The sequence below is a fragment of the Streptomyces sp. NPDC005808 genome, assembly GCF_042871385.1.
GTDB lineage: Bacteria > Actinomycetota > Actinomycetes > Streptomycetales > Streptomycetaceae > Streptomyces.
Window position 1 is genome coordinate 57,672 of sequence record NZ_JBIAIK010000023.1, and the last position, 43,750, is coordinate 101,421.

At 67.1% G+C, this 43,750-nt stretch carries 34 protein-coding genes and 3 pseudogenes; 27 read left to right on the forward strand and 10 right to left on the reverse strand.

All coding sequences use genetic code 11. The annotated features are described in order from the left end of the window. Positions 1–444 precede the first annotated feature (444 nt). Positions 445–738 (reverse strand): annotated as a pseudogene (locus ACFYPC_RS34415) (IS21 family transposase); the annotation flags it as partial. A gap of 102 nt (positions 739–840) precedes the next feature. On the opposite strand from ACFYPC_RS34415, the pseudogene ACFYPC_RS34420 reads away from it, so the two are divergent. After that, positions 841–1,352, forward strand: a pseudogene (locus ACFYPC_RS34420) (DUF1203 domain-containing protein). A gap of 38 nt (positions 1,353–1,390) precedes the next feature. Here ACFYPC_RS34420 and ACFYPC_RS34425 read toward each other — a convergent pair. After that, a protein-coding gene (locus ACFYPC_RS34425; RefSeq protein WP_391891095.1) for an IS5 family transposase occupies positions 1,391–2,265 on the reverse strand; the annotation gives its coding sequence in 2 pieces (ribosomal slippage) (positions 1,391–1,873 and positions 1,876–2,265; 873 coding nt in all). A 1,019-nt stretch (positions 2,266–3,284) separates the two neighbouring features. Between ACFYPC_RS34425 and ACFYPC_RS34430 the strand changes: the two genes are divergently transcribed. The 5 genes from ACFYPC_RS34430 to tpg all read left to right on the forward strand — a co-directional run bounded on the left by ACFYPC_RS34430 (position 3,285) and on the right by tpg (position 9,831). Then, entirely contained in the window at positions 3,285–5,144 is a 1,860-nt protein-coding gene (locus tag ACFYPC_RS34430) for a DEAD/DEAH box helicase (RefSeq protein ID WP_391891097.1), read from the forward strand. Further along, positions 5,134–5,802, forward strand: a complete 669-nt coding sequence (locus ACFYPC_RS34435; RefSeq protein ID WP_391891099.1) for a hypothetical protein — start codon at positions 5,134–5,136, stop codon at positions 5,800–5,802. Before ACFYPC_RS34430 ends, ACFYPC_RS34435 begins: the two co-directional genes overlap by 11 nt. Before the next feature lie 986 nt (positions 5,803–6,788). Then, positions 6,789–7,160, forward strand: coding sequence for a hypothetical protein (locus tag ACFYPC_RS34440; protein WP_391891101.1), 372 nt, complete (start codon positions 6,789–6,791; stop codon positions 7,158–7,160). Between the two features lie 22 nt (positions 7,161–7,182). Beyond that, on the forward strand, positions 7,183–9,267 hold the full coding sequence (gene tap / locus ACFYPC_RS34445; protein WP_391891103.1) for a telomere-associated protein Tap: 2,085 nt from the start codon (positions 7,183–7,185) through the stop codon (positions 9,265–9,267). Between the two features lie 9 nt (positions 9,268–9,276). Continuing rightward, positions 9,277–9,831 carry a telomere-protecting terminal protein Tpg gene (gene tpg, locus ACFYPC_RS34450; RefSeq protein WP_391891105.1) on the forward strand — a complete coding sequence of 185 codons (555 nt, stop codon included), beginning with the start codon at positions 9,277–9,279 and terminating at the stop codon, positions 9,829–9,831. Between the two features lie 76 nt (positions 9,832–9,907). Here the strand turns inward: tpg and ACFYPC_RS34455 are convergent, their stop codons facing one another. Next, positions 9,908–10,282, reverse strand: coding sequence for a hypothetical protein (locus ACFYPC_RS34455; protein ID WP_391891107.1), 375 nt, complete (start codon positions 10,280–10,282; stop codon positions 9,908–9,910). Between the two features lie 234 nt (positions 10,283–10,516). Here ACFYPC_RS34455 and ACFYPC_RS34460 point away from each other — a divergent pair. Next, positions 10,517–10,719: pseudogene (locus ACFYPC_RS34460) on the forward strand (IS5/IS1182 family transposase); the annotation flags it as partial. Between the two features lie 183 nt (positions 10,720–10,902). Here ACFYPC_RS34460 and ACFYPC_RS34465 read toward each other — a convergent pair. Next, positions 10,903–11,916, reverse strand: coding sequence for a hypothetical protein (locus ACFYPC_RS34465; protein WP_391891109.1), 1,014 nt, complete (start codon positions 11,914–11,916; stop codon positions 10,903–10,905). 191 nt (positions 11,917–12,107) lie between these two features. Between ACFYPC_RS34465 and ACFYPC_RS34470 the strand changes: the two genes are divergently transcribed. The 4 genes from ACFYPC_RS34470 to ACFYPC_RS34485 all read left to right on the forward strand — a co-directional run bounded on the left by ACFYPC_RS34470 (position 12,108) and on the right by ACFYPC_RS34485 (position 15,370). Continuing rightward, positions 12,108–12,371, forward strand: coding sequence for a helix-turn-helix transcriptional regulator (locus tag ACFYPC_RS34470; RefSeq protein WP_391891111.1), 264 nt, complete (start codon positions 12,108–12,110; stop codon positions 12,369–12,371). Between the two features lie 168 nt (positions 12,372–12,539). Continuing rightward, positions 12,540–13,400, forward strand: a complete 861-nt coding sequence (locus ACFYPC_RS34475) for a DUF6083 domain-containing protein (protein WP_391891113.1) — start codon at positions 12,540–12,542, stop codon at positions 13,398–13,400. A gap of 3 nt (positions 13,401–13,403) precedes the next feature. After that, positions 13,404–13,880 carry a hypothetical protein gene (locus tag ACFYPC_RS34480; RefSeq protein WP_391891115.1) on the forward strand — a complete coding sequence of 159 codons (477 nt, stop codon included), beginning with the start codon at positions 13,404–13,406 and terminating at the stop codon, positions 13,878–13,880. Then, the gene (locus tag ACFYPC_RS34485; protein ID WP_391891117.1) at positions 13,877–15,370 is read left to right on the forward strand and encodes a UvrD-helicase domain-containing protein; all 1,494 of its coding nucleotides are present in this window, start codon (positions 13,877–13,879) and stop codon (positions 15,368–15,370) included. Before ACFYPC_RS34480 ends, ACFYPC_RS34485 begins: the two co-directional genes overlap by 4 nt. Before the next feature lie 105 nt (positions 15,371–15,475). Here the strand turns inward: ACFYPC_RS34485 and ACFYPC_RS34490 are convergent, their stop codons facing one another. Next, a complete protein-coding gene (locus ACFYPC_RS34490) occupies positions 15,476–15,976 on the reverse strand; it encodes a hypothetical protein (protein WP_391891119.1) in 501 nt (166 codons plus the stop codon). Between the two features lie 158 nt (positions 15,977–16,134). Here ACFYPC_RS34490 and ACFYPC_RS34495 point away from each other — a divergent pair, with 158 nt between their 5' ends. The 6 genes from ACFYPC_RS34495 to ACFYPC_RS34520 all read left to right on the forward strand — a co-directional run bounded on the left by ACFYPC_RS34495 (position 16,135) and on the right by ACFYPC_RS34520 (position 23,927). Continuing rightward, on the forward strand, positions 16,135–16,776 hold the full coding sequence (locus ACFYPC_RS34495; protein WP_391891121.1) for a DUF6417 family protein: 642 nt from the start codon (positions 16,135–16,137) through the stop codon (positions 16,774–16,776). Between the two features lie 229 nt (positions 16,777–17,005). Next, a complete protein-coding gene (locus tag ACFYPC_RS34500; protein WP_391891155.1) occupies positions 17,006–17,569 on the forward strand; it encodes an HNH endonuclease family protein in 564 nt (187 codons plus the stop codon). 979 nt (positions 17,570–18,548) lie between these two features. After that, positions 18,549–19,682: a nucleoid-associated protein gene (locus ACFYPC_RS34505; protein WP_391891123.1), complete on the forward strand. Its 1,134-nt coding sequence runs from the start codon at positions 18,549–18,551 to the stop codon at positions 19,680–19,682. After that, the gene (locus ACFYPC_RS34510; protein WP_391891125.1) at positions 19,663–20,664 is read left to right on the forward strand and encodes a hypothetical protein; all 1,002 of its coding nucleotides are present in this window, start codon (positions 19,663–19,665) and stop codon (positions 20,662–20,664) included. The genes ACFYPC_RS34505 and ACFYPC_RS34510 overlap by 20 nt, the downstream gene beginning before the upstream one ends. After that, positions 20,661–21,290, forward strand: a complete 630-nt coding sequence (locus tag ACFYPC_RS34515) for a hypothetical protein (RefSeq protein ID WP_391891127.1) — start codon at positions 20,661–20,663, stop codon at positions 21,288–21,290. Before ACFYPC_RS34510 ends, ACFYPC_RS34515 begins: the two co-directional genes overlap by 4 nt. 135 nt (positions 21,291–21,425) lie before the next feature. Continuing rightward, the gene (locus ACFYPC_RS34520) at positions 21,426–23,927 is read left to right on the forward strand and encodes a Helicase associated domain protein (protein WP_391891129.1); all 2,502 of its coding nucleotides are present in this window, start codon (positions 21,426–21,428) and stop codon (positions 23,925–23,927) included. 124 nt (positions 23,928–24,051) lie between these two features. Here the strand turns inward: ACFYPC_RS34520 and ACFYPC_RS34525 are convergent, their stop codons facing one another. Beyond that, positions 24,052–24,660, reverse strand: a complete 609-nt coding sequence (locus ACFYPC_RS34525; protein WP_391891131.1) for a CGNR zinc finger domain-containing protein — start codon at positions 24,658–24,660, stop codon at positions 24,052–24,054. A 55-nt stretch (positions 24,661–24,715) separates the two neighbouring features. Here ACFYPC_RS34525 and ACFYPC_RS34530 point away from each other — a divergent pair, with 55 nt between their 5' ends. Continuing rightward, positions 24,716–26,008, forward strand: a complete 1,293-nt coding sequence (locus ACFYPC_RS34530) for an MFS transporter (protein ID WP_391891133.1) — start codon at positions 24,716–24,718, stop codon at positions 26,006–26,008. Here ACFYPC_RS34530 and ACFYPC_RS34535 read toward each other — a convergent pair. From ACFYPC_RS34535 to ACFYPC_RS34550, 4 genes are all read right to left on the reverse strand, one after another. Continuing rightward, positions 25,946–26,761 (reverse strand): alpha/beta fold hydrolase, encoded by an 816-nt coding sequence (locus tag ACFYPC_RS34535; protein WP_391891135.1) that lies wholly within the window; start codon positions 26,759–26,761, stop codon positions 25,946–25,948. The genes ACFYPC_RS34530 and ACFYPC_RS34535 overlap by 63 nt on opposite strands. 5 nt (positions 26,762–26,766) lie before the next feature. Further along, positions 26,767–27,912, reverse strand: coding sequence for a GNAT family N-acetyltransferase (locus ACFYPC_RS34540; protein WP_391891137.1), 1,146 nt, complete (start codon positions 27,910–27,912; stop codon positions 26,767–26,769). Positions 27,913–27,981: 69 nt separating this feature from the next. Next, positions 27,982–28,938, reverse strand: a complete 957-nt coding sequence (locus tag ACFYPC_RS34545) for an LLM class flavin-dependent oxidoreductase (RefSeq protein ID WP_391891139.1) — start codon at positions 28,936–28,938, stop codon at positions 27,982–27,984. 10 nt (positions 28,939–28,948) lie between these two features. Next, on the reverse strand, positions 28,949–30,967 hold the full coding sequence (locus tag ACFYPC_RS34550; protein WP_391891140.1) for a primary-amine oxidase: 2,019 nt from the start codon (positions 30,965–30,967) through the stop codon (positions 28,949–28,951). Positions 30,968–31,844: 877 nt separating this feature from the next. Here ACFYPC_RS34550 and ACFYPC_RS34555 point away from each other — a divergent pair. The 9 genes from ACFYPC_RS34555 (at position 31,845) to ACFYPC_RS34595 (ending at position 42,810) form a co-directional block, all read left to right on the forward strand. Continuing rightward, positions 31,845–32,573: a class I SAM-dependent methyltransferase gene (locus ACFYPC_RS34555; RefSeq protein WP_391891141.1), complete on the forward strand. Its 729-nt coding sequence runs from the start codon at positions 31,845–31,847 to the stop codon at positions 32,571–32,573. Between the two features lie 11 nt (positions 32,574–32,584). After that, positions 32,585–33,871, forward strand: coding sequence for a peptide ligase PGM1-related protein (locus ACFYPC_RS34560; protein WP_391891142.1), 1,287 nt, complete (start codon positions 32,585–32,587; stop codon positions 33,869–33,871). A gap of 4 nt (positions 33,872–33,875) precedes the next feature. Then, complete coding sequence (locus ACFYPC_RS34565) at positions 33,876–34,490, forward strand: SET domain-containing protein (RefSeq protein ID WP_391891144.1); 615 nt, start codon at positions 33,876–33,878, stop codon at positions 34,488–34,490. A 105-nt stretch (positions 34,491–34,595) separates the two neighbouring features. Further along, complete coding sequence (locus tag ACFYPC_RS34570) at positions 34,596–35,999, forward strand: KamA family radical SAM protein (protein ID WP_391891145.1); 1,404 nt, start codon at positions 34,596–34,598, stop codon at positions 35,997–35,999. Positions 36,000–36,070: 71 nt separating this feature from the next. After that, entirely contained in the window at positions 36,071–37,159 is a 1,089-nt protein-coding gene (locus ACFYPC_RS34575; RefSeq protein ID WP_391891147.1) for a saccharopine dehydrogenase, read from the forward strand. Further along, complete coding sequence (locus ACFYPC_RS34580; protein ID WP_391891149.1) at positions 37,152–38,345, forward strand: saccharopine dehydrogenase family protein; 1,194 nt, start codon at positions 37,152–37,154, stop codon at positions 38,343–38,345. Before ACFYPC_RS34575 ends, ACFYPC_RS34580 begins: the two co-directional genes overlap by 8 nt. A gap of 57 nt (positions 38,346–38,402) precedes the next feature. Then, on the forward strand, positions 38,403–39,725 hold the full coding sequence (locus tag ACFYPC_RS34585; protein ID WP_391891151.1) for a lysine N(6)-hydroxylase/L-ornithine N(5)-oxygenase family protein: 1,323 nt from the start codon (positions 38,403–38,405) through the stop codon (positions 39,723–39,725). Then, positions 39,722–40,804, forward strand: a complete 1,083-nt coding sequence (locus ACFYPC_RS34590; RefSeq protein ID WP_391891157.1) for an NAD(P)/FAD-dependent oxidoreductase — start codon at positions 39,722–39,724, stop codon at positions 40,802–40,804. The genes ACFYPC_RS34585 and ACFYPC_RS34590 overlap by 4 nt, the downstream gene beginning before the upstream one ends. 50 nt (positions 40,805–40,854) lie before the next feature. Then, positions 40,855–42,810 carry a class I tRNA ligase family protein gene (locus ACFYPC_RS34595; RefSeq protein WP_391891153.1) on the forward strand — a complete coding sequence of 652 codons (1,956 nt, stop codon included), beginning with the start codon at positions 40,855–40,857 and terminating at the stop codon, positions 42,808–42,810. The last annotated feature ends 940 nt before the right edge of the window (positions 42,811–43,750 follow it).

Consider the following 43,750-nt stretch of genomic DNA (forward strand, 5'->3'; position numbering starts at 1 on the left):
CCTACCCGGCCTCAAGGCCGGGACCCCGACGGGGTTTCCGCGTTCCGCGTATACGAGATGCGACCGGGGAGGACGCCCCCTAAACGCCGGGACCAGCGGTGTTCACACGACCGACGGGGCAGGCTCCGGTCGTCGCTCGCCGCCTCTGCCAGCGGCCAGGCCTATAACCCGGCATTCATCCCGTCTCCCGGGTTTGTCGATCACGAGGCATCACAGGGCGTTCACTCGCGTTCGTCCGTCCGGCCTTCTCCTTGCCCGGTTGCTCCCCCTGACGGATCGGGGGCCCTTGGGCGTCTTCCCTGAGCTTCGCACCTTCGCCGAGCAGGACCCGCGAACGCACGTCAGAGCGGAGATTGGTCTCGAACACTGACCGAGAATTACGCAACCGGCATAACCGGCCTCCAATCTGTGAGTTCACTCATATGCGCGACCTCGTGTCGCACCACCCCAGTCGACCTGAGCCTGAGCACCTGGGACGACCTCGAAGCGGCGGTGCAGCCCCGCCAACTCCTTGGGCATGACGAGTTCCTCGGCGATCCTCGGACGGGCCTGCTGGACAAAGAGCTTGACGCGCTGGTAGTTGCCGGTTAACCCGTACTCAGCGGACAGCCGTTCGTGGATCACCGATGCCTTCATCAGGATCTCGGCCCGCAACATTGCGTCGACCAGCGGCGCGAACTCGTCGATCTTCCTGGGCACCACCTGCCCACTGGCTGTGCGACGCGGCGGAGTCGCCGGACCCGCTAGGGCGTGTATCGGAAGTGCTGGCGGGGACCTCTGACTGAACTTGAAGTCGGTTTCCCGCCAGCATTGGCGATGTCAGCCAAGCAGCCTGAGTGCATGATGACCATGACTTACCAGCCGACTGCCATTGCTCCCCACGTCCTCGATGGGCTCCGCGAACGCGACGATGCCGGCGTGATTCCCCGTGCCTACGTGTACGACATGGACGGAGCACCCTTGCGGTGCTGCTTGCGCCGGAGTCGTGCCGGCGAGCGGATCTCGCTGGTGTCTTATGCTCCGCTGCGTCGGTGGGCGGCCGAGGTGGGCGTCGACCAGGGGCCTATGACGAGGTGGGCCCGGTTTTCATCCACACTGGCCAGTGCACGGGACCGAATGCATCCTTCGGCTATCCGTTCGCCGAGACCGGGGCCCTGCGTGTCTTTCACCAATACAGCGGCGCAGGTCAGATCACGGGAGGTGCACTCGTGCAGTTGCCGGACGACCCCGACCAGGCACAGGCTGCCGTGGACCGGGCCCTGCACACGGCCCTCGCCGATGCTGAAGTCGCAGTCGTGCACGTACGGGCGGTGGAGTACGGCTGCTTCCAGTACGAGGTGCGCAGGCCCTGACCGCAGACCAGGGCTTCAGCCTTCATGGCGTGCGCCGGTCATAGCCACTCGTTGATGGCTGCGACCAGCACGGTCGCTTCGTAGCGGACCGCGAGCTTGTCGTAGCGCGTGGCCACAGCCCTGTTGCGCTTGAGTCGGTTGATGCCGCACTCGACCGCGTGCCGCTCGCGATAGTCGATCTTGTCGAACCTCGGCGGACGACCACCGTGCGAGCCGCGCTTCTTGCGGTTGCGGGCCTGGTCGGCCTTGTCCGGAATGGTGCAACGAATACCGCGCCTGCGCAGGTAGGCGCGGTTTTTTCGGGAGGCGTATGCCTTGTCGGCGCGGACCCGGTCCGGACGGGTCCGGGGCCTGCCCGAACCCAGCCGGGCCACACGGATCTTCTTCAGGACCGGCTCGAACTGCGGGGAGTCCCCGCGCTGGCCAGCGGTGATCACGATCGACATCGGCTTCTGCCCCTGCTCGACGGCCAGGTGCAGCTTGGTGGTCAGACCGCCGCGCGAGCGCCCGAGGCCGTGGTCGTCGGGCTCAACGCCGACCCCGCCGGGCGGTTCCTTTTGCAGGGCCCCTTTTTCCGCGCCCCGGCGGCATGCTGGTGGGCCCGGCAGACGGTGGAGTCGATGTTGATGTCCCAGGTGATGAGCTCCTTGGCATCGGCCTGGGCCTGCAGTGAGGCGAAGATCTGCTGCCAGGTGCCGTCCCGCTGCCAGCGCCGAAACAAGTCGTACACCCGAGCCCAAGGGCCGTACCGTTCAGGAACATCACGCCACGGAACACCGGTACGGGTCCGGAACCGTATGCCGTCGATCAACTGCCGCCGAGTCCATATCGGCGGACGGCCCGGCTTCGTACCCCTGGGCAACAACGGCTCCAGCCGAGCCCACTGCACATCCGTCAGATCTCCACGTGCCACGAAGTAAGATCATCGCACCTCAAGATCCACTTCTGACACACGCCCTAGTACTTACGGACCGTCTTGCGGTCCAGCCCCGTCTCCCGGGCGATCTCCGACAGGCTCATCGCCCCGGACTCCGACAGCCCACGAAACCGCCGTAGTTCCGACCACCGACGCGGATCCAGACCACTGCCGACCACCCCCTGCCGCCACACACCGACTACGCAGCAGAGTGCCGACCAATGCTCCTCATCGGATCTGGCCACGTTCATCCGTACGCGGGTGGGGACGTTCAGGTGTACGCCGACAGCAGGGCCGCAGTGTGGATTTCGCCGCCGAAGTTCTCTCCGCTGGGCTGGTCCACGGGCGCTCTCACTTCGAACTGTTCGCTCAGATTCTGCCTCCCGGAAAGCCGCGCTCACGGCGCAGAGGTTCCCGGAGCCCCGTTGCTGTTCACGGCATTCGCGTCAGGACCCGCCAGGCGGATGCCTTGGCCCAAGGCTCGTCGCTCAGCCGCAGGGCCTCCTCGAGGCTTCACCGGTTACGTCTTCCACGACCATGAGGAGCAAGTGCAAGGACTACTTCACCGCGGCGGGCGAGCGCGGGAGCATCGGCAAAGCCGTCGAGGGCAGTCTCGGTGAAGGCGGCGGAGCCTGCTGTCGTCAGTCGGGTTCGGTTACGGCCACGAGGGCGGGTTTCGGCGGATCTCCGGGGCAGTGTGGTGAGCGGCGGCTACAAGAGCGCAGGCCGCGCTACGGACGCTCTTGCCGGGTGTGGCGGGCACGACTTTGTCATGGAGGCCGACGTCCACAGGGCTGCCGTCAACCAGAAAGGCTGACGTCATCCGATAGGCGGAACCGGTCCGCCCGTGCTGGCTTCGCGTACATCACCATCGACAGGATGTCCGAAGACGCCGCGCCGCATCCGTAGCTCGACCGGCACACGAGGTCACCTACTTGTACGGGCACCTGCCGCGACCATGCTGACCTGTTGGCCTGACCGCGGCGTGGCACCGCTTCAACCGGGGGAGTCCTGTCATGCCGTGGCCCACACTGCGTACCTGCCAGCAGGAAGCCGTCGACCGGTACATGGCCGACCGCAAGGGGCAGCGGGAATGGCTGGCGATGCTCACGCCCGGTGCGGGCAAGACCATCTTCGCCCTGTATGTGGCCGCCACCCTCAAGCAGATGGGCGTGATCTACCGGGTCGCCGTCTACGTGCCCAGCGACTCGCTGCGCCAGCAGTGGGCGGACGTCGCCTCCGCGTTCGGCCTGGAACTGCTGCCGGTGAGAGAGCCGTCGGACTACAACGACCGTGAGTCCGACGGATTCGTCGCCAGCTACCAGCAGATGAACGCGGCGGGCGCGGAACGTGCCTACCTCGCCGTCACCTCCACCCCGACACTGGCCATCCTCGACGAGGCGCACCACCTGGGCGACAACAAGACGTGGGGCGATGGAACCCGGCGGGCCCTGACGCACGCCGAGAACATCCTCATGCTCACCGGCACGCCCTGGCGGTCCGACGACTGTCCCATCCCCTGGTGCCGCTACGACCCCGAAACCGGCCGGGTCCTGGTCGACTTCGCCTACGAGTACGGCAACGCGGTCGCTGACAACGTCTGCCGGGCCGTCGAGATCCACGCCTACGACGGGCAGGCCCGCTACCTCGACAACGCCACCGAGATCACCAAGTCGCTCCGCGACACCGGCAAAGGCCGGGAACTCGGCAAGATGTTCGACGCCGTATTCGACCCGGACCAGGAATGGACGCCCGCACTCCTGGAGAAGGCCCATCAACTGCTCGCTGACCGGCGCAAGGACGTGCCCGACGCCGGAGGGCTGGTCGTCACCGACAGCAAGGAGAGAGCGAAAGCGATCGCCGCCATCCTGGCCCGCATCAGCGGCCAGCAGCCCACCGTCGTCACCAGCGAGGACGACCAGGCCGTCGCGAAACTCGACGCCTTCCGTCACGACGGCTCCAAGATGTGGCTCGTGGCGATCCGCATGGTCTCCGAAGGCGTCGACGTCCCGCGCCTGATGGTCGGCTGTTACCTCAGCCGGTGGAAGACGCCCCTGTTCTTCCGCCAGTACGTGGGACGCTTCGTTCGCACCCGCCCCGACTGCCCGCCGCAGTACGACGCCCACATCATCATCCCGGCAGTGTCCATCCTCATGGAACTCAGCACCGAGATCGAACAGGAACTGCGCGACAAGCTCAGCAGATTCGACGACGACGAACTCGACGCCGCCGATGAGACCGGTACACCGTCAGATGCCCTGCCTTCCTCGTCCATTCCCCAGCAACGCCAGGAGAACAGCGCTTCAGGCGACGCCCATCAGACCGAGCTCTTCGACGTCGACGGCAATCCGGTCGGCACCACTGACGGCATCCCGGCGCCCCCGGGCACCATCACCCTGGAGGTCGGCTCTGCGGAGTTCTACCGGTCAGACCGCCGAGGCATTGGACAGAACGCCGACATCTACCTGCCCGGCCACCGCGCATGCCTCGACTACAACATCCCCACCACATACGCCCGCCACATGGCGGAACTGCTGGTCAACCAGGAACGGACCGCAGCCGCTGCGCCTCCTGCTCCTGCGACACCGCAGCCGGCCCCCCTGCCCGCCTACAAGAAAAAGGACATGATCCGGGCCGAAGTCGACCGGAGCGTCGACCGCCTGGCTCGTATGCAGTGCCGCCGGACAGGAAAAGACAACGCACCGGCGAGGGGAAAGCGACAGGCCGCGATCAATACCGATCTGATGCGGCGGTTCGGAGCCCGACCTGACTGCACCACCTCTACCCTCAAGCGCATCCTCGACTACCTGGACACAGAGATCAAAAAAGAAGCAGCTCTTGACGTCGGAAGGCGGGGGACGGACCGTGCCCGGTGAGCTCAGAGAACGCGGCCAGCTCGTTGCCTCCCTCGGCTCTTCCCTGCGCTCGGGCGCCACGTCCCTGGGGACCGTCCCCAAGCTGCTGGAGGAACTTCTCACCACCGGTGGCTGGATGGACTTCGTCACCCGTCTCGGTGACCGCATCACCTACGATCCCGGCGAGTTCGCTGACTTTGTGGAGACCCTTCCTCTGCAAGGGCTGGGAGCTGACCTCACGATCGTCGAGAAGCTGATCGGCCAGCGTCCAGATCTCCTGGCGATCCTCTATGAGCTGACGCCCCCACGTGACCGGGGCCGTCCGAAAAATATGGACGATGTACAGAATTTTTCTGGCCACCTGTCCGCAGCGGCCGACGAAGGATCTGCTGTGCCTGCGCCGCGCAAGAAACAGCCCAACGGCAACAACGTCGAGAACATCATGCGCAAGCTCGCCAAAGACCGGCCCGACTTGCTGGAAGAAGTCACCGCCGGACGAATGAAGGCCTACACCGCCGCAGTGGAAGCCGGCTGGCGCAGGCCGCAGACCACGATCCCGTTGACCGACCCGCAGGCCGTCGCCCGCAAACTGCTGGAGAAGCTCGGAGCCGAACAAGCCCGCCAGGTCTGTGCTGCCTTGACGGAACTGGTCGTGGAGACACAAGACGATCCCCCCTGAACGAGCACTACTGAGGAGCATGATCGAACCGGGCAGAGGCTTTGGCATGCGGAGGAAGCCAAAGCGGTCTTCACCCGGCAGCGGGCCGGAACGACAGCCTGTGTGCGGCGGCGACGCAACGCCTGACGCCCGGCTGCCGGGCCGCAGCGACGCCAGCCCCGACGAGCGCGAGCTTTCCCGGGAATGCCGCAGATCAGCCACACTGACAAGGCGCCATCTCTGCTCTTGGGTGGAAGTCCCGGCCATCAGGTCGGGAAGGAAAGTATCTCCATGTCCAGAGTTGCGAAGCGGCACAGTGTGCTTCGCGTCTGCCTTGGCGGCGGTCAGGGCTTGGCCGTCGTGAGATCCGTTGAGGCCGGATGGGAAGCCGCCTCGTTCACGAGGGGAGGAGCCACGAACCCGATCAATGCGTTGGGGGGACGGGCATCGACATCCTGGTATGCGGGGCCTGGTGGTCCATCCCGCCGCGCCCTACGGCCACCGCCGAGTATGGGGCGACATGTGCAAAGCGCTCGGAGAGACCTCGCCGCTCCGCGGCATGTCCTCGCTGAACTATGGGACACGGCAGCGCTAGACCGCTTACGCGGCAGTGCACTGCTTGCAAGGTGACCTTGCTGCGCACCCACCTCGTGGACGTGGGGCTGTAGGGCGGATCTGGTCCATCTGCACCGCACCACCCGACTGGACCTCGCTCTGGTCCATCACGCCGAACTCCCCGCTGATCTCAGGCATCTGCTGGAGCACTGCGACTACCGCGTGGCCAACACACTCGAAGAGATGGCGGCGCTGCACCCACCCAGTTCTTCCCTCCGCCTGAGACGCCTGCAAGGCCACTCCGGCGCGGGTTGAGTCCCTCCCCGCCGCGAGGCTGGAGGGGACCGCACAAGGCACTCAGTCTTCAAGTATTGCCACACTTCAGCCTGATTTTATCAGCCGATAAAGTGAGTTGATCTGATGTAGAATCAAGTTGCTCGCTAGAACAATGCATGGGCAGGGGACAGATGCTGGCGGTGGATGTCAGACAGGGGCTGCGTCAGGGGCGCACGGTCGCGCAGGCAGCCTCCCGTACCTGGCGCTACTCGGCGCAGACGATCGCGCAGCACGGTGACTTCCTGCTTGCCTTCGTCGACGGGGGCGTCTGTGTCGGGGTGTTCGAGATCCTCAGCAGTACCCCCGACACCGCCGAGGGCAGCAAGTACGTCTTCGACCTGGCCCCGGCCGCCCGCTTCCAGTGGGCCCTGGGGGACAGGCTTCCGATGCCCCCGGGGCGCAATCCCGCGCGCATCCTCACCGGTCAGCATCTGCGGGCTTTCCTTGACGCAGACCCCAACTATGCCCGCCACACCGGCCAGGACTGAGCCGAGGGGAATCCATACCGACATGGCCAGCACGCCCGATCCCGTGGAAACCCTGCTGAAGTCGGGGCCGCGCCGCACCACGCTGCCGGAACCCGCGCAGCGGGCACGCCTGCGTACCGACTACGGCCTGAGCCAGGCCGAGATCGCCGAAGCCCTCGGCGTGGCCCGCAACACCGTCGCCGGCTGGGAAGCCGGCCGCAGCGAACCACAAGGCGCCACACGGGCTGCCTACGCCCAGCTCCTGGACGGAATGGCCACTCAACTGGCCGCACGAGCCCAGGACATGCCCCCGGCGCACGACGCACAGACCGGCCAGGAAACGCCGGCGCAAACGACTGCCCAGCCCCTGCCGGCTCGACCAGAGCCCGGCCCACGACAGCCCACCACGCCGCGCCCCCCGCGCACGAAAACTGCGGCGCCCCCCGAGACAGCTGCTGTCGACCCGCGCTTTGCTCATGGACCGCTGGCCGTACTGGACGGCGACGGATCCGCGTACTGCATGGGCGGACTCGTACTGGACTGCCCGGCCCCGGACGTGCCGTCCCTGGTGGAGTGGACACTCGCCGAGGCGGAACTCGGCGCACCCCGCCTGCACCGCAACGGCAAGGACGCCGATCCTCTGATCGTCCTGACCGCCGAGGCGGCAGCCCGGCTGGGTCTTCCTGCCGTGCTGGAGGACCGGCGGGGCCTGCGCCTGCCCGAGGACCACCCGGTGGTGCGTCAGATCGCCCGCGCGAAGTGGCAGTTGACCCGGCGCGGCTTCGGCCCCTGGGCGCGGATCTACCGTCCCGCACAGGGCGGCCGCCGCCAGTGCGTGCAGCTCGCCGTCCTGCCCTGGGACGCGCTGGACACCCGCGCGTGGGGGAGTGCCGCACAGATGCCGCCTGCCGAACTCGCCCAGACTCTGGGTGACTACGCGAAGCGCGTGATCACCCCACGTGGCTCGGCGGCTGTCTCAGGCCTGGAACTGATGACCACGCTGCGTCCGCCCACCCGCCCGGTCAAGGACGAGACGACCGGCACCTGGGTATCGGGCCCGAACCCCGGCGCCCTCACCGCCGCAGTGGACCCAGCGCCACCGGAGGCCCCCGACGAGCACCCCGTGGTCGCCGCCCTGTACCCGCGCGGATATCAGCGCACCCCGGCCGAGGTCCTCGATGAGGAAGCCTGCGAATGGACCAGGGACCCGGAACTGCTCACGGATGCCGAATGCGTCAGGCCGTTCGCGGTGGGCATCGACGTCAACATGGCGTTCGCGGCGGCCGCCAACCGGCTGTCCGTCGGCCTCGGCGCACCGGTCCATTTGAACGCTCCGGCCTTCGACAAATCCCTGCCCGGCAGCTGGCTCGTGGACCTCTCCCACATCGACTTCGATGCACGACTGCCCAACCCGTTCACCCCGCACGGCACCCGGCCACAGGGACCGGCCTGGTACGCGACACCCACAGTCGCCTACGCCGCCGAACTCGGCCACACCGTCACACCGCTCGAGGCATACGTGCGACCCGAGGCCGGCTCGTACCTGGACGCCTGGTACACCCGGCTCCGCGACGCCTACATGACCACCATGGAGCAACTCGGCGTCACCTCCAACCTGCCCGAGGCGGACTTCCTCGCCGCGATGGAACATCACAAGCACACCGACCCCGCCCAGGCCGCCGTACTCTCCGCCATCAAAGCCACCGTGAAGGGCGGCATCGGCAAGCTCCGTGAACGCCCGCAAGGCGCCGGCTACCGGCCCGGCCAACGCTGGCCGGCACTGGAACGCCCCACCTGGCGGCCCGACATCCGCGCCGCCGTCATCGCCGCGGCTCGCATCAACATGCACCGCAAGATGCTCAAAATCGCCGACGGAGCCGGACTGTTTCCCATCGCGGTCCTCTCGGACTGCGCCGTCTACCTGTCCGACGGACCCAGCCCGCTGGACTTCCTGCCGCGCACTCCGGAAGACAAACCACTGCCCGGCGGCTTCCGCCTCGGCGTCAGCCCCGGCATGGTCAAACACGAAGGCACCCAGCCCCTGATGTGGGCCGTCAAGATGCTCGACGAAGGCCACAACCCCGCCCGGCACATCAAGGGCACCGACGCCGCCGCGGGCGGAGAGTAGGACACCGCGATGGGAGTCTTCGGCAACAGCCTCGACAAAGCCACCACCAACACCTTCACCCGCCCCGCGCCCAAGTCCGCCCAAGCGCAGATGAAGTTCCTGGTCAAAACCCTCAAAGGAACCCGGGCCGCAGCCGAACGCCTGGGCATCTCCCAACGCACCGTCGAGCGCTACCTCACAGGCCAGATCAAGCAACCCCGCCCAGACCTCGCCACCCGGCTCGCCACGGAGACACGCAAGAACTGGCAGCCCCGCGTACGCGAGCGGGCCAAGAAGAAGGCCGCCACCATCGATGGCATCGTCATCGAAACCCGCGCACGGTTCGGCTTCACCGCCGCCCCCGGCACCACCGACGACGCCCGTATCCGCCTGATCACCCAGCACCTCCCTCCCGCCTACGCCGCCCGCCTCTTCGACGCCCACGCCGCAGGCGCGAGCGACCAGCAGTTGCAGGGCATCGCCGCCGAGGGCTTGCAGGAGATCTACTTCAAAGACCACGGCCACCGCGCCCCCGGGCTACAGGTGGAATTCACCGACATCGACTACGTCGAACTCGACTTCTGAACACCCGGCACGCAAGGACCAGCGCGGCTACGCGTTGAGCCGAAGCACGGTAGGTGCCACAAAGGCAGGGTCGTTGTCACTCGGCGTTGTTGTCGGCAGGCGCGCGCGGGGTGCCGGACCGAGGTCCTCCAGCGCAGGCCACCACTGCCGTCGCTGCGGCGTTGAGGAAGAGCGTGAACACCGAGGACTTGTCCACCGCGTCGATGCGGCCGATACGGAGAAGCTCTTCCCCTGCCTGCTCGAGGATGCCGACGGTGGAGGCAAGGCCCTCGACGGTGTGGCCACGCCTCACGGTGTGGCGCGACCGAACCCGGTAGGTATGCGCGAGCCGGTCGGCGGGGACCAGGCCGTCCCAGACGACGAAGGCACCCCCTGCGGTCAAGGCGTCGCGTGCGGGGCCACATGCCGCGGTCTGCTCGCCGAGCATGTCGGCGAGGTCGTCGCGCGTCACGCCCTCGGCCTGGTGACAAGAAGGCGGCTGATGGAGCGTCTGTGACAAGTAGCCCGCCTCCCAGGTGGCAACCAGGCTGCTTCGGCCCGATTTTTCTGCCAGCCTATCCAGCTCCACCAGTGACAACTATCGAGCCTTGGCACACGCGTGTGAGCTGAATCTTGTGATGGGGCAGTTTCGAGAACAGCAGGAAGCGGCGGAGCAGCGGTCATCGCGGACGGCCAGCTCCTCTGGCTCACCCTGCGTATCGTCTCCGGGCCGAAGGGCGCCAAGGGCTTCGTCGTCTTGCCCCGCCGCTGGAAGGTCGAGCGCACGATCCCTGGTCCATGAATGCCCGCCGCAACGCACGCGACTACGAACGCCTGGCCCAGCACTCCGAAGCCCACCTGAACTGGGCACTCATCACCATGACCCGGCGCCTGACTCACAAGAGCCCCCGCACCGACATGTTCGCGCAAATTCGAAACACGCCCTCCGGAAGAGGCGAAGCCCGCCTCCGGCCAGGCACGCCGAAACCCCGGCGCCAGGAGGCCCTGTCCGCAGCTCCCGGGGGTCTGCCCTCTCTGACGGGGAGCTGCCCGCCCGCCACGTGCCGTGCCGGGCGGGCAGCCGCTGCCGGCTCACTCCCTGTGGTCGGGCAAGCGCCAGGAGACCTCGTCGTCGTCCTGGTGGTGCCAGGCGGCCAGGACCTGTGAGCGGACCAGCCGGTCAAGGAGGTCCTCCAACTGCTGGGGCGATTGCCCGCATTGGCGGGTCAGAATATCCAGGTCGGCGCGGCCCGCCTCGGCGGAAGTGTGAGAGGCCAGCACGAGCGTGGTCAGCTGCACGGCCGGGGACATGGCGGGCGGAACGGTCAGTGGGGCGGGGTGCAGCGCCCATTGGGCAGCGCGGACACGGGCGGTGCGCCCGGGAGCCTGGGCGAGCACGGCGGCATCGAGCAGCTGCACCTCCAGGCAGGAGTGCCTCCTGGCCGGGAGGTGCAGCCAGCCGGCGTGCTCCAGCTCATGCCACAGTTCCGTGCGGCCGCGCAGCCGCATCCCGCGCAGGAAGCCGTCCGGCAGCCGGACACGTCCCTGGCTGTCGGCGCGCAGCGCGCACTGCAGGGCCAGCAGCCGGACGGCGGACGAGGAGAACCGGGGCAGCGCGGCAGCCAGATAGGTGAGCATCTCCCGCACCCGCTGCTGCTCGCCCGGCCCGTACGGCGGCGCGCTGCGCTCAGGGGCCGGCCCGCCGGAAGCGGACTGTGCGCGGCCGCCGCTCAGCAGCGTGGGGGGCACGATGGCGGTATGACTCATGGCGGCTGCGCACGCGGCGCAGGCGTCGGCCAGCCGCCACGCGCGGCCGCCGCGGTCACGGGTCAGCGCGAGGAGTACCGGTCCTGCGCAGCCGCGGTGACGGGGGTGCCAGTGGCAGCCCCGCGCTCGGCACTGGCAGGTGCGCAAGTGCCCGGGCAGTGCGTCGGTGCGGGCATGGCGCGCCAGATGCGTCAGGGCGGCCGAGCGCGCGGAGGCGGCCTGCAGCGGGCGGCTGCGCGGGGCGCAGCGGGGGCAGGCCAGGGCCGGCCCACCCGTGTGCGGGCGCAGTTCCACCGTCCAGATGCGCTGCACCGCGGCATGCGTACTGGAAAGCCGCATGGGCTCGTCGCCCTCCCATCCGATCCGCGCCCCGGGGGCGCCGTGTGCTCCCTGCCGGCAAGCGGGGGTCGGAGCGCACCGTAGTGCAGACTTCTGCACCACTGCAGCGGCCGGGACCGCAGCGCTCACCTGCGCAGATAGTGCAGATGTCTGCACTGACAGGGCAGGGTCCTGCACCGTCGGATGGTCGAGTGACGATCTTGCCGCCCGACCCCGACCTCACCGCCCTGCGCGTGACGCTGGCGCGGCTGAGGAACGAGCGCGGCTGGACCTTCGATGAACTCGCCAGCCGCAGCGGCCTGGCCCGGCGCACCCTCATCGACCTCGAACACGGCCGCACCACCGGCAGCGTCACCACCTGGCATGCCCTCGCCCACACCTTCGACGTCCCGATCGAGCACCTGCTGGGCACCCTCTGCGACAACCACACCCCGCCCGGCACCCCGGCCTCCTGACCGCGCTACACCCGCTTGCGCACCGCTCGCGAATCACCCGAACCGGCGAGCACGCACCGAACACCCAAACGCCAACCAGGGCAGACGTTCGGTACGACTGGGCCGCCTGGGGGACACCGCCCGGTCCATCCCCGTCATCGCGGGGTGTCGCCTGGCACGGTCCCCGACATGCACCCCAACACCCTCTCCACCGGCTGCCACTGGGACGGCAGCCCCCGCACCGCGCACCCCCGGCGCCCGCTGCGAGTGACCGCCGCCAGCCCAACCCGCCTGCTGCGCGCCGGCCAGAGCGGCCGCTGCCGCCGGTGCGGCAACCGCATCGACATCTACCAGCGCACCGACCAGCGGCCCATCGCCCTGCATCCGGCCGAACTGGCCACAGCCGACGTCCCCGAACCATGCCGCTGGCACCTGAGCAGCGGCATCGCCTACCCGCACGGCGACGGCAGCACCTGGTGCCGCATCCCGCACGCCGTGCTATGCCCGGACAGCACCCCCACCACCCGGACCGGCCCGCACATCGAAGCGGTACGCCGCCAACTCGCCGTCCGCACCCGACGCCTCATCGACACAGGCGCCTTCACCCCCAGCCTGCCCGCCGCCTGCAAACAGCCCACCGGCAGTGACCGCGCCACCCTGCCCGTCGTGCAACTGCTCCTGGGCCACTACCTCGCCGACGCACCCATCGAGGACGTCCGGTGTGTGGCCCAGACCCGGCACCGCAATCGCTGCCCGCATCCCGTGCTCGCCCCCAACACCCCCCAAGGAAAATGGACGCTGCTGCCCGCGAGCCCGCAGCGCGGCCAACTCGCCCTGCCCGCCGGGCTGATGGCCGTCTACGACCTCAGCCGCCTGCCCTACGCCGAGCAGCTGCGCTGGCGCACCCAACGCTGCCCCGACCATGCCGCAGCCCCGGGCGCCGCCGACCTTGCCCTGGCCGGATGGCAGGTCTTCGACGCTCTCCTGCACGCGGTGCACATCCACACCCGTCTCCCGCACTCCCCGGCCAGCCGTCACGGGGAGGTTTGAGCGGTGCCGCACCACGCGCTGGAAATCACCCTGACCCGGCCCCTCACCCCGGCCGAACTCCACGACGCCGCCCGCACGTGGCCGCTCGCGGCCAACCACGACGCCACCCGCCTGATCGCCCTCATGAGCGCCAAAACCCCAGGCAGAGCAGCCCGCCGCCTGCGCCACCGGCTCAACGAGCGGCTGCCCATCGACGTGATCACCACGCACTACCCCGACGCGAGCGGGCAAGTCCTGCTCAACGTCGCCTTCCCGCCCGCCACCCGCACCGCCCTCAAAGCTGCGGCCGACCGCGCGGGCCAAAGCCCCGAGCGTTTCGTGCAGCTGGCCCTCCGCCGTGCCCTGGCCCAGCACGCCAGCCAGGAAGCCGACCGGCTCGACCAGGCGGTGAGGCGCCTTCTCGCCCGCACCACCGCCACCCACTTTCTGTCGGCCGTGGGGCGCGCTCTTACCCAGACTCCCGGAGCACCGCAGCTGTGAACCCGACCGACGAACAGCGCGCCGCAGCAGACGCCTTCCACTCCGGCGACCACCTGGCCCTCCAAGCCGGAGCCGGCACAGGCAAGACCACCACCCTGGCCCTGCTCGCCCACGCCACCAAACGCCGCGGCCGCTACCTCGCCTACAACCGGGCCATCGCCCAGGACGCGACCGCGCGCTTCCCGTCCACCGTCATCTGCAAGACCGCCCACGCCTTGGCCTACGCCGCCGTCGGACACCGCTACACCCGCCGCCTCAACGCCCCCCGCCGCCCTGCCTGGCAGACCGGGCAGTCACTCGGCATCACGAAACCAGTCCGTATCGGGGAACGTGAACTGTCCCAGAAGGCCCTGTCGAACGCCACGCTGCGCACCGTGGCACGCTTCTGCCACACCGCCGACGTGGCGATCACCCGCCACCACGTGCCCCACATGCGGGGCCTCGAAGACACGGCCCTCCACACCCAACTCGCCGCCCACATCGTGCCGTTTGCCCGCAAGGCCTGGGCCGACCTGCAGCACCCACACGACGGCGCGGTTCGCTTCGAGCACGACCACTACCTGAAGATCTGGGCCCTCACCCAGCCGAAACTCGACGCCGACTTCCTCTTGCTGGACGAGGCCCAGGACACCAACCCCGTTGTCGAGCAGATCTTCCTCAACCAGCGCGGTCACGCCCAGCTGGTGATGGTCGGCGACTCCGCCCAGGCCATTTACGACTGGCGCGGCGCCAAAGACGTCATGACCGGCTTCGACGGCACCCAGCTCGCCCTGTCCCAGTCATTCCGCTTCGGCCCTCAACTCGCGGAAGAAGCCAACCGGTGGCTGGCCATCGCCGACGCCCCGATCCGCCTCACCGGCACCGCGACCGTGCCCACCGAACTCGGCCCCCTCGCCCGGCCCGACGCCGTGCTGTGCCGCACCAACGTCGGCGCCATGGCCCAGGTCATGAAACTGCTGGCCACCGGCTACCAGGTGGCCCTGGTCGGGGGAGGAGACAGCCTGCGAGCCCTCGCCCTGGCCGCCCACGACCTCAAGGAAGGCCGCCGCACCACCCATCCCGAACTGGTCCTGTTCCCCTCCTGGGGTGATCTGCAGGACTACGCCACCCACGACCCGGCCGGACGAGATCTGCAGCCGCTGGTCGACCTCGTCGACACCCACGGCACCGACGCCATCCTCAACGCTGTTGCTCAACTCGTCCCCGAGCAGCGGGCTGAAGTGACCGTCTCGACCGCACACAAGGCCAAGGGCCGTGAATGGGGCTGCGTGAAAATCGCCGACGACTTCACCCCGCCCAAGGACAGCGACCAGCTGGACGATACCGGCCGCGCGGTGCCCGGACCGATCGACGACGGCGAAGCCCGCCTCGCCTACGTCGCCGTCACCCGTACCCGCCACCACCTCGACATCGGAGGCCTGTCCTGGATCGAGAATCATCCCGCCGCACCCCTGTCACCGTCGCCGCGGGCAGGGGAAGGACATACCTAGACCTTGCCTCACGGGGCGAGGCCGAATCGCCCCGGACTCCGGGCAGACTGCTTGCCGCTCGGCCCAGACCGCCACAGCCCTCCACCGAGCCCGCATGCAGTCGGTCTATGTGCGGTCCCACAGGGCATCAAGTTCCGCGCGCAGTGCGTTGTTCTCAGTTACCAGTTCGGCCCTGCTGCGCTGGTCTGCGGGCGGCGTCCGAGTGGAGCGGCGGGGCTCTGGGGAGCGGCTCTGTGCCGGGGGTTCGGCGAGAGGTTCCAGGGGCTTGAAGGCGACGATCACTGCGGGGTCCAGACCGCACTCCGGGCAGCGTGCTTTGTCGCAGCCCCCTCCATCGGGCCGTGGGCTCTTCCGGCAACGGGGTGCCTCGATGACGTGTCCGCAGTACAAGCGCAGCCGCCATAGCTGCAGTTCCCACGGAGGAGTCGCAGGCCCGAGGAGCTGGCGCATCCGCTCCCAGTGCTCCTCCGACCAGGGAGGGGCCTTGGCGAGCTGGCGTTGAATCCACTCATGCTCTTCCACAGCCTCGTGCTGTCGGCAGTGGTCGGCCTTGGCCAGCTTGTAGTCCGCCAAAGGCACGCCTTGGCGCAGATATTCGACCTCCATCTCGGTGAGGGTAGGCAGGCAGAGTCCCTCTTCTGGAACGAGTCTTCAGAAGCCACCCGTTCGGATGGCTCGCTGCCACAGAACTGCGCAAGACCGGGGAGGGCAAGAGACCGTTGGCTATGTACGGACCAGCATCAGCCTCTACGGTCGGTGAACGCGTGCCGACCACGGGGACACCGCTGGGGGAGTGGATGAGGAACGGGGAGAAGGCGCTGTCGGTCCTGGAGGCGCTGCGTGAACGTGAGCAGGCGTCCGAGCACGGCTGGGTGCTGGATGCGGAATTCCTCCCGCCGCAGCAGCAGAACGTCAACACCCTGGAGAACCAGGGCCTGGTGGAGCTGGCTGGCCGGGAGGACCGCGCGGAGCTGTCGGCATGGGAGGGCCGCACCGTGCGGTGGGCGGCCCGGCTGACCCCGTATGGCCACGACACTCTCACCTACGCCCAGTCCCGTCCCCAGCCCGCACCATCGCCCGGCGAGACGGACCCGGACCGGAAGCTGGTCGAACTCATCCCGTCGCAGATGACGGCGCTGCGCCTGTTCGTCCACCTCGCCGGCCGGCTGCGGGTGCTGCCCGCCGACGGGCTGGCCGAGCAGGTGCGCATAGCCCGGTGCGACCACGGGATCAAACGGTGGCAGTTGTACGTGACGCCGGAGCAGATCGAGTCGGTGGCGTACGGGCTGTGGCTGCACCGGATGACCGGATCCGCCGCGGAGGCCAACCGCTTCGGCCGCGAGTACGGCGTCATCCACCACCCCCGACTTGAGGACACGGTCCGGCCCGCAGCAGCGCCCGCGTGAGTGGTGTGACTTTCCGCCCCTGCGAGTGAACCCCCAGCAGAGCGCCGGGCGAGCCGTACTCCACGCCCGGTACGAAGATCACGAACTGTCCGTGATCTTCGAAGGGACCCGCGCCTTGCGCCTCACCCGCACCGCTCACACCGTCGCCATCACCCTCGCCGCACTCGGCTCACTGTTCACCCCCTTCGCCACCGCTCATGCCGCAGCCTCGCCCGGCGACACCGTGGCGATGCCCGTACGCGACGCGCTCCAGGCGCTGACCATCCAGGACGAAAGCCGGGCTGGTTACGAGCGCAGCAAGTTCCGCCACTGGATCGACGCCGATCGCGACGCGTGCAACACGCGGCAGGAGGCGCTCCTCGAAGAAGCGGTCACCGCGCCGGAGCAGGGCTCGAGATGTGCGCTCACTGGGGGAGAGTGGTATTCGTCCTACGACGACAGGTACTTCACCGACGCCCGTGCTCTCGACATCGACCACCTGGTTCCGCTCGCCGAAGCCTGGGACAGCGGGGCTTCTGGCTGGACGGGGAAGGAACGTGAGGACTACGCCAACGACTTGGGCGATGCCCGCGCGCTGATCGGGGTGTCTGCGGCGAGCAACCGTTCCAAGGCCGACCAGGACCCCGCCACCTGGCTGCCGCCGGCCGAGGGCTACCGCTGCCAGTACGCCACGGACTGGGTAGCGGATAAGACCAGGTGGGGGCTTGCCATCGATCCCAGCGAGGAAGCCGCGCTCTCCGAGACCCTGAACCGCTGCCCGAACGTCCCGGTGGAAGTCACCCTCGCGCGATAGCCACCACAGTGATCACCTCGTAGCCCGCGGTGCACCCAGGAGCTCAGCCGGGTTCTGGCTTTTTGGTGCGCAGTGGCGGGCCGGGAACTCCCCCTCGTCCCAGCAGGCGGACCCGGTGGCGCGCTGAGCGGGCCGGCTCTGAGCAGAGTCGGCAGCGCCTGCCTGTGCGGGGCATCTTCTGGCCAGCGTCAGCCGTTCCTGGGCGCCCCTCCTGCAAGCCGGCCATCAGGAGGGGCAGTTGGGATTCCTTGAGGATGGCCGTGTCGTGTTCTTGCATGGTGAGGCTGAGCTGAGGGTCCCAGGAGTGGCGGTCACGGCGCCGTGGAAGGGCAGGCGGAGAGGGGCGCTCTGCCGTGTTGGGGTAGTCGTGCATGCTGCATGCTGCATGCGCCAGGGCCGGACGACGGGCGGATTTAACGCAAGGTTGACCTGTTTTCAGCCATCCTGAAGGCATCTGGCATACCTGCCTGGCAAACACCTCTCCCCGTCATGCACGGAACGTTACTCTGACCGCGCTGGCCTCCTGACAGGTGGTCAGCGGGTGGACCCGGGTGCGAGGTTCGTGCCATGAGGCGTAGCAGGCACTCGTGGCCGATGTTGAGCCGAGATTCGCCCCACTCAAGGACGCACGGGATGGGGCATGTTGGGGTAATCCGCTCGGCTTTTCACGGATAGGGCCATCCTCCGTGCGACGTTGCAACCTGCCCCGGCGCTTTCTGTCTGCGGGGCGGAGGCCTCTGCTCAAGCGACTCGCATGCAAAATAGGTCACACGAATACGACTTGTGAGACACATACGGTTATCTTCCCCTACGCTCGCTCATGACAGACGGTGAACGTCACGCTCAGGAGCAGCCTGCCGCACCAGGCGCTCCTGGAGTCCCAGATGCCCACCTGTCTCCACAGCGGCCCCGCCCGGTACCGCGTTTGCGTTCTCTCGGCGCCGTCGACCGGGGGCGCCCGTCACACACTGAGGTAGAGATGCGTACGGATTTTGGTGAACTCGTCATCGAGCAGACCATCGTGCATTCGGTGCCCGCTCGTGCGAAGAACGACCCCAGAGATTACACGGTCGAGCTCAGCGACGAGGCCAGCCCACTGTCGGACAAGGTCCAGAGCGCGCTGGAAAAGCGGCTGATCAAGATCTTGAACGCTCATGCCTGCTCGGTGACGGAGGACCCCGAACCCAAGTCCCCCCTCCCGGACTGGGTACGAGACTTCATGGCTGAAGAGCAAGATCTCGTCGACGTCTCCGGCCACCTGGCCCGGCACCTTCAGGACTGCCAGACGGCCGCCAACTCCCGCGGGCTGCTGGTGGTCTCCTTGGTCCGTCTGGCCAAGCAACGCGCCCTGCTGCTGGTGAAGTTGGAGCAGGAGACCGGCATGCAGGCCCGACGCATTGGCGGAGAAGGCAAGCGGACCTTCGACGTCCAGTTCTACGCCGACCTCCTGTTCACGGAGAAGGCCAACGTCTTCAAGCTTGCGCTCTTCACGGCCGATGGTGCCGAGGGAGACCTGCTGCAGGGGTGGGCCGCCGACCGGCAGCGCTCCAACCGGCGCATGGCCGGGTTCTTCCTGCACGACTTCCTGGGCTGCACGTTCACAGAAGACCCTGCCGAGGTAACCGGCAGATTCCACGACGTCGCTCTCAAGTGGGTCAACACCCGCCTGAGTGAGCCGGCGGATGCCCACACCCGCATCGAATACACCATGGCCATCCTTGCTGAACTCCAGAGCACCCCAGAGACCCTCAATCCCCGTGAGTTCGCCGGACTGCACCTCAAAGGCGACCACCGGATGGAGTTCATCACGCACCTTGCCGACAACGGCATCCCCGACCGTACCTTCGCCAAGGACACGGAACTCATCGACGCGCGCCTGCAGAAGATGCGGGTCGAATTCGCCAACGGCGCCTTCCTCGTCGCCCCGCTGGACGCCGTCGACGAGACCGTGACCTTCGAGGCCCTGGAGGACGGCCGCACTATGGCCGTCGTGAAGGGCGAAGTCACCGACGCCCGAGGCTTCGCACCGCCCGGCGGCCGCAGCAAGGCAACCCCCGCACAGACATCTGCAACCAGCCCCGTGGAAGACAGCCGTGCCACTGACGGTCAATGAGGCCTTCCACCGCTACGTCGCGGAAAAGCCCCGCATCCACGAGGCGGCCCAGCGCACCGCCGACCACATCCGCCGACGCGCTGCCGTTGCCCGCCTCGACTGCGAAATATCCCCCCGCTCCAAAGACGTGGGACGGTACGTCGCCAAGATCAACCGCAGGGGCTACACCGATCCTTGGAAGGACGTCACCGACAAGGCGGGGATACGGATCACAGTCCGCCATCCGCGCCTGTTCGACCCTGCTCTTCAACTCGTCAAAGACGCCTTCGACGTCGGCGACGACACCGTCCAGGACTACCGCACCATGCTGCCGGGACGCGAAGACCGCTTCGAGTATCCCAGGCTCCACGTCCAAGTCCCGGTCGTAGGCGACTACACAGATCCGGACGGCGACCCGTACGAGTGCGAGATCCAGATCCGCACCCCCGCCGTCGACGTCTGGGCCGACGACTTCCACCGCCTCGCCTACAAACCCCCTGGCAATCTGCAGGTCCCCTCCGATGTCAGTCGTGCGCTGTACCGTGCATTCGCCCTGGTAGAGCTGTACGACGCTGAGATCGGTCGGGTGAGGGAAGCGTTGGAGCAGCACCCCGACTTCACCCGCGGCAACCGGCTCCTTGCCGGAACGGAACGCATCTTCCGCACATTCGCCCAGCACCCCTTCGACAGGGAACTCTCCCACGAAGTCATCGAAGTGCTCCAACAAACCATCACCGAAGAAGTAGCCGACTACAACTACCGGCTGTTCGAGTTCGCCGAACAGCGGCGGGACCAACTGGAGCGCGCCTACGCCCAGTTCGGCCCGGCCAGCGCCCACTTCCTCGAGGACGGCCGATACATACTGGCCTCACAGCCGGAGAGCCTGATCATCTTCGAACGTCTCGCCCATGACAGCTACACCCTGCAAGACCGCTGGGCAGACGGACCGTTCGCCGACAGCATGCTCTACGAGATGGCAGAAGCCTGGGGGATAGACCTGTGACCCGACCGCCGCAGCCCGAACCCTCCGCTGTCGTGGCCGCCACCGCCATGTTCGTCGAAGTCCTGGTCGTCGGCATCGGTTTCCTCACCGGCCTGGGCATCCTGGCCACGGCCATCGCCGGCCCCGACAACACCCGACGGCTTGCTCCCGTGGCCGCAACCCCCCTCGCAGCCGGCGCAGCCCTCGCGTTCGCCTACGCTCTCGGCATCCTGATCGACCGAGCCGCCGACACCGCCCTTGCCCCCGCACGCCGGCGCCTGCGCATGCAGTCCTTTCCCACATCAAGCGCCTACGCCCAGGCACAGCTCAAACTGGCAGAGATCCCCGCCTGGGCCGCCCGGGCCGACTACGCGCGCTCCCGCCTGAGGGTCTGCCGAGGCTGGATCCTCGACAGCGCCCTGCTCACCCTGGCCACCGACCTGGCACTGTGGCGGTACCCCGTCGAGCACCGGCCCCTACTTCTTGCCACGGCAACCGCCCTGGGAGTTCTGACCACTGCCGGCTTCTACCTGTCGTGGCACACCATCACCGCCACCGGCTACTGCAAACTGGCCGCGCAGACCACACCCGCCACTGCGCAGACCGTGCCCTCCCAGCCCCCGGCACCCGCACCTCAGACCCCCTGACTGCGGCTCGGCACCCCGGGCCGTCCACGACATACGGGAGGGATGGACGCGACGGCGGTGAAGGGCGGTGAATGGCTGACAGAATCGGATAACGCCTCCCGCCACCGGACTGCCTCGCACCGCCCGGAGACTTCCTTGGACCCGTCCTTGCCCCCGGCGGCTGATCCGCAGCCGCTCACCGCCCAGGACCTGCACAGCCTAGGGTTGGACCTGAGCTCACCCCGCGTGCGGCGGCACAAACCCCTACCCCTGTATGAAGACCAGCAAGAGGCACTCCGCAGGATCCTCAAGCACCTCAACCGGCCCGGCACCCGCGGCCTGTACGTGGCGGCGACCGGCACCGGCAAGACCCTCGTGGCCAGCCGAGCGGCCCGTCAGATGGCGCGCCGACTGCTGTTCGTCGTCCCCACACTCGACCTTGCGGCGCAGACCGCCCTGGCCCTGCGCCGCGACGGCCACCGCGGCCCTCTCGTCATCGTCTCCTCCATGGACGCGGCCGCCCACAACGCCCTGGCCGCAGCACGCATCATCTCCGTCACCGACTACCGCCTCCTTGCCTCACTGCTCGCCGCCGTCGGCACGGGCCCGGACGCCCTGTCCGGTCTGGCGGTGGTGTGCACCTACGACTCCCTCGACAAGATCGAGAACACTCAGCACACCGCACACCAGGTCCCGCCCTTCGACCTGGCGGTCATGGACGAAGCCCACCGCATCGCGGGCCGGGCAGACAAAAAATGGGCCGCAGTCCACGACGCCACACGCATCCGCGCCGACCGCCGCCTCTACATGACCGCCACCCCCAGGATCTTCGCTGGCCCCGACCTGGCCGAGTCAGCCAACCTCACCCGCCCCCGCGGCCGACGACGCGCCACTGCGGGGGAGGAGACCGACGCCCGCGCCAACTCCATGGACAACACGGCGGTCTACGGCAGAAAGATCTTCGAATACCCCCTCGCGCGTGCCATCGAAGACGGCCGGGTCGCGGACTACCGCATCATCGTCCCCACCCTCACCGACGACGACCTGCGCACACGCCTTAATCTGCCCGCCCCCGGCAGCACCACCGGCAACGAGAACTCACCTGACACCGACGAAGCACTCCGCACCATCGCCCTGCACCTGTCCGTCCTCAAAGCGATGGCCGAGCACCAACAGCGCCGTGTCCTCGTCTACTTCAACCTGGTCGAGGACGCCAAACGCTTCGCCCGCGAACTGCCCCACACCCTGCGCAGCCTCCGCCACAGCGCCCCCGACCTGTGCCCCGACATCGACCCCCAACTCTTCTACGTCCACGGCGAGATGCCAGCCGACCAACGCGCCGAAACCTTCGCCCAGTTCGCCGCCGCCGACCGCGCCATCCTGACCAACGCGAAAGTCATCGCAGAAGGCGTCGACATCCCCAGCGTCGACGCCATCGTCTTCGCCGACCCCACCCGCAGCGTCATCCGCTGCGTCCAGGCCCTCGGACGCAGCCTCCGCCTATCCGTCAGCGGCAAAATCGCCAGCCTCGTCATCCCCGTCTACATCCCGCCAGGCACCGACCCCACCGACATCCTCGGCACCGCCTACGAACCCGTCTGGGCCATCAGCACTGCCCTGGCCAGCCACGACCACCGCATCCTCGAACGCCTCCCTGCCAAAGCCAACCGCCTCCCAAAAGAGATCAGCCAACTCATCCAAAACCGCTGGCACTTCGACTTCGCCGCCCACCCCGAACGCATCGCCCGCGCCCTCGACCTCACCTCCTTCAACCCACACGAAGCAGCCGCCTCACGATCCCGCCGCGCAGGCCTCGCCGCAGCCCAGGCCTTCCACGACGAACACCAGCACCTCAACGTCCCCACCGACTACACCGACCCCTACGGCTACGCCCTGGGCACCTTCATCACCACCATGCGCGACGCCCGTACCGCCGGACGTCTGGAAGCCGACTGGACCGCCGAACTCGACGCCCTGGGCATGATCTGGGACAAACACGACGCAGCCTGGCGCGCCCAGCTCACCGCTGCCACCGACTACCACCAAGCCCACGGCCACCTCGCCATCACTGCCACCGCCCCCACCGGCGCCTGGCTCGCCGAGCAGCGCTCTCTGGCCGCCCGCAACCAGCTCAACGCAGCCCGCCTGGCCGACCTCGAGGCCATCGACCCGGACTGGCAACTGCCGCACGGAGCGGACTGGCACCGCAAATACCATCTACTGCGCGCCCATCTGGCCGCCGGGAACGACCCCAATACCGTTCACCCCGACACCGTCCTCAATAGTGTCAAAATCGGCAGCTGGCTCAACCGCCAGCTCACCCGCTGGCGCACCCTTACGCCTGGCCAGCAGGATCTTCTCGCCAGGATCGGTCTGACCCCCGACACCCATCCCCTCACCTCAGCCCGCCGCCCCCGCCGCTCCTTTGCCCAGACCGTTCAGATCCTCGAGCTCTTCCTGCACCGCGAGCGCCGTGCCCCCACCGCCCGCGAGGAGATCACCGTCGATGGCGAGCACGTCAAGATCGGGCCGTGGCTCGCCAAGACCCGCACCAAGCACCGCGCCGGCCAGCTCCCTCCACAACAAGCAGCCCTGGTTGCGTCCCTGTTCGACGGTGACTGGACCGGCGAATCCACACCGACCGCAGACTTCCCCTAGCCGGTCAGTACCAAAGGCTTGAAGGCCTGGGAACTTCGATGACACTCGCCGACCCGCAAGTCTTCAACGGTGGACACGCGCGGTGGTGGTGTGGCGTGAGCCCACGGCCTGACTGTCGACGACTTCAACTCTTATTCGGGGAGGGGCGGGTGCGGCGGTGGCTTGCCACGCGCTCCCGTGTCGCGCAGCGGCCTGAACAGTAGCGGCGGGGCGCTCCGCTGCCGCCTGTGACGTAGACATTGGTGCAGCTCGGCGAGGCGCATACGCCGCCGGGGAGACGCTGGCGGTCCCAGATGAGGACGGCCATGGCCATGCAGGAGGAGGCGAGGAGCCACTCCGCCCACGGTGCGTCGTCATCGCTGTCGAGATGGATGTGCCACGGAGTGCGACCCCTGTGAGAGGTGAGACGGGCTGGACCGGATCCCTCCGCAAGGAGCCGGTTCAGACGGGTCGCTGCCGCGTCGACATCGGGGGAAGCGAATACGTCGCGCAGGGAATCCGCCACGATGCGCATCTGTTTCACGTCCTCGCTGGACACTTCCAGCGGGTCGGTCTCGCCGTGTTTGCGCAGCACGGCTGCGACATTCTCCGGTGTGGGCTTCCCGGCTGTGAGGAGGTTGACGAGTGCGGCGGCTCGCTGAGCGGTCCGCAGGACGGAGTGGCGGGTGTACCACTCGCCCTTGGTGTCCCTGCCGTCCTTGGGCTTGTCCTGGGGTGCGTTCTTGGTGAGCACGTTGAGATTGTAACGCTCATGGAAAGATTTGACGTTACCGTGTAACGTGAAATCTATGATCAGTCGTTACAAGTTACCGCTCTACATCGCCGGGGCTGCAGCTGCGCGTACCGGTGATGAGATGTCAGGTCCGGCTCTGCTCCTGGTGGGTATAGCAGTCACTGACTCTGCCTCAGCGGGGTCGGCGCTCCTGTCAGGGATCATGATCTCGGCAGCGGTCGGTGGCCCTGTCTTCGGAGCCATGCTCGACAGGGCGGCAGTGCCGGGGCGGTTGCTGACCGGAGCCCTGGCTGCCTATTCCGCGGTGCTCGTAGTGATCCTTCTGATTTTGGGGCGTCTTCCGCTGCCCGTCGTCATCGCGACAGCCGTATTCGGCGGGCTGCTCGGTCCCGCGCTGGCTGGCGGATGGACCTCGCAGCTTCCACGGCTGGTGGAGTCCGACAGGCTGCCGCGGGCTAATGCGCTCGACGCGATGACGTACAACCTCGCGAGCTTGACGGGCCCTGCCCTTGCGGGAGTGGCCGCCATACTGGCTGGTGCCACGGCTGGCGTCGTTGCGGCAGTCGCACTGATCGTTCTCGCGCTGCCGGTCGCGTGGACGCTGCCCAAGAACCCCGCTGCGTCACGTCAGGGCTCGCAGACCTCGGTTACCGCCGACTTGATCTCCGGCTTCAATGCCATCGTGCGTGCCAGATTCCTGGCCCGCGCCACGGTCACATCCGTGATCTCGTACATCGGTGTTGGCATGCTTGTCACGAGCAGTCCCCTCCTGGGCGAGGAGGCGATGGGCACGACGAACTCCGGTACCTTTCTTCTGGCTGCACTCGCGGCCGCGTCCCTTGCCGCGAACGCCCTGTTGGCACAGCGCCCTAATGCGCTGCGCCCAGATGAGACCGTGCTCGGCAGCACGCTGGTGCTCGCCGTCGCGCTCCTTCTGGCTGCCACGGTCTCACCAGTACCGCTCTTCTTGGCAATGGTGCTTGCCGGAGCGGGTGCGGGGCCGCAATTGACCGCACTGTTCGCGGTGCGTCACCGCGAGGCGCCAGAGCGGCTGCGCGGCCAGATTTTCACCACGGGGGCGAGCTTGAAGATCACTGGTTACGCCGTGGGAGCGGGCATTGGCGGGCCGATCGCCACCTGGTCGCTCTCCGGCGCACTTGTCGTGGCCGCCGGTTTCGAGATCCTGGCTGCGATGAGCTTCGTGGCCCTCACGACGGCCGGCCGAGGGCGGGGATCACGACTGCCGCAGGTCACCGCACCACCGAAGGAGGAGGGAGCGGCTGTCTCATTGGGCAAGCGCGTCGATCAGCCCCTGGACAAGCGGGGTGACGACCTCGGGAGCCTCTAAGTGCAGGAAGTGGCCGACGCCTGCGACAGGCACGACGTTGAACCGAGTGCCGTATCTTCGGCGCACCTGCCGCGACAAGGTGCCGGCCGCACACACGACGGTCACCGGGACCGCCGTCGCGGCGAGGGCTTTCTGCATGTCCCAGTAGAGAATCGATCGGTATAGGGCCAAACCGAAACTGGCGTCGAGAGGGGAACACAAGGTGGCCAACTCGTCGCGGGTCAGGCGGTCATGGGCGAGAACGAAACCGTCCAGCATACGCAGTGCGGCGGCGCCGAAGTCTTCGCAGTCACCGGCCAGCGGTTCCAGAAGCCTGGTCGCAGCGGCTTCATTCTGCCTCTCGTACACCCCCAAGTGGATGAGTCCGTCAAGGGAGATGACGTGCACGACACGCTCGGGCTGTCGGCACGCGACCTCGATGGCCACTGCGGCACCGAGTGAATGCCCGACGATCACGACGGGCCCGGCCGGGACACGTGCCTTCATCAGGGCCACGACAGAGTCAGCCAGTGCCCCGACCGTCGGCGGCCCGGCCAGCAGGCCTGCGGGACTGTCCCCGTGCCCGGGCAGGTCGAGGTCTATGGTGCGGTAATGCCGGGACAGCGCCGGCAGTTGGTGTTTCCACTGGCGACGCGAGCATGACCATCCGTGCACCAGCAGGACCGTGACAGCGCTGCCCGAGCCCGGACCGCTGTCGCCGTGGCTGAGGAGCGCGTGCTGTGACGCGGGGAAGAAGCCTACGTGTCCACGCATTGGCCTCACACCCACATGCCCACGGGCTCGGCGAGGCCATCGGGAACGTCCTGCAAACGTGCGATGACGGCTTTCGCCCGGGCGGTGAGCGGCTTGACGCTCAGGACCTGCGGGATCGCCTCCGTGCCTCGTGTGAGCTTGGCGTGGTCACCCCCTACGCCGTACTCCAGGTGCTGTGTGTCTGGGTCTGAGCAGGCGAAGGCGATGGGAAGGCGGTAGACGACAACGGAGTATGTGTGGAGCCGGTCACCCACCTCGTAGTCGAAGCCGCAGTGGAATCCGTACATGCGGCCTGCGTAGTGCACCCACATGCTCATGGCGAAGAGTCGACCGTCGAGCTCGGCCGTGAAGACTGAGGTCCGAGTGTGCTCCGCTATGGCCGAGAACCATCCCGCCATCTGCTCGAAGGTGGACTGCTGGCCGTATTTGAGTTCCAGGTTGTGCGCGAGCTGCGCCAGATTCTCAACGTTGGAGTCGTCCATGAGCTGGTGTTCGGTCTTCACGCCGGCCTGGTCGAACCGCTTGAGCTCCCGGCGTATCTGGTTCCTCGTCTTCTTTTTCAGAACTTGGTCGAAGTACTCGTCATAGCTGGGGTAGTCGCTGTGGAAGACATGTCGGTTTGGTGCTGGTATCTCCACGAAACCTGCTTCGCGAAGGTCCGCGCGTAGCTCCGTTCTGGCGGCGTCGAGGTAGGGGTAGACGACGGAGGCGCTGCCCCAGCGGCGCCCCACAGCGATGCTCTCGGCGATCAGCGCTTGCCGGGCCGCCTGGGCCTCCTCGCGCGGCGTGCCGGGTGTGTCCAGGATCCGGGAGTTGAACCAGCCACCGCACATCAGGGATGGCAGCAGGGCTTCCTCGAGCTCTTCCTGGGCCAGATCGCTCCATGCAGGGTGCGACCGCATCATCTTGTCGGGGCGCACGATCACATCGTTGACCGCCGTGTCGAATTGCTGCAGCGTCACCCCCGCAGCCATGTGTCCGCCCTTCGTCACCGTCAGGCAGCTGTTTCCGGAGGGGACCCATGGACCGGATCCAGTGCGCTCGATCGCCAGCCACGTGGGATGGGCGAAGAGATCCGCCGTGCCGCACAGTCCTGCCCAGTCCTGTGACTGCTGCGCCTCGGCCAGGGAAAGAAGCTGGACGTCGCTCACTCTTGCTCCCGCATCATTGTCCGGTTCACTCGGTCTGTGCAGCGCTCGCGCATAGAGGGGGCGCCTGTTCTATGGCCTGGGCGGTCCCGCAGCGACCATGGCTCGCGCCTCGTCAAGCGTGGCGAGGTCAGGCAGCGCCTCCAGCCACCAGGTGGCGCCCCTTTCCTCGTACGCATCCAATGCGCCCAGCGGGACAGGGGCGTCGGCGCCCCTGGTGCGCCCGGTTACGACGATGTCGTAGCCGGGGGGAGGCGGCTGGGACGGGAAGGTGAGTCGCACGGCCCGGGACAGGTCCTGCGGGCTGAGCGGGCGGGCATTGTCCCAGGGCATCCGTACCGGGAACAGGCCGTCGTGGCTCGCTGCTCGCCGGAAGGGGCGGCGGGGCTGCCGCACGCTTCGTTCTGCCGATCTGCGTCCGCCGCCTCCGGCCGATGCCCCTGTGGCTGCCCGCTCTGCGTCCGGATCGTCGTACTGGATGGCGCCCGCGACCCAGATGGGCGGCGTGGGGGAGGGCGCAGGAAGGAATGCGGGAGCGTCAACTTCCATCGTGCGGAGGGATGCCGGCTGGTTGTCGGGCGGCTGGCGCCAGTGCACCGGCTTGCCCTCCCAGAAGAGCTTCAGGAGTTCCAGGCCGTCGTCGAGTGCTGCGGCACGTTCGGCAGACGTGGATGGTTCCCAGGTGGAGAAGTCGTACTCGGGTGGCCTGCCGAGCCCTACCCCGACGACAAGTCGCCCCTGGGACAGCTCCTGGAGGGCGGCTGTCTCCCGGGCGACCTTCCACGGGCGTCGGCGTGCCAGAGGTGTGACGAGCGCGCCGATGTGACGGAGACCATCTGCTGCGGTGGCCGCAGCAATCGAGGCCAGTGCGATCTGTGGGTCCACTACCGAGATATCGTCCGCGACGAAGAGGTGGTCCCAGATGAAGAAGCCGTCCCATCCTGCTTGCTCGGCGTCTCGGGCAAGGCGGGTGAGAGCGGTCACGGAGCCGTACTCCCAGCAGTTGGGAACATAGATGCCGTACTTCATGCCTTCCTCCTCAGCAGGTCCCGCAGTGGGCGTCGCCAGGGGTCACCGGGCCGTGAGCCGGGGCATGGCAAGATCCGCCACCTTCCTCGGGACGTGGTGAGCGTGGTAGGTCAAGGCTTGGATTCCGGTCGAAGAACCCGACGGGTTTGAGGGTGAATCCCGTGTACTCCACTGGCATGACCGGCCATTCTTCGGGGCGCGGTATGTGTGTGGTGCCGAATGTGTGCCAGAGCACGACGTCTTCGCCGACTAGCGGCCGGTCTTTGGTCTGCCATTCCGGCAGGCCGGAGCCGCCGGCATGCTGGTTGGGGTAGTTGCCTGCGGCGTACCGCTCTGTCGGGTCGTACTGGGTGACCCACAGGTGCTTGGTCGCAAAGGCGGCGCGCCGGGCCAGCGGGGAGTCTGGCTGCGCGAGAAGCAGCGGTGCTTGATTCGGCACCAGCTTGTAGGCGACGGGCTGGCCGAGCCTGTTCCGGGAGTCGGGATTGGTCACCTTCCAGACTCGCGAGACGGATGCCTTGGCCAGACGAGCCGCTTCGGACTCCCGTCGCAGGACCGTGCTGGCAGTGGTGAAGGCGTTGCCATGGGGATTCCCCTCGCCCATGGGAAGGGGCACGACGTCCACTTCCTCGACGGCGTTGTGTACACCGTCGACCATCATGTCTAAACGCATGTTGAACAGGTGCTGGTGGTAAGGGGCGACGACGCCCGGCGCTATGGGAGAGGCGTGGGCGTTGACTGTTCCTTCGTTTTGCGCGTTGGCGAAGAGGATGCCGGTGAGCTTGGCTTCGAACTGGATGGTGCCGTCTTGGTAGAAATACCAGAAGAAGCCGTAGTCGTAGTTGCCGATCGCGGTGAACATCGAAAGGACGAGCCGCCGTGAGCGCCGCGTCTCGCTGACTCCGGTGAAGTAGTCGTTGTGCTTCCAGAGGACGCCATAGTCTTCTTCGTGCATGCATACGACGTTCGGTGCGGTGTAGGGGCGTCCGTGGTCGTCTGGCAGCACGGCGTCGAAGTAGTGGATGACCCCGAGGCAGTCGCAGCCGAGTGTCAGCGGAGTGGCGACACGTCCCAGAAGGTCCTCGCCTTCGTCGAAGTAGGTCACCCAGTACCGGGCGGGGTGCGGATCGGCGTAGGGGACGACCAGCTCGGCCATGGAGGCCCGGTAGATGATGGGGCGGTCGCGGTCACCGTCGCGGTAGGTGAGCTGCTGGAGCACCAGCCCTTCGCGCTGGTCGAAACCGACCCGGAAGTGCCAGTTCTGCCACGACACGCAGCGCCCGTCGACCTGGAAACTGGGCCCTTCCGGTTGGGTGATCTCCAAGGGGCTGACGGTCGTGCGCGGCGGCCCCCAGTCACCTTCGCGGAAGTTGCCGTGCTCCCGGGGCAGCGGTGCGCTGCCGTAGTCGTACAGCTCGATGACGCGCCGATCCACGAGATCCACGCTGGCGACAAGCCCTTCGACCGGGTGCGCCCACGGACTGTCCTGTTCGTGCTCACGCCAGAAGGTCAAAGCGCGCAGTACCCGGCGGCCCGTCTCGCCGGCGTGGTCGAAGTTGCCTGGCGGCAAGCACAGAATCACGCATAGCTCGGTGTCGTGAATGCCGCGGGCTGCCATCGCAGCTTGCCAACGCGGGTCCGACTTGACCGCGTCGGTGACTGTCTGGCCCTCCTCCATCACCAGGGGCGGTTGCCCGTAGGGATGACGCGCGGTGTCGACCGGCCGCCACGACAGCAGCTCTCGCCGTGTCACCGAGACGACCGCCTCATGCACCGAGCCAGTGGCTGCGTCGAGCAATACCGCGTCGATACTGCGCTCCACCGGGTTGCCAGGACGGTGAGAGAGCACCTCCGACTTGGGCGGCTCCCGAAGCTGCATGACCGTGAAACGGGTGGTCTCGCTGACTTTGCCCGCATCGGCCAGGACGTCGCGGGTGGCCGTGATCTCCTCCGCCGTGACCGGATCCAGTGGGTGGGCGGCCTGACGGTCGTGCGGCCCGACCGGGGATGGCGTCGATTCAGTCAACACGTATGACTGCTCCAAGTTCGTGCGTGCCGAGCAAGACCCGACTCGCTCCGGTATCCCATCTCAGGAATGTTGGACAGGTGCTTTTTGGACACAGGCGGAAATCCCACTTCCCACTTACTGTGAGCCAGCTGTGAATAGGTGGTGGCTGAAAGTAGGTTGGCTGGGCGGCCTTGCCGGTCTTGTTTCGGGGAGGGCTGGTTATGGATGATGAGGGATCGACCAGGAGTTTTCAAGCTTCCCTTCGCCCGGGGTGCAGCCGTGCGACCGCTGTTTTCTCGCCTGCCATGGTTGACATGATTCCACCGCTGTATAACCTGTGACAAGATAGCGTTACATGGACCCGTCAGGCATGCGTCAGGAGTAATCTTCCCGATGTCTCTCCCTCACTTACGACGGCACCTCGCTGGCCCCCGTGTCTCCGTTCTATATCCGGAGGCATCCGCTCCGATTCACCTTCGAAATAATCGAACAGAGCATGATCGACTAGATGATCATAGTTCTGAACAGGGATTTGAAGAGCATGGGCTTCGAACACTTCTCGCATCGCTCGATGGGCAGCGCCTCTCGCGATGCAGTTTTCCTGTCTACCCGTGTATTCGTCGTGGGCCCCGCGAGATCGGTACGCCCTTATTTTTCTGACCCCTTTAAATTCATTCAACAGTAATCTCGGTGCGGTTCCGGCATGGCTTGCGCATGCCGCATACCGGTTCATGTGAGTCGCGCTTCCGTATACTCGCGTGCTGATTTGAATTACTGTGCCGCTGATGCGTGCACGTCGATAGTCTTCTTTATCGCGCATTGATATCGCCATGCTTTTTTGATCTGTCTCGCCCTCTGTGAAACACGGCTATTCCGACTCTGAAGGAAGGAATGCGGCATGACCGTACAGCAGGACTGGCAAGAAGATGACTCTAGCGATTTCGTCGAGCTTGGGGAGTTTTTCGTCCCTGACCGGCAGACGCAGATGAAAGTGATCACCTCTCTCATTCCAGAGCCGCAGGGGCAGGTCGAGATGCTGGACCTGTGCTGCGGCCAGGGACGGTTGAGCGAGGCGTTGCTCGCGGCCTTTCCCCAGACGACCGTGGTGGGCCTGGACCTCAGCTCAACCATGCTGGGCGCCGCGGAGAAGGATCTGGCGGGATACGAGGACCGGTTTCGCACCGAGCGGTTCGACCTGGCGGAGAAAGGCTGGCGGCAGCGGGTAGCGGCTCCTGCGGCAGTGGTCTCCTCGCTGGCTGTCCACCACCTCGACGCCGGCGGCAAGCAGGAGCTCTTCCGCGACGTGTTTGCCATGCTGCGGCCGGGCGGAGTCCTGCTCATTGCAGATCTGGTCCAGCCGGTGGGGGAGCGGGGCGTGGTGCTGGCGCGCCGCATGTGGAACGAGGCCGTTCGAGAGCAGAGCATCGCCGCAACCGGAGGCACGGAGCCGTACGAGAAGTTCCACGCGCTGGAGTGGAGCTGTTTTGAATACCCGGACGAGCTGGACAAGCCCTCCCCGCTCTTCGACCAGCTGGGCTGGCTCCGCGACGCGGGATTCGGCGAGGTCGACGCCTACTGGATGAGGGCGGGACACGCCGTCTACGGCGGCGTGAAGCCCGGAAAGTAGAGGAGAGCAGTATGCAGCGCGACTACCCCTTGATGGTCTTCGGCAACTTCATCAACGAGCTGATGGTCACTGTCCCGGTGCACCGTCACGCCGACGCTCTGATTGCCGTATCCCCGCGGAAAATCTGGCTGACCCAGCCGGGCGACGTCCTAGTGATCCCCAGGCCGATGTCGGAGCCGCTGGGCGACTACGCCAGCGAGTTGCTCGGGTTCTCCCTGGCCGACGTGACGGTGGTGGAGGCGCCCGCGGACGACCTGGTGACGCTGACGGAGGCGGTTCGCCGCAACGGCTTGGTCGACAGGTTGCGGGCCGAGGCGCAGAAACGTCCCGGCATACGCTTCCAAGCGTTTGCCCAGGACCGGCCCGCCCTCGCGGCGGCCGCGGAGATCGGCGTGCCTGTGGAGGGCTACGACATCGATGGTCCTCCGCAGACGGCCGTGGACGCGGCGTATCGGATCAACACCAAGCCTGGATTTCGGGAGTTGGCCGGTGAGCTGGGAATCAGAGTCGCCCACGGCTTCAGCTGCACCAACATGGAAGAACTGACCGCAGCGTTACGCAAGGTTCTGGCGGACCGCGGCGCGGCGGTGGTCAAACTGGCCCGGGGGTCCAACGGATACGGAGTCAGCTTCTGGCAGGCCGCCGACCTGCTGGAACTCGATACCAAGGTGGCCGAGTACCTGTCGTCGGTTGCCGAGCAGCCACCGGGCTGGGTCGTCGAGGAGCGCCTCGACTTCGCCCGCGTGGTGACCGTGGAGATGGAAGTCGGGGACGACGGCCCGCAAGTGAGGCACGTTGGCGAGATGCGTACGCCCAACGGCAGCTTCAGCGGCCAGGTGACCCCCCTGGTGGCGAGTTCCTCCGCGACGGAGGAACTGGTCGAAGGCGGCCTTGCCCTGGGCCGGCACCTGCACAAAGCCGGGTACTGGGGCCCGTTCGACATCGACGGGGGCATCACCGCCGACGACGTCCTTTACTCAACGGAGAGCAACCTCCGCAAGACAGGGTGCACCTACCTGGACCTGCTAGTCAGACGGCTGTTGGGGGAAGATCGGGCAGCGCGCGCTGTATGGATTGCCGATTCCAGGGTGGGTGAAGTGGAGCCTGATTTCGCCGCCGGGCTCGCGCGCATCCGGCAGGCGGCCTTGGACTTCACGCCGGGAGCCGAGGAGGGCATTGTGCTGACCTCCGACACGCTCGCCTTCGACGGCAAGTGGCGCTACCTCGTGCTCGGGACGAGTCACAGCAGGGTCGACGAGTTGGAAGCTCGTCTCGCCGACGTTCTCAAGCTGGTGTGACGCCATGCTGACCAAGGGCATCGACGTGCGCGCGAGTCCCACACACAACGTCGGGCTGTTCGTGACCGAGCCCATCCCCACCGGGACGGTGATCTGGCTCCCGTGCACCAAGTGCTCACGGTGGTCCAAGGAGGAGGTGGCGGCCCTACCCGCCGCCCGCTTCCAGGCTCTCGACACCTACGGCCATCTGCTGACGGACGGCAGCCTGCTGCTGCCGTGTCTCGGCGCCTACCTGATGAACCATTCCTGCGAGGCGAACGTCCTCGATCTCGGGCTCGACTTCGGCCTGGCCGTCCACGACATCGCCCCGGGCGAAGAGGTCACCTGTGACTACGCCACCTTCGTCGAGGACGGCGGCTGGAGCATGGAGTGCCGCTGCCGCAGTCCCCGCTGCCGGGGCAGTGTCACCACCGAGCAGGGGCGCGACCCGGACATCAAGTGGGCCTGGCACGAACGGATCGAGGCGGCGCTGCTGAGCGCCCCCTCCGTCGACCAGCCCCTCCATGACGTCCTCACGGAGCTGAGCGAGCCGTACCGCCGGATTCTCAGCGGAAAGACCGATCTTGCGCAGGTCTCCACCGGCGCGAGTGTGTGTGCGCCCGCCTTTGTCACCCGATGACGGTCGGGCCGGTGTGTGACTCGCCGTAGGCGGTGTCCGGCCGTGGCGGCCCAGGCCGCCACGGCTGTAGCCCTATGCCAAGTGGAGCCGAGCGAGGGGATACGCATGTCCGAGAGCCTGCAGCAGCCCTACTCCTACCAGTACCGCGAAGCCCGGGAACCTGACCCGCGTCGGTTACCGGGATGGCGTGATGTCACCTCGGAGGAGTGGAACTCCGTTCAGTGGCAGCGTGCACACTGCGTGAAGAACGTCCGCCAGCTACGTGCTGTGACCGGGGACCTCCTGAGAGACTCCTTCTTTGCCGACCTCGAGCGCGACCAGCGGGAACGCGCCACGATGTCGTTGCTCATCACGCCGCACATGATCAACACCATGGCCCCCGACACACCGCCGCGCGGGCCCGGGAGCCTGACCGACGCCTTTTACGCCGATCCCGTCCGCCGGTACATGCTGCCTGTCTTTTCCGACCGTCGTACCAACTTCCCCTCCCACCCCCACGCCGAAAGGGACTCCCTCCACGAGCGGGACATGTGGGCGGTGGAGGGCCTCACACACCGCTACCCGACCAAGGTACTGGCCGAACTAGTGGCCACCTGCCCGCAGTACTGCGGACACTGCACCCGGATGGACCTGGTCGGCACCTCGACCCCGTCGGTCACCAAGACGCGTTTCGCTCTCACCCCGCAAGCACGGTTCCAGGCCATGATCGACTACCTGCGTAAGACCCCGAGCGTCCGGGACGTCGTTGTCTCCGGCGGGGACCTCACCAACGTCCCCTGGCCCCGGGTCGAAGCGTTCGTGGAGGCGCTGCTGGACATCGGGTCGGTCCGTGACATCCGGCTGGCCAGCAAGGGCCTTGTCGGACTGCCACAGCACTGGATGGACGGGCAGGTGCTGGCCGGCATCGAGAGGCTGACCACCACGGCGCGCTCGCGAGGGGTGCAGATCGCGCTGCACACGCACGCCAATGCGGCGCAGCAGATCACCTCGAGCGTGTCCCGTGCCTCCCGGTTACTGATGGAGGCCGGCCTGCGCGACGTGCGCAACCAGGCGGTGCTACTACGCACGGTGAACGACACGTCAACAGCCCTGCTCGACCTGTGCTTCGCCCTGCTCGATTCCGCAGGGATCATTCCCTACTACTTCTACATGTGCGACATGATCCCCAACAGTGAGCACTGGCGGACCTCCGTGGCGGAGGCACAGGAACTCCAGCACGCGATCATGGGTTACCTGCCCGGTTTCGCGACTCCACGCATCGTCTGCGACGTACCCATGGTCGGCAAGCGCTGGGTACACCAGCTCTCTGACTACGACCGGATGCGAGGCATCTCGTACTGGTCCAAGAACTACCGCACCACCCTGGACCAGGGGGAACCGGATGACCTGACACAGCTTCACGAGTACTACGACCCCATCTACACGCTCCCGGCAGACGGGCAGGAATGGTGGAGGTCGCACGCTCCCGGCGCCTCCTCCCTGCAGCCTCGCTACTCAGCAGCCCAGTGAGCAGCGGAGCTCCCTGCTCGGGCCGCGTTCACCGCGTGGAAGTGTCCGAGCGTGCCCCGGCGCACTTGTGGATGAGGCACGAAAGCCGGACCACCGAGCGGCGCGCCCCGATCACACCTTGGGATGCCGGGCAGCTGGTGCGGAACGGTCTCCGGCTCACCGTTGAGGATTCGCCGCAGCGGGTGTTCCCTCTTGCCGACTACGTCGACGCAGGCTGCGTCCCGGCACCCATGGGCAGTTGGACCAGTGCCCCGGACGACGAGTACGTCATCGGCCTGGAGGAACTGCCCCACAAGCCCGCTCAACTCAGGCACCGGCACATCTACTTCGGGCACGCCTACAAGGGGCAACCGGACGCTGTCGCGCTGCTGTACCGCTTCGCGGCCGGGGGCGGCACGCTGTTCGATCTGGAGCACGTCACCGATGGAAAAGGGGTTCGCCGGGCCGCCTTTGGCTATTGGGCGGGGTACGTGGGTGCGGGCCTGGCCATACTCCGCTGGTGGGGCCGTCTCACCGGCCCCCTGGAGCCGCTGTCCAGGGACGAGTTCGATGCCCGGCTCCGCGAGGCCCCGGACGCCGACGCGAGAGCAGGGCAGGGGCCGACGGCGATTGTCGTCGGTGCACTGGGACGTAGCGGCCGCGGTGCCTGCGACGCACTCGAGGCCGCCGGCGTTACTCCAGTCCGGTGGGACGCGACGGAGACCCGCAACCTCGACCGGGACGCCCTGCTCGGCCACGACATCTTCATTAACGCCGTCCTCACCACCCATCGAGTGCCGCCCTTCCTGACCGAGGACCATCTCAAGTCCGGGCATCGGCTGTCAGTGATTAGCGATATCACCTGCGACGTGGGGTCGGAACTTAGCGTCCTGCCCTTCAACGACGCCTTCACCGATTGGCTGCGGCCTGTCCGAAGCCTGCGGATCGGGGACAAACCGCTCGATGTGATCGCCATCGACAACCTGCCTTCCCTGCTACCGACTGAGGCCAGCGAGGACTTCTCGGCGGCACTCACTCCGCACCTGCTGGCGCTGAGCGAGACCGATCCGGTCTGGGCCCGCTGCCGGGAGGCGTTCACCACCGCGTTGGCGGCCGTCCACGACCGCACGCCCGCAGGCTGCAGCGAGGCCGCTCCGGATAGGGAGAACACACATGCCTGATAGAGCGTCCGCAGTCTCCCCGGGATCGGCCGGCCTGGTCGGGGCGAGCGGCACCGTCCACTGGGTGGGCACTGGTCTGTCCGTCGGCCCCACAGGGCTCGGCTTGCTCTGCGACCGGGCCGGTGCCCTCCGGCTTTGGGGCCGTACCCGGGCTCGAGCCGAGGGCCTGCTGGCCCGCCTGCACCTGACCGGCCGCGCGGAGCCCAGAGGACTGGACAACGACGACCTGGCTGCCGAGCTGCGGCCTGGCGACATCGTCGTGTCAATGCTGCCGGCCACCGAACACCCCGTACTACTGCGGACAGCCATCGAGCACAGGGCACACTTCGCCTCCACCAGCTACGTGTCTGAAGGCGTCCTGGCCCAAGTGGACGCGGCCGAGGAGAGCGGCACGGTCGTGCTCACCGAGGCGGGCCTGGACCCAGGCATTGACCATCTCATGGCGCACCGGCTGGTGGACGCAGCCCGTAAGGCCGTGGGCGACCAGGCTGAGACCGTCGATTTCACCTCCTACTGCGGTGGCCTGCCCGCCGTGGTGAACGACTTCCGCTACCGGTTCAGCTGGGCGCCGTACGGGGTCCTCACCGCGCTCGGATCGCCTGCGCGGTACGTCGAGGAGGGTGCCGCACATACCTGCGCTCACCCGTGGGAAGCCACCCGCACCATCCGCGTCCATGGGGAGGACTTCGAGGCGTACCCCAACCGCAACAGCGTTCCGTTCATTGGCCAGTACGGATTCCCCGAGGGCTGGAACCTGAACACCTTCGTCCGCGGCACCCTGCGCAATGTCGGATGGCGGCAGGCGTGGGAGCCAGTGTTCGCCACCCTGCGGACAGGGGACCCGGCGCGCATCCGCACGCTCGCAGATGAACTGGCGGCCCGATACCCGGCCACCGCAGCAGACAGGGACCGCGTCGTCCTCACGGTCGCGCTTCGGCTGCGCTCCCGGGCAGGCGCGGGCTGGCGGGGCGAGTACCGGCTCAACCTTGTGGGGAGCGAGGACGAGAGCGCGATGGCGTTGTGTGTCTCCCTGCCGCTCGCCTTCGGCGTCACCCGGATCATCGAAGACGCCCTGCCCCCGGGTCTTCACTGTGCTGCCGAAGGCGTCGAGGCCGACTGCTGGCTGGCCTTCCTGAGAGGCCACGGCATCCAGACCACGTTCGAGGAAAACCACCTTCTGTCCTGAGACAGACCGACAGGAGCCAGATCCGTCCACCGACGCTCGCGAAAGAGAGGTCCAGACATGGGTCACGACAGTCCTGGCGGCCCCCCGGCGCACTACCGATGCGTCGGCGTGGGGGCAGGGCCAGCGAACCTGAGCCTTGCGTCACTCCTCCACGGCGATCCCGACGTGTCCAACCTCTTCCTCGACCGGAAGGAGTCCTTCGACTGGCACGACGGGCAACAGATCTCCGGAGCCACCCTCCAAGTCTCGCTGTTCAAGGACTTAGTGAGCCTGGCCGATCCCACCAGCCCCTTCTCGTTCCTCGCCTACCTGCACGACCAGGGGCGCGTCTACCACTTCCTCAACGCGCGGTTCTCCAGCCTTCCACGACAGGAATTCCGCAACTACCTGGCCTGGGCCTGCCAGCGCAACCAGAACCTGGCCTTCGGCGAGGAAGTCCAGGAGGTCGAGTTCGACGGCACCTTCCACATCCGCACCCCTCGCCGCACCGTGACGGCCGACAACATCGTGGTGGGGGTAGGCAGCCGCCCATTCGTGCCGCCCCCAGCACGTGCATCTCTCGGGTCCACCAGTTTCCACATCAGCGAATTCCTGAACAAGGCGCAGGACCTGGGCGGCAAGCGGGTCGTGGTGGTCGGCGGCGGCCAGTCCGGTGCAGAGGCGTTTCTGGACCTGGTGTCCCGGTCCGGAGCGGAACTACCACGGCGGGTCTGCTGGATCTCGCGGCGGCGCAACTACTTCCCCATAGACGACTCGCCGTTCACCAACGACTTCTACATGCCGTGCCACTCGGACTACTTCTACGGCCTGCCGCCCGAGGCACGCCGGGAGTTCAACGAGCGCCACCTGCTGAGCAGCGATGGAATCTCCGAAGAGACCCTGCGGTCGATCTACCAGAAGCTGTACATGCACCGGTTCGTCGACGGCTTACCCGACCTCGTCGGGCTATATCCCCATCGCGAGGTTACCGCTGTGACCCGTGGCATCACCGACACCTGGGTGGTGACGACCCGTCACAATGACCACCCCCACGAGAACGTGCAGCACGAGGCCGACGTCGTCGTCTGGGCGACAGGCTTCCGGCCTGCGCCGATGGACTTCCTCGCCCCCCTCACCAACCGCATAGAGCTGGAAGACGGCGAACTGCGCGTCGACCATGACTTCGCGGTGCGCTGGGACGGCCCGCCGCGCCGCGACATCTTCGTGCAGAACGCCGCTCGACAGCAACGCGGCCTGGCCGATCCCAACCTCAGCCTGAATGCCTGGCGCAGCCAGCGCATCGCCGACCGGCTGCGCGGAGTGCGCAGCAACGACCAGCTCGCATCCTTCATCGAGTGGTCATCAAAGACTGCCTCGAAGCACCCGTGGCCGGCCGCATGAGCGCCGGGACGCGAACCGCCGTCGATGTCGCGGTCGTTGGAGCCGGTGTGATCGGCTGTATGACCGCGCGAGAGATCCTGACCCGCAACCCGGATGCCTCGGTGATGGTCCTGGACCGAGACATCATTGCCTCCGGCGCCACCCAGCGCTCGGCGGGCCTGCACTTCCCCCGGGGTGCTACTGAGCGAGTACGCAGCATGTCCGCCTTCAGCCAGGACTACTACGCAAGGCTGCTTGAGGACCACCCCGAGGCGCCCATCCACCCCCTGCCGATGACTGTCATAGCCGACGAGGCTAGAGAGCAGTCGCTGCGGAAGGTACACCTCGAAAGTGCCGACCTGCGGCGCGTCCCGCACGCCCCGCACGACTGGATCCGCATCCCCAACGGCTCCGTGGCATGGCAGGGCAACGGCTGCCAGTACGCGGACGTCGCCCAGCTCACCCACCGCCTTATGCGGAGCATGCGCGAGAGAATCTCCCTCAGGGAGAGCGTGCAGGTCATGGACGTACAGCCGCAGAAAGAGGCCGTCGAACTGCGACTGGGCAACGGCGACACCGTGGAAGCCAGCTGCGTTGTGCTCGCCCCAGGCCCGTGGCTCCTAGCCCCCGCCTGGCGGAATCTTGTCGCCCCGCTAGGAATCCGCGTGAAAAAAGTCGTGGCGATGCATGTCGACGTCCGACCGGAGAAGGACGACCATGCCGTCGTCTTCTACGACGAGGACGCATTCCTGCTCCCCCTGCACGACCGCGGGCACTGGCTTTTCAGCTACACCTGCCAGGAGTGGGACGTTGACCCGGACACCGTCGCAAACGGCCTCTCGCCAGAGAACCTTCGAGAGGCGAAGACGCTGCTGGCCCACTACGCGCCGGAACTAGTCGGGCGGTGCGCTTCCGGCCGGGTCTTCTGCGACGCGTACAGCCCCACCAAGGAGCCCGTGGTGGCCACCCTCGACGAGCACCACCGGGTGGTCTTCGCAGGCGCGGCCAACGGCTCCGGATACCGACTTGCTCCCGCCGTGGCCGCCGAGGCTGTCGGCCTGCTTCCTCTTCCCCACTACGCGACAGGAAACCAGACGTGATCATCAACAAGTACGATCGGGAGGCGCTACACGAGGCCTTCGGTATCGGAATGAGCAGCATCGACGGGCTGGGCGTGGGCACCGGATGGGGCAGGGTGACCCCGGGCAGCAGATCCGGGAGCCACCACCACGACGAGACGGAGTGCTTCGTCATCGTCGCAGGCCGCGGAGACCTGTTGGTCGACGGCGAACGCCATTCCATAGAGCCCGGGACAGTGGCCGTCTTCGAGCCGTTCGAGTCCCACGTGCTCGAGAACACCGGGCGCACAGACCTAGTGTTCCTCACCCAGTATTGGCGGGACGCCGACCGGGCATTGCGATCGGCATCGTCCCCCGACCGCAGGGCCGCCGGAGACCGTCCCGTCTTCGTCTTCTCCACCCCACCCACACCCAACGGCGACCTGCACCTCGGGCACCTCTCCGGCCCGTACCTCGGCGCCGACGCATACGTGCGGTTCCAGCGCATGAACGGCGCCCGAATATGGCACTTGACGGGCAGCGACGACTACCAGAGCTACGTGCTCTCAGCCGGCCGGAAGGAGGGCCGCGGCCCAGCCGAGACCGCCGCCCACTACAGCGCCGAGATCGCCGAGACCCTGCGGCTCATGGATATCCCGCTCGACCAGTACACAGTGACGAGCACCAATGCCCCCTACCCCGAGGGCCTACGCCGGTTCTTCTCCAGCCTTGTCGCCTCCGGCTCGGTGGCACCGGCGGAGGACGAGGCACTCTTCGACCCAGAGACCGGCAGGTACCTCTACGAGGGCGACGTCAGCGGAGGCTGCCCACACTGCCAGGCCGGCACCGGAGGGAACATCTGCGAGGAATGCGGAGAGCCCAACCTCGTCACAGACCTGACCGCCCCCACAACGGCGCAGTCGCAGTCCGTCCCCACACGCGCCACCGTACGCAGGTACTCCCTGCCCCTACACGAATTCCGCAACACGGTGCGTGAGCACCACCAACTGGGCCGCGTCCCCGCCCGGCTTCGGCAGCTGGCACGTCGCGTCTTCGACCAGCCGCGCCTGGACGTCCCGATCACCCACCCGTCCACATGGGGCGTGCCCCCCGCCGAGAATACTGTCGACGGCCAAGTCATCTGGGTGTGGCCCGAGATGGCCTACGGATTTCTGCACGGCATCGAGGCCCTAGGACAGCGGCTCGATGAGCAGTGGCAAGCCCGGGAACCGCAGCCGGACTGGAAGATCGTCCACTTCTTCGGCTACGACAACAGCTTCTACCACTCCGTGCTCTACCCGGTGCTCTACAAACTGACGTTCCCGCAATGGACACCAGACATCGACTACCACGTCAACGAGTTCTACCTGCTGGACGGCAGCAAGTTCTCCACCAGCCGCAGGCACGCCGTGTGGGGCAAGGAGATCCTCGGCCCCGACAGCGTCGACGCTGTGCGCTACTTCCTGTCGAGCACCCGTCCAGAAGGAGAGCGCACCGACTTCACGCACGCCGCCTACGAGGCAGCACTGCACGATGTCCTTATCGGCACCTGGCAGAAGTGGCTCACCGACCTTGGCGAGCGGGTCGACCAGCGATACGACGGCACCGCACCAGACGCCGGCAACTGGACACCCGAGCACTCAGCCTTCCTCGGCCGCCTGGGCACAAGGCTGGCCGCCCTCACCGGAAGCCTGAGCCCGGACGGGTTCTCGCTGCGCCAGGCGGCCACCGAACTCGACGGCATCATCCAGGATGTGGTGCGCTTCAGCGCGGCAGAGCGGCTGGTCGCCGACGGCGACGACTGGCGCGATGAAAGCCGCACGGCCGTCGCCCTGGAACTCGCGACGGCCCGGCTGCTGGCGTCAGGAACTGCCCCCGTCCTACCCCGCTTCGCTTCCCGACTGTCGGCCGCGCTCGACCTTCCGGAACCCACTGCCTGGCCCCGGACGGTTGAACTCCTCACCCCGGGATCGAAGGTACGGCTCTCATCGGCCGTATTCTTCCGACCCACCATGGGCGCAAACGGCACCCGCCCTGACTGGACCTGAGCCCGCAGCCCGGGACTCCCACGCCAGCTGGAGTGCACTTCTTATGCAGCTCCGCTGCCCTCTCGCTGACCCGCCTGCGCCCTTGCAAGCTCGCCAACCGTGCCTGGCAGGTTGTCTGGCCTGTGGGACAGCCAGAGGGCAGCGGAGCATTGTCCGAAGAAAGGAGCGGAAGGGGAGCCCACGGATACAGGCGCCCCGGGACGCCGCGAGATAGGCCGACGACCGCCGCGCAGTCCCCACGAAGGACACTGCGTTCAGCCAGACACACCGCTTCACACGTACGCTAGCCGCCCTCATAGCCAACCCGTACTGCCCGAAGGGAATACGTACGGTACAGATCAACAAGCGTGCCAGAGCCATCACGCCAGACACACAGCGCACTCACGATGACCGGCTCGCCGGCCAGACCCTGTTCTTCGCTGTACAGCGCATCGGCTACCTGCGCGGGCGCAGCGCGATGCTCCATTCTGAACGAATGCTTGGTGGAGACGGCTCGCCTCCACCCCCTACATCGCACGGGCAGCAGGTTCGGGTACCGCCCTCGTACAACTTCTTTGCACTGAACCCGTATGACATTGCCTCAGATCCTCTCGGAGGCAGGGGGCGGAAATCCGGATTCCTATAAAGTTCTAGACAAAGGAAGCACCCGCACTTAAAGAAGGGGGGAGGCAACTTTCCCCCAGATAGCCAGCTTGCCCGCGAAGCGGGTTACAGCTAGAGGCGGAGCCAGAAGCTGAAGGGCAGGAGAGCGAAGCGATCTGCCTATTCTCAAAGTGCCTGCGCAGCAGGCACTTTGAGAATTAAGGTGTCCTTCCGCGGAGCGGAAGGACACCGGTCCGGCGGAGCCGGACGTCGCTCCGTAACGCGGAGCGTCAACAGTCGCGCGAAGCGCGACTGTTCGCTTGGAGGGTGCGCAGCACCCTCTTACCCGCTCCGCGGG

Excerpts from the sequence above, each read along its gene's own strand:
- ACFYPC_RS34430 (WP_391891097.1), top strand. The coding sequence starts at position 3,285 with ATGCCGTGGCCCACACTGCGTACCTGCCAGCAGGAAGCCGTCGACCGG.
- ACFYPC_RS34440 (WP_391891101.1), top strand. The coding sequence starts at position 6,789 with ATGGGCAGGGGACAGATGCTGGCGGTGGATGTCAGACAGGGGCTGCGT.
- tap (WP_391891103.1), top strand. The coding sequence starts at position 7,183 with ATGGCCAGCACGCCCGATCCCGTGGAAACCCTGCTGAAGTCGGGGCCG.
- tpg (WP_391891105.1), top strand. The coding sequence starts at position 9,277 with ATGGGAGTCTTCGGCAACAGCCTCGACAAAGCCACCACCAACACCTTC.
- ACFYPC_RS34465 (WP_391891109.1), bottom strand. The coding sequence starts at position 11,916 with ATGCGGCTTTCCAGTACGCATGCCGCGGTGCAGCGCATCTGGACGGTG.
- ACFYPC_RS34475 (WP_391891113.1), top strand. The coding sequence starts at position 12,540 with ATGCACCCCAACACCCTCTCCACCGGCTGCCACTGGGACGGCAGCCCC.
- ACFYPC_RS34490 (WP_391891119.1), bottom strand. The coding sequence starts at position 15,976 with ATGGAGGTCGAATATCTGCGCCAAGGCGTGCCTTTGGCGGACTACAAG.
- ACFYPC_RS34500 (WP_391891155.1), top strand. The coding sequence starts at position 17,006 with ATGCCCGTACGCGACGCGCTCCAGGCGCTGACCATCCAGGACGAAAGC.
- ACFYPC_RS34505 (WP_391891123.1), top strand. The coding sequence starts at position 18,549 with ATGCGTACGGATTTTGGTGAACTCGTCATCGAGCAGACCATCGTGCAT.
- ACFYPC_RS34530 (WP_391891133.1), top strand. The coding sequence starts at position 24,716 with ATGATCAGTCGTTACAAGTTACCGCTCTACATCGCCGGGGCTGCAGCT.
- ACFYPC_RS34535 (WP_391891135.1), bottom strand. The coding sequence starts at position 26,761 with ATGCGTGGACACGTAGGCTTCTTCCCCGCGTCACAGCACGCGCTCCTC.
- ACFYPC_RS34545 (WP_391891139.1), bottom strand. The coding sequence starts at position 28,938 with ATGAAGTACGGCATCTATGTTCCCAACTGCTGGGAGTACGGCTCCGTG.
- ACFYPC_RS34555 (WP_391891141.1), top strand. The coding sequence starts at position 31,845 with ATGACCGTACAGCAGGACTGGCAAGAAGATGACTCTAGCGATTTCGTC.
- ACFYPC_RS34560 (WP_391891142.1), top strand. The coding sequence starts at position 32,585 with ATGCAGCGCGACTACCCCTTGATGGTCTTCGGCAACTTCATCAACGAG.
- ACFYPC_RS34565 (WP_391891144.1), top strand. The coding sequence starts at position 33,876 with ATGCTGACCAAGGGCATCGACGTGCGCGCGAGTCCCACACACAACGTC.
- ACFYPC_RS34570 (WP_391891145.1), top strand. The coding sequence starts at position 34,596 with ATGTCCGAGAGCCTGCAGCAGCCCTACTCCTACCAGTACCGCGAAGCC.
- ACFYPC_RS34575 (WP_391891147.1), top strand. The coding sequence starts at position 36,071 with ATGAGGCACGAAAGCCGGACCACCGAGCGGCGCGCCCCGATCACACCT.
- ACFYPC_RS34580 (WP_391891149.1), top strand. The coding sequence starts at position 37,152 with ATGCCTGATAGAGCGTCCGCAGTCTCCCCGGGATCGGCCGGCCTGGTC.
- ACFYPC_RS34585 (WP_391891151.1), top strand. The coding sequence starts at position 38,403 with ATGGGTCACGACAGTCCTGGCGGCCCCCCGGCGCACTACCGATGCGTC.
- ACFYPC_RS34590 (WP_391891157.1), top strand. The coding sequence starts at position 39,722 with ATGAGCGCCGGGACGCGAACCGCCGTCGATGTCGCGGTCGTTGGAGCC.
- ACFYPC_RS34595 (WP_391891153.1), top strand. The coding sequence starts at position 40,855 with ATGAGCAGCATCGACGGGCTGGGCGTGGGCACCGGATGGGGCAGGGTG.